The sequence below is a fragment of the Petrotoga mobilis SJ95 genome, from assembly GCF_000018605.1.
In the GTDB taxonomy this organism is placed as follows: domain Bacteria; phylum Thermotogota; class Thermotogae; order Petrotogales; family Petrotogaceae; genus Petrotoga; species Petrotoga mobilis.
This window is the reverse complement of the sequence record NC_010003.1, coordinates 818529-876199: the sequence shown is the minus strand read 5'-3', so window position 1 is coordinate 876199 and position 57671 is coordinate 818529. Positions and strand designations below refer to the sequence as shown.

Sequence of the window (57671 nt, the reverse complement as noted above, 5' to 3'; positions counted from 1 at the left end):
AAATTACTAAAGAACAACGATATTGAAGGTTTTGGAGCTCTTTTAATCCAATCCCATAATTCATTAAAAAATGATTATGAAGTGACAGGTTTTGAACTAGATACAATTGTGGATGAGGCTTTAAAAATCGAAGGCTGTGTAGGAGCCAGAATGACGGGAGCAGGGTTTGGTGGATGTGCCATTGCTTTGGTGGAAAAAAGTCAGATAAAAGCTTTCAAAGGGCAAGTTTCCAAGAATTATTATGAAAAAACAAAAATAGAACCATCTCTTTACGAAACAACTATTGAAGATGGAGTGAAAATTCTCAAAAAATGAGAAAATTTCAGCTAAACGGGAATAATCACTTTTAATTGTCTTTAATTTACCCTAGCTGTCCATAACAAGGTTTTGCAACGAATGTTAACTCTGATATAATTGTTTTGGTATCGTTCACGGTATCGATATTACATTTCAGGATAGAACCTTTTTAAAAATAACTGAAGATTTAGGAGTGAAAATAATGACTAAAAAGTATGAACCAATAAATGCAAAGGTGACACATTTCCTACATGGAGCAGATTACAATCCTGATCAATGGTTAAAATATCCAGAGGTGTTAGAAGAGGATATCAGGCTTATGAAGCTAGCTGGATGCAACGTTATGTCTGTAGGCATATTCGCCTGGAGTACTTTAGAACCTGAAGAAGGTAAGTTTAATTTCGGTTGGTTAGATAAAGTTATAGAAAAGCTATACAAAAATGGAATATATACAATCTTAGCAACTCCAAGTGGTGCTAGGCCTGCCTGGATGTCGCAGAAATATCCAGAAGTTTTGAGGGTAGGACCAAATAGAGTGAGAAACCTTCACGGTAAGCGTCATAATCATTGTTATACATCTCCAGTCTACAGAGAAAAAGTCAACATAATAAACACAAAACTAGCAGAAAGGTATTCGAATCATCCAGGAGTAATAGCTTGGCATGTATCCAACGAATACGGTGGAGAATGTCACTGTGAACTGTGCCAAGAATCTTTTAGAAATTGGTTAAAAGAGAAATACAAAACCTTAGAAAATCTTAATGATGCCTGGTGGACGGCTTTTTGGAGTCATACCTATACTGATTGGTCACAGATAGAATCTCCCGCGCCTCATGGAGAAAACTTACTTCATGGATTAAATTTAGACTGGAAGAGATTTGTAACTCACCAAACCGTTGATTTCTTCAAACATGAGATAGAACCTCTCAAAAAGATAAATCCAAGCCTACCTGTGACAACCAACTTTATGGGAATATATGAGGGATTGGATTACTGGAAATTTGTTGACTATGTGGATGTAATTTCCTGGGACAATTATCCGATATGGCATAGTAATGATGATTATGATTTAGCCTGTGGAGTAAGTATGGTTCATGATTTGAATAGATCATTAAAAAACGGAAAACCTTTCATGCTTATGGAGAGTACTCCTAGTACCACTAATTGGCATGAAGTAAGTAAATTGAAAAAGCCAGGAATGCATCTATTATCTTCTATTCAAGCTGTAGCTCATGGTTCTGATACTGTTCAATATTTTCAGTGGAGAAAAAGTAGAGGGAGCAGTGAAAAATTCCATGGAGCTGTTGTAGATCATTGTGGGTATGAAAATACCAGAGTTTTCAACGATGTAAAAATCGTTGGTGAAACACTAAAAAGATTAGACGAAATAATAGGAACAACAGTAGATCCAGAAGTTGCTATTATTTTTGATTGGGAAAATAGGTGGGCGATGAAAGATGCCCAGGGCCCAAGAAACATAGGCATACATTACGAAGAAACTGTTAAGGAAAATTATAAACCTTTCTGGAAGAATGGTGTACCTGTTGATGTTATAAATATGGACTGTGATTTTTCAAAATACAAGTTATTAATAGCACCAATGCTTTATATGGTTAAACAAGGGGTAGGTGAAAAAATCAAAGAATTTGTAAAAAACGGTGGGACTTTTGTTGCTACATATTGGTCGGGAATAGTCAACGAGACAGATTTGTGTTTCTTAGGTGGATTTCCAGGTCCGTTGAGAGAGGTTCTTGGAATTTGGTCTGAGGAGATAGATGCACTTTACGATGGTGAGAGTAGACTCGTTTCTTTCGATAATCAAAATGAATTAGGGCTGAAAGGTGAGTATGAAGCAAAGGAACTATGTGATTTGATCCATTTAGAAGGAGCTAGATCTTTGGCAACCTACAAAGAGGACTTTTACAAAGGGAGGCCAGCTTTAACGGTCAATGATTTTTCAAAAGGGAAAGCATATTACATAGCCTCAAGAAATGAAGAGCAGTTTAATGATATGTTTTATGGGAAACTGATTGAAGAACTGGGATTGAAAAAGGTTGTTGATACAGAATTACCATACGGTATTACAGCCCAAATGAGAACTGATGGAGAGAACGACTATATTTTTGTGATGAACTTTACTCAAGAAGAAAAGGTTGTCGAACTTGATGAAAAGAAATATATCGACCTTCTGGAAGGTGAAACTTCAGATAGAAAACTAACTGTTCCGGGTTATGGGGTTAAGATTTTGAAAAGAACGAAATCTTGATATGTTTTTTGCTATGAAGGAGGTGATCTTTGAATAGCAGTACAAGTACTATGATTAAATATATCTAAAACATATGGGAGGTGTAGGTATGAAAAGATTTTTAAGCGTTTTAGTCCTTTTAGTTTTTATGGTGGGATTAGGTATAACGGCTAATGCCGCAGATTCAAGTGGCAAAATAACCATATGGTGTTGGGATCCTAATTTTAATGTGGCAATCATGGAAGAAGCAGCTGAAAGATACAGTAAAGCAAATCCAAATGTAGAGTTTGAAATTGTAAGTATGGCAAAAGCCGATGTTGAGCAAAAGTTGAACACAATATTGGCCTCTGGCGTAAAAAAAGGTCTTCCTGAAATTGTATTGATTGAAGATTATAACGCAAAGAAGTATTTGGAATCTTATCCTAAATCTTTTGCTGATTTAACAAGTTATTTTAATTGGGAAGAGTTCGCCGATTACAAACTCGGATTCATGACATTAAAAAACAAAGTCTATGGAATTCCATTCGATTCTGGTGTAACAGGATGGTTTTATAGAAGAGATTATTTTCAAGAAGCTGGAATAAACGTTCAAGATCTAAATGAAATTACAATGACTGAATTTATAGAATTAGGAAAAAAGGTTAAAGAAGAAACCGGGAAATATATGATTGGAGCCGATCCGTATGATGGAGGTTTAATGAGAATATTATTACAATCAGCTGGAACTTGGTATTTTGACGAAAACGGTGAACCAAACATAGCAAATAATCCAGCATTGTATGAAGCGGTTAGGATTTACAAAGAACTTTATGATTCAAAAATTGGAAAAGAAGTTTCTGGTTGGAATGAATGGGTAGCATCATTTAATGAAGGAGAAGTTGCCTCTGTTATTACTGGAGCATGGATAATTGGATCAATAAAAGCAGAAACCACTCAAGAAGGCAAATGGGGAGTCCTCCCAATTCCAAGATTGGATGTTCCTGGTTCTGTCAACGCCTCAAATCTTGGGGGATCTAGTTGGTATATACTTGAAAATTCTGAATACAAAGATTTAGCAATTGATTTCATGAAAGAAATATATGCTAACGATGTAGATTTTTATCAAACTATATTGTACGAACGAGGAGCTATAGGAACCTGGTTACCTGCTCAAACAGGTGAAGCTTATGTAAAACGAGATCCTTTCTTTGGTAACCAAAGAATATATTTGGATTTTTCAGAATGGATGACTATGATTCCTTCGATTGATTATGGTTTATTTACTTACGAAGCAGACGCAGCAATCATGGGAGTAATGCCAGATGTATACAATGGTAACTTAACAATTGAAGAAGCACTGAAAAAAGCTGAAGATCAATTTAAAAATGTAGTTGGATTTTTTTAATAATTAAGAAGGTCCTTTTGGACCTTCTTTTTGGTGCCTTCAGGATGGGTAATAATTAGTCCGTGTAATATAATTTATTTTCTAAAATTACTTTTAAAGAATGATCCAAGAAGATTTATTGAGCATTTGTATTTCTCCGAAAATTATCTTTATGAAAACTACAAATTCATTATTCATATTACAGTTAGGAGGTTTATGATGTGACTAAGATGTTTGAAAAAAGAAGAAACAGATGGGGTTGGTTTTTTATAAGTATAGCTGTATTTTTTTTGGGTTTGTTTATTTTCTATCCCTTGATTTATTCCCTATATTTATCAACTTTTTCTTCAAGAGGTGTAATGAAAAATTTTGTTGGTTTTGGTAATTATCTAAGACTTTTTCAAGATAACTATTTCTTACAATCATTGAAAAACATTATTATAATCTTAATTATTCAAGTTCCTTTAATGTTATTTTTAGCCCTGATTTTTGCCTTTTTGCTTAATGATCCAAAGTTAAAATTTAAAAAAATTTTCAGAACGGCTCTTTTTTTACCAGCTGTTACTTCTCTTGTGGCATACAGTGTCGTTTTCAAAATGATGTTTTCTACTGAAGGCCTTATTAACAATGTTTTATTAAGCCTTAATATAATTAAAGAACCCATCAGATGGTTGTTAGACCCAGTTTGGGCAAAAATCACATTAATAATTGCCATGACTTGGCGTTGGACAGGGTATAATATGATGTTATATTTAGCGGGACTTCAAAATATACCTCAAGAAATATATGAAGCTGCTGAAATAGATGGTGCAAGTAAAATTACCCAGTTTTTTAGAATTACCATTCCTTTGTTGAAACCTATAATTCTTTTTACTACGATTTTATCAACAATAGGAACCTTACAACTCTTTGATGAACCGATGATGTTAGCTTCTGGGGTGACAACGGGTTCAAGCGTTGGTCCTGGTAATTCTTTGCTTACGCCATCAGTTTATATTTATAACGTAAGTTTTAAGTATGTTCCGAATTTTGGATATGCCTCTGCAATTTCGTGGATTATAGTTCTAATAGCTGTAATTTTAACTTTGATGCAATTTAGAGTGGCAGGTGAGGAAAAATGAGTAGAAAAATCAGATACGCTTTAATATACTTGTTTTTAGCGATTGCGGCTTTTATTTCGGTGTTTCCTTTTTACTGGATGGTAGTTGGCAGCACAAATACATCTTTAGATGTCAATAAAGGAAAACTAACATTCGGAAATCAATTTTTCGTAAACATCCAAAATCTTATAACCAATTTTGATTTGGGTCGAGTTTTCTGGAACTCTATCCAAATATCTTTTTTCGTCGTTATTTTGTCTGTTGTTGCGTCTTCTATGGCAGGTTACGGGTTTGAAATGTATAAATCAAAAGGAATGAAATATATTTATGGTGGGACTTTGTTAACATTGATGGTTCCTTTTGCCGCTTTGATGGTTCCTGTTTTCAGGTTGATGACATATTTGAATTTAATAGATTCGCTTTGGGGAGTTATTTTGCCAATGATCCCATCAGTGTTTTTAATCTTTTTTTTCAAACAAAATTTTCAAACATATCCAAGGGAAATTATCATGGCGGCACGTGTTGATGGAGCAAGTGAATTAAGAATTTTTTTCTCCATAGTAATGCCTTCAATGAAAGCTACATATGCAGCCGCAGCAATTTATTCCTTTTTAACAAGTTGGAACGCATATCTACAGCCTTTAGTTATTATTCAAAGCCAAGAAAAGCGTACTATGGCTTTATTTATAGCTAATTTAGCCTCAGGTTACCAGCCTGATTTTGGTTTGGTTATGACAGCAGTAGTGGTTGCAACGGTACCAGCCCTAATTCTATTTTTTATGCTTCAGAGGTATTTTGTCCAAGGTGTTTTAGGTTCTGTAAAACAATAATAATTTTATTTCGAAAAGTTAATTCAAATGTGGGAAAAAGTTCCCCACTTTCTTTCAAGAGTTTATTTTAGCAACTAGTAAATGCCTGTCACAAATTAAAAATCCGGGTTAATGCATTTTTTGAAGTTTATATAATGTGTGAATATGATAAAATTAAAGGTATTAGGAAGCGAAAATTATTGGGGGGAAGCAGAAAGTTGAATTCTGTAAAAAAACGAAATCAAAAAACTTATTAAGGTGGTAATTAAATGCCTATAAATTTTGATAAAGAAACGAAGAGATGGCTTTTAGAAACAGAAAATATGGGTTACGTTTTTGGATTAGATGATGATCAAGGAAAGATTAAAAATTTGTATTGGGGATCAAAGTTGCCAAGGGTTCAAGACTACCCAGAAGTTAAAGATCTAATTTTAATGGACAGATACACGTGGAACGATGAGTTTTCTGTAAGAGGAGAAAAGAACAATTTAGAGCATTGTTTGAAAGTTGAGTATTCCGATGGTGTTAGGGATGTTGTGTTGAATTACAAAAGTTTTGAAGTGAGTGGTAATGATCTAGTAATCAGGTTAAGCGATGATCATTATAATTTGAGCGTAAATCTTTTCTACAAGGTTATAGAAAAGTACGATATCATAGAAAGATGGGTTGAAATCGAAAATAATTCTAATGAAGAAATAAAGATAGAAGATATGAAATCTGCCTCGTTGTATGTTGAAAATGATGAAAAAGCAAAATTAAATTATCTTACAGGTATGTGGGGGAGTGAATTTCATTTAAGAAGGGAAGAAATAAACGAGGGAAGCAAAGTTTTGGAAAGTAGGGTTGGGAAAACAAGCGCCTATCTAAATCCTTTTTTTGCGATCGATTACTCTGCTGATGAAGATCGTGGAAAGGTATATTTTGGTGAATTAGCCTGGAGTGGTAATTGGAAAATAGTAGTACAAAAACGTATATATGAAAGAATAGCGATAATTGGGGGGATAAATGACTGGGATTTTAGTTATATATTAGAACCCTCAGAAAAGATTACTACTCCTAAATTTATGTTTGGCTTTTCAGACGAGGGTTTTACAAAGGCGAGCCAGAATATACATCATTATCAGCTCGATTATATACTGCCAAAAGATAAAGCACACAAATTAAGAAAGGTTTTGTACAATTCTTGGGAAGCCACGACATTCAATGTGAACGAAGAAAATCAAAAAATATTGGCTGAAAAGGCTGCAAAGATTGGTGTAGAACTTTTTGTTATAGACGATGGATGGTTTGGGAAAAGAAACGACGATCATGCTGGGTTAGGTGATTGGTATGTGAACAAAGAAAAATTCCCAGATGGTTTGCAACCTTTGATAAGCTATGTTAAGACCTTGGGAATGGATTTTGGTATATGGGTAGAACCAGAGATGGTTAATCCTAACAGTGAATTGTATAGAAAACACCCTGACTGGGTTATTAGTTTTCCAAATAGACCAAAATCACTTCAACGGAATCAATTGATGCTTAATTTGGCACGAGAAGATGTAAAAAAGTTCATCGTAGATTTCATGGATAATCTTTTAACACAGAACGATATAGATTTCGTCAAATGGGATATGAACAGACATGTTTTTGAGTCAGGATGGATGCAAGTGGAACCACGAAAACAAAGAGAAATATGGGTTAAATACGTGTGGAACTTATACGATATTTGGAAATATTTGAGAGAAAAACATCCACACGTTACTTTTGAAAACTGTTCCAGCGGTGGGGGAAGAGTGGATATAGGCTTAATGCAATATGCGGATCAAGTATGGACAAGCGACAACACAGACCCATTTGACAGGTTAGAGATCCAAGAGGGTTTTTCATATGCATACGCACCGAAAATAATGATGGGGTGGGTAACTGACTGGGGAGGAAAAGATACTTATCCTTTGACATACAGATTTCATTCATCAATGATGGGATCTTTGGGAATCGGTGCGGATTTGAATAAATTCTCTGAAAGAGATTTCGATTTGGCAAGGTATCAAGTTCAGTTTTATAAAGAGATAAGAGAGATAGTACAAGAAGGCTATCAATTCAGGCTTTCTTACGTTACAAATGATAGGTATTTTGCCGTGGAATATTTGAGTAAAAACAAAGATGAAGGTGTTTTGATATATTTAAGGAATCCAAGAAGGTTTGGTTTGTTTGATAGGGTGGATGTCAAACTAAAAGGTTTGGAAAACGATGCTGTATACACTGTTTATGAAGGACTTCAGGGTGAAGAAAAAGAGATGATTAAATTATCTGGAAAGGCATTGAAAGAAAGGGGAATTATAATAGAGGATTCCTCTAAAGATTTCTTCGAAACTGGAAAAGTAACTCATTTTTATAGCAGAATTTTGAGGCTAAGAAAGAGTGATTAATAATTCGTCAAGATATTAAAATAAAATAAAAAGATGGGGCATCTATTAGTTTACCCCATCTTTTTATTTAAAAAATTTCATTTATGGTGGCGGCGAAGAGATTCGAACTCTTGACACTACGGGTATGAACCGTATGCTCTAGCCAACTGAGCTACGCCGCCATATAACAAATGGTAGCGGGGGTAGGATTTGAACCTACGGCCTTCGGGTTATGAGCCCGACGAGCTACCAGACTGCTCCACCCCGCACCAAGTAATGTAGTATAATTAAGTTAAATGGTGCCGAGAGTCGGACTCGAACCGACACGGGTATTCCTACCCAGCGGATTTTAAGTCCGCAGCGTCTACCAATTCCGCCATCTCGGCATTAATTCCAAAGATAAGTCTATCATAAAAAGTAAAGTTTGTCAATACCTCATCGACCATTTTAATTTTTTAAAAAATTATATTATAATTGAATGAGCTTTTAAAAAAATCAAAGGAGTGATTTGGGGATGACAATTAAAGGATTTAGAAAATTGTTTGTATTGATATTTTGCCTATCGATTTCTTTATCGATTTTTTCTTCTTCTGTTTATACACCACCAAAAGATCTTTATCAGGTAGAAACAGAGAATTACAGGTTTGTTTTTGAGAAGGATCTTTATTATTTTTACGAAGAAATAGTCGATACCGCTGAAGAGTTGTATGCAAAGTATACTTATTTTTATGATTCAAATCCTGGTAAAATCACGGTTTATATTTTAGACGATGTTGATTTTACAAACTCTTTTGCTTCCACAGGTACAAATGTGATAAGACTTTACGTTAATCCTCCAGAGGATTTTTTAGCGTTGGGGGGAAATGTAGAAGATTGGGGTAAATTTGTTTTTTCTCATGAGTTGAATCACATTTTTTATGGAAATGATGTTAGAGATCCTTTTATATATTGGATTCCCAGTAAATTGATTAAAAATACGCTTAACATGTATCATCAGCCGAGCTATTTGCATGAGGGTCTTTCTATTTACATGGAAAGTAAAGAGTTTGGGGGAAGATTTGAAGACGATCTCTTTAATATGTATCTAAGATCTGAGATATTGAGTAACAACTTTCCGAGATATTATTTGGGATCAGGTTCTTCAATCGATATATGGAGTCCTGCTGGTTTTAACTATATGTATGGAACAATTTTGGTGAAAGAAATAGTGAATAATTACGGAGAGGGTGCACTTAGAGAGATAATAAGGGTCTTAAATACAAACGCTTTTAGCAATTTGGATGAAGCATTTTATTGGGTAACAGGGGATAGTTGGACTAGATTTTTAGTGGATATTAAGCAAAAATATCTTAATGAATACGATCGATTAAATGAAAAAGGTTACAAATTATCTTGGTTAAAAATCGATGACACTTATCAAGATACAGGGAATCTTAGAACTGATGGGGTTTCTCTTTACGGATATTTGGTTATGCCCGATCAACCAAAGGGTATATACAAGGATAACGAGTTAATTAATAAGGCAGTAAGTTCATTCGATGTAAATTCAAGAGGTGACCTTCTATACTTAGTGACTACCTACAATATGGGATATTACACAAACAAATTGTATTATGATTGTGATTGCCCAAACGGTGAAAAGCTCATAGATGAGAGGGTTAAAGCTTTTGGTTTTGTGGGAAACGATAAGATAGCTTATTCAAAATTAGATAAAGGCTTGTCCGCTTTGTATTTGTACGATTTGAAGACTAACGAAGCAAAAAAGTTAATAGATTTTGGTAAATATGTTTTTAACGATATTGTGGGAAAAGAAGATATAATATACTTTTCCGCTAATTACAATAACCAAACGGATATCTATTCATATGATCTATCATCAGAAAAGATTTATAAAATTACCGATGATGAAGTTAAAGAACTTGGGTTATTTATCGATAATGATTTTATATATTATTCAGCTAATTACGAAGATGGGATATACAATATTTATAGGTTAAACACAAATAGCAGGGCAATTGAACGCTTGACAAATTATTTAAGCGGTGGTTTTGAACCAGTAGTTTTGAAAGATAGATTGTACCATTTAGTTTACGATCATGAGGGATACCATTTGAGTTATTTAGATTTAGAAAATGCAGTTAAAGAAAGTTTTGTTTTGCAAAGCACGTTTGAACAAGTTGAGTTTGAGAGTTATGAAATATATTATCCTGAAGATGTTGAAGTAAAAGAATACACATTTGAAAAGCCTTATATATTGCCGTTTCCAATTTTAGCCGTTGATACAGATGAGAATATTTTATATGGAGCGGGTGCATTTTTCATCAGCGAGGCTATGAACTACATAGGGTTTGTAGATGTGTATTCATATGGAAACGAAGTTTATGGAGATTTATCCTTGACCTTTGATTATTTTACAACTAACAGCATAACTCTGAGCTTGATAGAAGAAGATATTCTAACAAGTTTTTATATTTCCAATAGTTCCCTTTGGTATTTAGGAAATACGATAAATACATACCTGGGAGGTGGAGGTTTATTTAAAAACACAACTTTTGAATCGTATGTCTTAGATTCTGTTTTTCAAATAGGTCCTTACACTGTTAACAATTACAATATTTATGAAATGGGTATAGGGATTACGTATGATTCAATTTCTGGTATAAAAGCAAATTTAGATAAGCCTTTTGTAGTATTTGATACGAAGATAGATCCTTACATTGGTTATGAGAATGAATCTATATACGCTGGAACCAACGTAGAAAAAATATTATGGAGGCCATATATATCCTTTGAATCAGGAAAGTATAGATTCGATGGAATAAAGGCAGGAGGAGATATCGAGTATAATTTTGGACAAGAAGAATTTGATTATCTCGCTTACGTTCAATTCGATCTGAGTATCTTTTATTGGTTGAATGTACCGTTGCAGATAAACAGTGATATGTTCAAACCAAAATAAGTTAATTACTTTTTTCTTTTCCAGAATTTCCTGAGCATTTCCCTGTTCACAATGAACATAACGGCTGTGAATAGCCAGGTAAAACCTAAGGACATAGACATCGTCAAACTAAATTCCTTTAAAAGTTCTCCTCTAGAAAATTGAAAACTCAAGAAAGAGAGCGCTGTTGTAGAAAGTGAAAAGGTTATAGATTTTAATATATTCCAAAAGTTTATCTTGTTATTACTGAACGTGTGGTATAGATGGAGAAATCCATCTATACCTATACCAAAGATTAAGGGAAAAGTTAGAACGGTTACGAAAGTAGCCCTTATACCTATTAAATACGACACACCAAAAGTAGCCAATACAGAAATTATAAGGCTAAACATGGCTTCTGACGGTTGAACAACATTTTTTCTAACAATGGCAGTTATAACCCATATGGAGATGAAAGATAGAAATAATGGTATATAAAATCTCTGTCTGATCATCTCCATTATTTTATATGTGGCTTTTGGTAAGCCTAGAATGTTTTCTCCCTTTTCCCCCAATGCGTCAAAGAAAATTTTTATTCCATTGTTACTCCAAAGGCTGAACTTGGGAGTCACTTCTAAAAGAAGATACTTTTGGCCATCCTTCTCTATTAAAAAATTACCTCTGAGATCCTCAGGGAAAATATCCATTATGTTCAAAGTAAAATGGTAAAGGTCAGAAGAGCGTGCTGCTGCATCTATAAGTTTTAGACTGTCAGAATATAGATTATACTTTTTTAAAACTGATATCATTATTGGATTATTTATAACTTGAGATAAACCTTCTAACTGTGTTTTTATCTTAGAAAATTCTCCAAGATTTTCTTGAATTATGTCTGGCAAACTGTTGACAGATTCCACAACCCCGGTATCTAATAATTCTTTTTTGACTGTTTCAATATCTTCGTCAACTCTCATTAGATATTGCAATGTATCAAAGGAAATATTTCCAAAATGATCCAAAATTTGTTCTCCGACCTTCACAGATTCTGAATTGGAAGATATTAGTCCTGGAGGCGTGTACGAAAAATTTGTGTAATTAATTAGACCCAAAACGCTTAATATCGAAACAGTTGGAATCACTATAATAAAAATCATTTTTGAGTTTTTTGAAATAAAGTGAGGAAATTTTTTAAAAGCATTGTCTATTTTGACCGTAAAAGGTGAGATTTTTATGTTTACTTTTAAGGCGTAAATTAATGTTGGGACAAAAAAAATCATTATAATGAAAAAAACCAATAAACCCATTGAGCTAACGATTGCTAACTCGTTAAAAGCTGGTAATCCCATGAAAAAAAGCGTCAAGAAAACTATGACAGTAGTTATCATTCCAAAAAAGAGAGGTAAAAGAAGTCCTTTATAAGTAGAAGCCAATGCTGTAGTGAAGTCACCAATATCCTCAATTTCTTTTGAAAATCTCGTCATCACATGAATTCCATAGGCTATTCCCAAGCCTAGAGTTATTGCCATGACAAAAGAAGTCACTATATTCAATTCTCCAAAAGTTAACGTGATGAGCCCCATCGTTAAAAGTGTAGATACTATTAAACCTAGAAGTACTATTATAGTAGAAGTGAAATTACCGAATGCGAAAGCAAATAAAATAGTTATAAATATAATCGATAAGGTTGTTGTTAATCTAAAATCTTCCATGACGGTACGATTAGATTCGTATTCTGTGACGTAAGAATTAGTCAAACCTGTTTTTATGTTGAAAGTCTTTTCGATCTCCGTCAAAATTGAATCCACTTTTGGAACAATATAGTTGACATAATCTAAATCAGAGGAAGGTTTGTTGAAAGTAAGTCCCATAATCATAACTTTTCCATCAGGGGATAAAGTGTAGTAGGAACTAATTAAATCATTATTTCCATCAGTTTGGAGAATATTTTCTAAACCATAAATATCTTCCAAAAAACTATCCAATTTTTCAAATAATTCAAAGTTGTAGGTGAAATTTGTACTTAATAAACTGCCGAAACTTTGTAAGTTCTCATACATTGTGTATATCAAATCCGTTTGGCTTAAGGTTATGATGCCATATGAAAAAAGGAAGGATAGATCCGTTTGAACGAAACTCAAAAAGGTAGGTTCATTTAGCATCAAATCGTGAAAGGTTTCTGCAATTTGTGAAGGTTGGACACTATCGTTGATAAAAAATGCAGTAACCATAATATCTGAGCCTTCAAGAAATGATTGTTCTTCAAGAAGTTCCACAACAACTTCTGAGTCTTGAGGTAGTATTTTCAACAAATCTGAGTTTACCTTCAATTTTGTTGAAAAAAATCCAAAGATAACTGTAAAGACCAAAACTACGGCTATTATATAATAAGCATCTCGGGTGATGAAATTTGCAAGTTCTAAAAAGAAGTCTTTTTTTTCTCTCACAATAACCACCATACTAGGAAAAAGTCAAAAACAATACCTATTATGAGCGAATAATAATTTTTCTTTTTCAAATCTATATAAAATCTTAAAATGATTACCCATAAAATAGAGAAATAGAGAAAAGGCTTGCCTAATAAACCTAATGTAATAGGAGAAACGGAAGAAATGTATGCGTATAGTAAATTAGAATCAGAAGAAAAAAGCAACCTCATCCCTGAACTTAAGTAAGAAAAAAGCAGAATAAAAATCAGTAATTTAATTTTGGAAACGTCGAAACGTCCCACTTCAAATAGTTGCAGATTTCTCAAAAATATCGGAGAAAAAAGGTAAAATAATGTTATAAGAAATGGGATAAAAAAAGATTTTTTTGTTACATTGAAAATATTTTTTGGGTTTATAAGGGAATTGAAAAAGTCTAAAAAAATATTTGGCATTTTTTCATCCTTCGAAGACAAGAACTGAAACATTTGGTTCAATATCTATATTCTCCTGTCTAAAAACATCCAATAGAGGGTTCACTGCGGGATTGTTAAGTAAATCCTCATCTACGATAACCCCACCGTATTCGTTCAACGAATTCAAAATATCCCTATTGAAAGAATATGATCTATAATCCTGTTGTGTGAATAAGTTATACCTGGATTTCATTATGTTTATTGTGTTTTCATCAAAGTTTTCAAGGTTCAAAACATATATCTTTGGAGTTAATTCTAAGTATAAATTATCAGTTATAAGTTGGTAGTAAGCTAAAGTTAAACCATATAATGCATATTCGTTTCTTGATTCTTTGTATCTAACCCCTGTGGAGATAATCAAACTTCTGAAATCGTCGTAAGCGTTTTTAGTAACAGGTTTGATAGTTAGCTTGTTGTTTCTAAAATCAAAATTTAGAGTTCCTACAAAAACTCCATCATCCATTATATTACGAGTAATGATGGAAAGATCGTTTATATCATTTAATTGATCGTTTAAAAAAGAAATATCATAATTGACATTTTTTACTGTGAATTTGGGAGATTTTTCTATGTTGTAATTGGTACTTTCTATTCGACCCATTGAGAAATATAAACCAATTGACAAAGAAAAGAATAATAAAAAAATAGATATAACCCATCCATAAAAACGCAACTTAGTTACCTCCAGTTAAAAAGTCCAAGGCAGTCTTCAGTTGCAGATCTTCTTCTATATTTAGTACAGGTTTTTCTGTAGTCGTATAGAAAGCCTCAGTTGCTTCTTCTTCAGATATTTCAGTCATAGAGATCACTTCCCTTTCTGGATTACTTACCTCTATATCAGGTTTTATCCCTTTTAAATGAATATCTGATCCACTTGGAGTGAAGTAATGAGCTATAGGTAACCAAATTTCTCCTCCCGTGGATAAGCTAAATGTGTTCTGTACTGCAGCTTTTCCATAAGTTGTTTCTCCAATGACGGTTGCTGCACCATTATCTTTAAGTGCACCAGTTAAGATCTCAGATGCAGATGCCGAACCTTCGTTAACCAACAAAACAATAGGGATATTTTGTAAAAAACTGTAGTAATTACCAGGAATAGTTGGAATTGTTTCTTTTGTGCCATCAAAATATTTAACACTAACTACTTCCCCGCTCTTTAAAAACATGGAAGTAATATCAACAGCTGATTGTAAAAGTCCACCCGGGTTATTTCTTAAATCGATTATTAATCCTTCTATGTTCTGATTTGATAGATTATTTAAAGCTTCACTCATTTCTTGGGAGCTAGTTTTAGCAAAATTGGTGAGTAATATGTAGCCTAAATTTTTACTTTTGTAATTTATCGTATCAAATTTTACCGTCTTAGTTTCGATTATTTCTCTTATTAACGTAATATTCTTTGGCTCTGTCCAAGAGTCTCGGTATATTTCTAAGGTAACTTCCGTTCCAGGTTCGCCCCTCATTAACGAAGCTGATTTGTTAAGGCCAAGTTCAGATGTGGGGGTACCGTCAACGGATAAAATGTAATCGTTAGGCATTATTCCCGCCCTTTGTGCAGGAGTTCCATTCATCGGTGAGACGATAATAACCGCATCCATTTCATAATCATATCTAATAGTCAACCCTACCCCACCGTATCTACCTTCTATGTCTATGTTACTTTCTTCTGTCTCAACGGAATCAAGGTACCAAGCAAAAGGATCATCAAGCCCTTTCATCATCCCTTCAATTGCAGAATCCAATATTTTGTCATAATCAACGTTATCTTTGTCATAATAATAATTGACAATGTAGTATAGCGTTGAGTAAATAGGTTCTTCGAACTTATCTAAATAGATCTGTGTTACAGAATCTTTTTGATAACTGTTAGAAACAGTGTCTGCAAAAATCCAGGAAGTAATAAATAAACCAAAAATTATTATTACGGATAGTAATTTTTTCTTTTTTTTACTCATTTAAGTCTCTCCTTGATAAAAATTTTTATATGGTCCACAATCATATTTCTCTAAATTTGGATAAAACTTGTATTAATTCGTCTAACATCTTTTCATTTCCAGATTCTTCATACTCTAATATACAACTTTTCGTGTAACCTTTCATTATTTCTTCAGCGGTTTTATTTAAAGCCCCCTTCACAGCAGATAACTGCGTTAAAATATCTGCACATCTCCTCTCTTCTTCCAACATTTTTTGAAGGCCCCTAACCTGACCTTCTATTCTTTTTAATCGTCTGATTAAATTATCTTTGTCGTAGTTTGAAGACATGAACACACCTCTCAAAATTAAAATGTCTATAAATATTTAGGCATAAGAAACAAAAAGATTCGTTTCTTTTACATCTTTATCTTTTAAAACGTAGTCATTAAGCTCCTCTATATCCATTTCCATCATTTTTTTGAACTCTTTTCCAGAGATATTTTCTTTATTGTACAGATAAATAGCTAAAAGGTCAAGTCGTTTCCTATTTTCTGACAGTAAGTTCTTAGCTTTTTCATAACTGCTAAGAATAAAATTCTTGATCTCTGAATCAATTTCTTTAGCCGTCTCTTGGGAAAAATTCTTCATTCGAGTTATTTCTCTTCCCAGAAATATTTCTCCTTCTTCTTCACCCCAAGCGATGGGGCCGATCTTTTCACTCATACCTAATTGGGCAACCATTTCCCTTACTAGCTCTGTGGCTCTCTTTAAATCGTTTCCTGCTCCTGTCGTGATTTCGTTGAACACAATTTCTTCAGCAGCTCTTCCACCCAACATACCTACTATTTTATCCTTTATTTCTGGTTCTGTGATTAAAAATCTATCTTCACTTGGAAGTTGCATAGTGTAACCTAAAGCGGCTTGTCCGCGAGGAACTATAGTGATTTTGTGAACAGGATCAGCGTAAGGTAAAAGGTAACCTAAAACGGCATGTCCCAATTCGTGATAGGTAATAACCTTTTTCTCTTTGGGTGTTATCTTGCGTGATTTACGAGCAGGACCAACAATCACCCTTTCTATTGCCTCTTGGAAATCATCGTTAGTTATGTGATCTCTGTTGTCTCTCGCTGCCAGTAAAGCTGCTTCATTTACCATATTTTCCAAATCAGCACCGACAAAACCAGGTGTACTTTGAGCCAAACTTTTAACGTCTATATCGTCTGCGATTCTTTTTCCCCTTAGGTGGATCTTTATAATTTCTTCTCTTGCTCTCAAATCAGGTACATCTAAGAATATTTTTTTGTCGAACCTTCCTGGCCTTAAGAGGGCTTTATCTAAGATATCAGGCCTATTTGTTGCTGCCATTACAACTATGCCTTCTCGTGGATCAAAACCATCCATTTCAACCAACAAAGCGTTCAAAGTTTGTTCCCTTTCATCATGGCCTCCACCTAACCCTGTTCCTCTTTGCCTTCCAACGGCGTCCAGTTCGTCGATGAAAATTATTGCAGGGCTATTCTCTTTTGCTTCTTTAAAAAGATCTCTGACTCGGGCTGCTCCCACACCTACAAATAATTCTACGAAATCGGAACCCGACATAAAATAAAATGGGACATCGGCCTCCCCAGCAACCGCTCTAGCTACCAAAGTTTTTCCTGTACCCGGAGGTCCTGACAAGAGAACACCTTTAGGCATTTTTGCCCCCAATGCACTGAAGTTTTTAGGGTCTTTTAGAAAATTAACTATATCTTCCAATTCTTCCTTAACTTCGTCGATTCCAGCTACGTCGTTGAAAGTAATTTTGTTTCTTTTAGAATCGTATCTTCTAGCAGGATTTCTCCTATAATTGGCTCCAGGTATTCCTTCTCCTGTTCCAGATCTTCTGAACATCCAAAACCAAAAAAACATTAGTATTATTAATGGCAACATATAGATAAGCATGGTAACCCACCAACTTGCTCCGGTGTTTTGAATATACTCAACCTTAATGCCATCATTTGCCAATGCCCTTACGTAAGCTTGATCCATAAGCAAAGTGGGGGCGTAAACCTGAAAAAGCTGCCCGTTTTTGGCTTTTGCTTGGATTAACCCACTTGTGTCGATCTGCAAACTAATGATTGTATCTTGATTTATTAGATTCACCAGATCGGTGTAACTTATCTCAGTTATATTCGAAGTATTCAACTGAGAAATACTCATAAAGATAAGCATAGCTAAAATAAAATATATAAACAACGGTCCAATTAGGGACCCTCTTCTGTTTGGATTGTTATTCATGAAAGCCTCCTTATAAAAAATAGAATTTTATTTCACTTATATTTTATAATAATATTATAACATTTGCAAATGTTATAAAAAAATTTTCTCGTACTAACTTTTGAAGAAAGGAATTGTCTACAATTAGAAGCTGTTAAAGAATTCATTATATTCTAAAAAAATGGATTTTTTAAGCTATATTTAAGTGAAAAATTATATACTAAAAAGGCTTCGTGAATTTATTATTTTAAAAAATAACCAAAGGAGGAAAAAAGATGAAGAAAGTCGTATTGATAGCATTTACACTGATTTTAGTGACGGGGATGTTTTCAGCGGGGTTAACAGAGGTGTTTGATACAGCCAAAGCAAGTAGTACAATATACAAAACTGCGCAGCTCGATCTCGAAAAGACTAACCTCGACTACAACAAGGCTAAGATAGAGGCAACGAACAGAAAGTTAGAATTAAGTGGGGAATTAAGTTATTACTCAGGTCTTTCAAACTACAATGCTTCTATGAAAGATTACTACGGTGACATAGTAGACAGAGTATTGGATGTTTACGTAGAGGAAATAAATGTAAAAACTGCGGATTTGCAGTTAAAAAACGCCCAGATAACTTACGATAATAACTCTGAATTGTTCAACAACGGATTGATCTCAGAAGATGATCTTAAAAGTTCTGAACTTGATGTAAGTGATGCACAGAACAATTTGGAAAGTGCAAAATTAAATTTAGAAACCGCCAAAGATAACTTAAAAGAATTATACGAAGGAGATTATAGCCAAATAGAAATAAACATTCCTACGTATGAAGGCATATTCGTGAGTGATCAAGAATATTTAAACAACAACTACAACTTAAAACTTGCACAAATAAACGTAGATATTTCACAATACGATCTCAACAACTTACCTGCCAACGCATCATCTTACGATAAAAGAATAGCGGAGATAATCCACCAAAAAAATATCTTAACTTTGCAAGACTCTCAAGATACATTGATTGAGGCACATAAAACAACAAAAAATAGTATCGAAACTCTTTACAAAAATCTGAAGAACTTAGAAGAAAGAATGAGCTTAACTCAAAGTACATACAAAGACACAATGGATAGATTCAATAAAGGATTGGTATCTGAATTGGAGCTAAACACTGCGAACATAAACTATCTAACAACACAAAAGAATTATTATGAAAGTGTGAGAAGTTACATAAAAGCATACATCAACTACGTAATAGACACAGGAAGGAGCCTTGAGGAGGTAGGATTGTGAAAAAACTTATAGTTTTAGTAATAACCCTTCTCGTAGGAATCCTGAGCATATTTGGGATGACGTTCGAAGAGTTATACGAACAAAACTTAGAGAAAAGTTCATCATATATGCAAGCAGAGTTGAACTTAAGAAGCGCGCAATTAGAGTTGAATAAAATAGATAACTTCTTTGTTCCATATTTAGGAATATCTGTTGATACAATGAAAACAGAGATAAGTCCAGTAGGGCCAACCACCCTTAGTGGGTTAGTTTTTGGGGGGGAAGGAAAACTGGAAGGTTACAGGATTTCTTTGGACGTAAACTTTTTAGAAGTATGGGGAGCAAAGGTAGGTGCCTCGTTTCCTTTTACTTTAAATACAGATGAATGGACGATAGACACTCCTCCAGCAACAGAGATAGCAATCTCCTTATCTCGTGATCTAACAATCATTGACAGGGCGGAAAGGTTGAAAACTGAAAGCAGTTACTACGATGCACTCTCTAAATATTACTTCGCTCAAACGAATGAACTCATAACCACGATCGAAGATATATTCACAAGACATTACAATGAAGAGATGATTCAAACGTACCAAGATGAAATAGAAATATTGAACCAACAGTACAATTTATCAACCGATGAAGACGAAAAAGAAAGCTTAGAAAAACAGATATTAACTGCACAGAAGAATTTAGAAACTCTAAGGGCAAGCAACGCACCCTTAGAATACTTTGAATACACAGATGATTTGTATCTTCAAGCAAAAGATACGGTAGAAAGAATAATAAACGAAAATCAAAACTACCCAACGAATGTTGAAGAAAGGTTAGATTTAAAATCATTGCAACTCCAAGAAGAGGCATCGGAAATAGAAAGTAATTTCTGGTTCATTCCTTACCTGCCTTTCAATACGATAAGTGTGTCTATGAATCCATTTTTTGAAGAAGGAGAAAATTTGATTGATAATTTGAGTATAAGTGTAGGATTTCAATTAGCTATATTAGATAAAGGAGAAAGAAAGTTGGCGTCTGATACGATGAAAACAAACGTTGCCGCTTTGACATACGACGAAAGTATAATAGAAACTGAAAATGCGATAAGAAATTTGGAAACAACAAGAAAAACTTTGAATTATGACGTTAAAATAAAACAAATAGATTTAGAAAACGCTATGGAAGATTACGATAGAAATAAAGAATTAAATGATCAAGGATACATAACGAAAGAAGAATTAAAATTATCAGAAATATCGTTGAGAAGGGCACAATTAGCTAGTGAAAAGGTGGAAAACGACATTCTGACAAACGAATTAAGAATAATGCAGCAATACTATGTGGACATATGGGGTGATATAAATTGAAAAAAAGAGGAAAGGTAACGATATGGACAATAGTGATAGTAGCTATAGTCGTAGTAGTTGGGATAATATTTTTCCCAAGGCAAAGCTCACTTACAACTTCTGAATCAAGTGGATTACCTTCAATATACTTAGAATATGAGGTAAAATCAGATGGTGTAGGAGATTCGATCGAAGTGGTGGGAAACATAACCGCTGAGATTGAATCAGTGATTCCAAAAGTTTCTGGGGAGATAGTTGAGGTATACGTAGAAAAAGGAGACGAGGTTGAAGAAGGGCAGATATTAGCTAAAATAGACGATCTTGACTATCAAATAGCATATTTGAATGCCTTAAATGATTACGAATCATCAACCAACGTAGGTGAACGGATGAAAGAAGTAAAGAGATTACAGTTGGAAAAAGCAAAGAAGAATTTGGAAGAAACTGAAATAAAATCTCCCGTTTCAGGGATAGTAAACACAGTAAATATTTCGAAGGGAGATATGGTTGGGACAACATCCGCTATTTTGACGATAGTGGACAGAAGTACAATAAAAGTTGAAACTGCTGTTGATGAAATAGACTTCCCGCTTATAAATGAAGGGATGGATGCAACGATAAGAATAGATCCTTTGAATCTAGAAGAACCGGGCAAAATAACATGGATTAGTCCAACTACTCAAACGGATATGGGCGTAGTTGTTATACCCATTGAGATTGAATTTACACAAAATAATGCTCAAAATCTCTTAACTCCAGGAATAACGGCGGATGTCGAAATAGTTACCTTAAAATTGGAAAACACTGTGGCAGTACCTAAAGATGCCATTCACGAAGGGGCTAATGGAACAAAAATAGTATACAAAAAAACTTCAGAAGGTGGTATGGAACCTGTTCAAGTACAAACGGGGAAAGAATCGGATAGCATGATAGAAATAACCCAAGGTTTAAAACCGGGAGATAAGGTATTGATATTGCCATCTCAAGAGGAAGCACAAAGAATAATGCAAAATTATGGTATTCCAATGGGGATACCCATGGCTCCAGGTACCGTACCACAAGGCCCTGGCGGAGGTACTGGAAGAGGTGGATTTTGATGGCGGTAATGGAACTGAAAGAGGTATGGAAGATATACGATGTAGGAGAAGTGAAAGTTGAGGCACTACGTGGTGTATCTTTTGGTGTTGAAGATGGCGAATATGCAATAATAATTGGACCTTCAGGAAGCGGTAAATCAACTTTGTTACAACTGCTAGGTTGTTTGGATAAACCTTCGAAAGGACAGATATACATCGAAAATGTGGAAGTGTCCAAAATGAAAGATAGAGAATTGGCAAGGGTAAGAAACAAAAAGATAGGATTTGTATTTCAAAGTTTCAATTTACTGCCAAAATTGAGTGCATTAGAAAATGTTGAACTTCCTTTAATATATGCAGGTGTACCTCAGAAAAAAAGAAGGGAGATAGCAAAAGAGCAATTAGAGTTAGTAGGGCTAGGTGACAGAATAAATCATAGGCCAACTCAACTATCGGGTGGGCAACAACAAAGAGTAGCAATAGCAAGGGCTTTAGCTAACGATCCAGCATTTCTTTTGGCGGATGAACCGACTGGGAATCTTGATACTAAAAGTGGAGAAGAAATTCTTCAAATATTTAGGAAGTTAAACGATATGGGTAAAACGTTAGTCGTTGTTACTCATGACTTAAAAATGTTGGATGAAGGTTCCAAAATAATAAGATTGTTGGATGGGAAGATCCAAGCGATTGAGGTGAACACAGTTGGAAATACTTAAAGAGACCTTTAGATCTTTGCGTTCTAACAAGTTGAGAACGTTTCTTTCAATGTTGGGAATAATAATAGGTGTTGGTGCGGTAATGACGATAATTGCCATAGGTGATGGGGCAAGGCAAGAAATAAACAATACCGTTTCTTCTCTTGGATCAAACATCATTATGGTTAACTCAACTGTGTATTCCAGATTTTCATCCCAGCCACTTGAATTTCAGGATGCTATTAACATCAAGAATATGGTTCCACAAGTAAAGAATGCCACGGGTGTTTTGAATTCGAATCTGACCGTGGAAAGTGGTGGTGAAACCACTTCTGGATCGGTATTTGGAGTTATGACTAGTTTTTTTGATATAATGAATTTAGAGGTTGCTTCTGGAAGAAGGTTAGAGGAAACTGATGAAGAAGAGTTAAATTCAGTTGCCGTTATAGGTTATAATATAGCTAATGAATTATTTGGTAGTCAAAATGTTGTTGGTGAACGAATCAATGTTATTCAAAGTGGAGATTCTGGTAGTAGAAAAGTTTCTTTTGAAATAGTTGGCGTTTTGGAAAAAACAGGCAGCAGATTGTTGTTTAACGTTGATGATATGATAATACTCCCACATAATGTAGCAGATTATAGGCTGTTTCATATGAATGGAAGAACGAGTTCTATTTTTGTATCAGCAGTGGATGAAAACTCTGCACAGTTGGCAACTATGGGGACCGATTTTTATCTTTATAGAAAATTTGGAGATTCTGATAAGTACAGTATATTAAGTCAAGATGCTATTTTAGAAGCTGTAAACCAAATAACTGGTATAATGAATGTGATACTTGTGGGAATAGCGGCAATTTCTTTAGTTGTAGGTGGAATAGGAATAATGAATATTATGCTCGTCACCGTTAAAGAAAGAACCAGAGAGATAGGTATAAAGATGGCTATTGGAGCCACAAGACATAGGATTTTGATGGAATTTTTAGTTGAGAGTATAGTTTTAACGGTCGTAGCTGGTATAATAGGTATGATATTAGGTGGGTTCCTTTCTGGTTTGATAGCATACTTTGGTAGAGCTTTTGGATTAACGGCGGTTATTACCTGGAAATCGATCGCTTTATCATTTGGGGTATCTGCAGGAATAGGTCTATTCTTTGGTATATACCCAGCAAATCAGGCATCAAAGTTGAGTCCAATAGAAGCGTTAAGATACGAGTAAAGAAGGTGTTTTATGTGGAAGATGTAAATTTTCCGAAAGCGTTTTTGTGGGGAGTAAACTCCCCTTTCTTTCCTCTTTTGGAAAATTCAAGGGAAGAAACGAAACAACGAATATTTGAAAATGCAGAAAAAGACTTAAGCGAACAATTATCCTTCTTGAAGAGTTTGAAAATTAACTCTTTTAGATTCAATTTAAATTGGGATTTGTTGTATCTTGATCCTTTTTATTCTTGCACCATGTATGATAATTTTATAGAACAACTACGTCAAAGGGAAATTGAACCTATAGTAAATCTCATCGACTTTGATGTTCTTTCGTACAATCAAAAAGAAATTATTGATACTATAGAAAACGAAGAAAATATCTCGAAATTTATAGAAATTATAGAAAAGATTGTCTCCTCTTTTAAATACAAGGTTCAATATTACATTATTTTGAATCATACAACCAAATACCTAAAAAGAAGATTTTTCAAAGGTACAGATGTTGATAAGACCGAATTAAATGAAACGGTTCAAAATCTTTTAAATTTTTACGATAAGAGTGTTCGTATTATAAAAAGTATTAACCCTTACGCTAAAGTATCGGTAAGTGAGGAATTCAATGTCGAGGAAGAAGAACAGTTAGATTTTGTTTTTTCTTTTATCGATATAGTTGTTAAGGGGAAAAGCCCTTTTTTTGAAAACATGGCTTTTAAAAAGTCTGAAATAGATTTTATCGGGATAGATTTCAATGATTTAACTTCAAATTCAGAAGAATATACTTCTTTAATAAAAGAACTTTCAAAAGAGAAGAATAACATTGATCTTGATGAAGTAATAAAAAGATTTTCTTATAAATATTACCTGCCTTTTCTAATAACTGAGAATATATCAACTGTTGAGGACGATAGTTTAAAAAGCCGTTATTTAGTTAATAATTTATACAAGATTAATCAATCTTTGGAAAGTAATGTGAAAATTTTCGGATACATCTACAATTCCTTAAGTGATATTAAAATCAATAATCGTCTTTTAAAAACAGGTCTGTACAGAATAGACGATAAAAATAATTATATCAGTTTAAGAAACTTTGCAAAAGTCTATTCGAATATCATAGAAGATAATAGCATAAACGAAAGATACCTAAAATATATTGATTAGCTTATCGTAAAATTACAGATGCAGTAACTTGATTTCAAGGATACTATCATTCAATTCTATTTCTGCATACTCACCTTCGCAAAAAGCCCCCGGATTCAATATCAAAGTATCCTCTATTTCATGTTTCTCTTGATAATGCGAATGTCCAAAGACCATCAAATCGATCTTTTTATTAAAATATTTCAACAGTTTTTCAGGTATTGCACGACCAGTTTGATGACCGTGGATAAGACCTATTTTTTTGTCAAATAATTCTAAATACAATTTTTCGGGGAGTCGATTTTTTATATAAAAATCGTCCATATTTCCATACACAGCATGAAGTATGGGCTTTTGATTTTCTAAGTAATTCAGTACTTCGATATCCACGATGTCACCGAGTAAGAATATTTGATCATAAAGTCCAAAGTTTAATTTGTCAAGACTTTTCAAGTCTGATTTTATAGGAATATGTAGATCGCTAATTACAAGTATTTTCAAAGGTATCCACCTCCAAGCGTTAAGGGGTAAACCCCTTAAGATCCCCGTGCATCATTTGCTTCGCAAATGAGAATTTGGAAATTATTTCAAAGGCATTATGAACAAAGCGTTTTGCATAGGGCCGCAAAAGCTCCGCAAATGAAAATTAGGATGTTACTTCTAAAGCATTATAAAGAACCATTTTGCATAAAGCAACAAAAAACATCATTTGCATACGTCGTTTGCGAAGCAAATGAGGGTATGGAAATTATTCTAAAACAATTGCAAAAAGACGTTTTGCACGAAGCAGCAAAAATCTTTTTGCACAAAGCTGCAAAAGGGCAAGCTAAAATAATTTCACTATGTTTATTTCATAAGGTGGTCTTATGACCATCTTTTCGGTAATTATCGCTGTAACTAATTCATTTGGAGTTACATCAAAAGCAGGGTTGTATATATTTACATCGTCTGTTACTAAACGAGTTTTGTGGCAAAATCTGACCTCATTATGGTTCCTTTCTTCGATGGGAATACCTTCCCCATTTTTTGTTTCTATGTCTATAGTAGAAAGTGGAGCAGCAACATAAAAAGGAATGCCGTGCCTTTTTGCAAGAACGGCTACAGAATACGTTCCAATTTTATTAGCAACATCCCCATTACGTGCGATTCTATCGGCTCCTACTATCACAGCATTTATTTTTCCTTGTTTCATTACCCAACCTGCCATGTTGTCTGTAATTAGTGTAGTTTTGATACCACTTTTAACCAATTCCCAAACCGTTAATCTAGCCCCTTGAAGGTATGGTCTGGTTTCATCTGCATAGACCTGGATATCTTTACCATTTTCTACTGCCGCTCTAATAACCCCTAAAGCGGTTCCATAATCAACAGTTGCTAATGCTCCTGCATTGCAATGCGTCAAAACGGTGTCACCGTCGTTTAACAAAGCTTCTCCGTTCTTGCCGATCTGTTTATTTATTTCAATATCTTCGTAGGCGATTTTCAGTGCTTCTTCTTCTAATATGGTGACAAGGTCATTTATTTCTTTTGTGGGAAGATTATCTTTTAAAATTTTATCCATCCTGTTCAACGCCCAAAATAAGTTTACGGCAGTGGGGCGAGTTTTAGATAAACTGTTTTTTACTTCTTCTAATTTGTTTGAAAAAAGATTCTTGTCAGAAAGATAGGAAAACTCTTTTGCCCCTAAAACAAAGCCAAATGCTGCGGTTGCTCCTATAGCAGGAGCTCCTCTTACTACCATGTCTTTTATTGAATTGGCAACATCCAAATAATTCTGACATTCTACATACTTTTCTTCAATAGGTAAATACCTCTGATCTATCAAAATTAGACTGTTACCTGTCCATTCCATTGTCATAGTTTTTATGTTTTTCATTTGCTTCCTCCTCGACCTAAGATTTTAATGATTTTAACGATTCTAAAACAAGTGCTAGCGTATCTTAGACCCCGTTTTCGCTTATTCAAAGAAGGGACCTCCGGTCCCTAGCCCAGAAAGGGTGGGGGAGGGCTCCGCCCTGTGACCCTTTTAAAGGCAGGGTCTTTTTTGTGAGTTAATTGTTTGAACAGTTTTCTTGTAAGCTCTGCCTAGTCTTTGCTAGCGCCCCTTAACTAGATAATTTTTTTGTAAAAAAAAGGGGCAATGGAAGTAAAACCAAAGGCTTTATGATTGAAAATTCTTTCCGTGGAACCAACAAATAATACTCCGCCAGGATTCAAAGCATCATAAAATTTCTTGTATAATTTTTCTTTAGCGTCGTTGTCAAAGTATATGACAACATTTCTACATATAATTAAATCAAAATTCTTTTCAAATTCGTCAAATAGAAGGTTTATTTTATTGAAAGTAACGTTATTTTTGATGGAATCTTTTATTTCGTATTTATCTTCTCCTATTTTTGTGAAGTACTTTCTTTTGTATTCATCGTTTAAGTTTATTAAACTTTTTTCATTATATATGCCACGTTTGGCTTGCTTTAAAGCACCTTCATCAAAATCTGAAGCGATAATTGTTGATTTGCCAGAGATACCTAATTCATTTAACACGATAGCAAGGGTGTACGGTTCCTCCCCGGTAGAACAACCTGCACTCCAGAGTTTTATCTTCGGCTTGTAGTTTTTAATGAATTCGGGTATTATTTCTTGTTTTAAATATTCCCACTTCTCTGGGTTCCTAAAAAATTCCGTGACATTGATCGTGAGCTTATCTAAAAATTCGAGCCATTTGTCCTTATTTTTCTGTAATAATTCTAGATACTCCGAATACGAATTGACACCATATTTTTTGAGTAATATATCCGTTCTCCGTCTTACTCTGTGTTGTTTGTATCCAGAAAGATCTAGATTGAAATGGGTTACCAACTTTTTCAAGAATAATTTATAGTCTTCGTCATCAAAAGGGGAAGAATAAAATTCTGACATCTTTTTCCTCCAAATTTAGTTGTTTTCACCTAAAAGTTCTACATAGAAAGAAACTCCTATTCCAAGATTGGAATAAGTCAAAAATAAATTTCTGGTAACAGGTATTCGAAAATAGAAATTTTCATCATTTTTATCGAAATATATCGAATCAACCCAAAGAGATTGGGTGCTTGCATTGTACTCCAATAAAAAATCTTGGTTCAAAATATAAACAGAGTCAAGGGCATTATCATCTAAAGAAAAAAGTAAATCTCCGGCTCTAAAATAATACTTCATAATATCTTCAAATCCTAGAGATATGCCCAAGTTGTTTGGGGTTGCTAAAGTCATGGCAACTTTTGATTGAGAAAGGTCTGTAACCTCAGTCCAAAAGGACATGTTAAAAAGGGATTCTTTAAAGATAATCCCAATTTTCAAATCGTTGAAGGTTAGTACAAAATAATCATCCAAAACCATGCTAAAACTATCAAAACTGTCTGTTAAAAAGTATGGATCGTTTCTATTTCCGGGATTTCTATACGAAAATTCGAAGCCTGCTTGATCAAATTTGAAATAATTAATTACGTTATCTACGTTCGATAATTTAACTTCGTTTTCTAAAGATTCAAAGTCAAAACTAAACCTAGTTTGGTAAATATCTTCAAACTTTAAATCAAAAATTAATTCGTTTTTTAAAGAGTGAGTAAAATCACTTAGAAAAAGCACCTTAGAGGGACTAGAGGCAAAATTCAAGGTGGAGAATATTAATGTAATTAATATAAGTACTAATGGAAATCTTTTCATTTGCAATTATCCTTTCCCAAATAATTACCAAATAATTTAAAATGGGGACTTTCGTCCCCATTTATGGGCTCTTAAATATTTGCAGCAAGTCTTTCCATTACTTCATCGTCGATCTCGTAATTTCCGAATACTTCTTGGACGTCATCCATATCATCCAAGGCGTTTAACAATTTTAATAACTTTTCAGCGTCTTCATCAGAAAGCTTAACGGTTGTTTTAGGCAAAAAGGTTAATTTTTCAGAGACGGTATAACCTGCTTCTTTTAAAGCATTTCTCACCTGAGTCAGATTTTCCGGGGCGGTTATAATTTCTAAAGGATCGGTGTTTTCATCTAAATCTTCTGCGCCAGCTTCAACCGCAAGTAACATTAGCTCGTCAATATCTTCAACTTCTTCTTTGGGGATGGTTATTAGTCCTTTTCGTTCGAAATTCCATGAAACAGAACCTGATTCTGCCAAAGCTCCTCCCCATTTTGAAAGGACATGGCGAACTTCTTGAGCAGTTCGATTCTTGTTATCGGTTACAACTGAAATTAGGAGTGCAACTCCGCCTGGACCGTATGCCTCGTACATTATTTCGGTGAGTTCTTCACCCTCTAATTCGCCGGTTCCTTTTTTTATAGCTGATTCGATCTTGTCTTTAGGCATGTTAGCTGCTTTGGCGTTTTCTACTGCGGTTCTTAAGCGTGGATTAGATTCTGGATCTCCTCCGCCTTCTCTAGCAGCTATTGTAAGCTCTCTGATGAGTTTCGTAAACATTTGGGATCTTTTTGCATCTTGTGCGCCCTTTCTGTGTTTAATATTTGCCCATTTATTATGTCCTGACATAATATTCAACCTCCTCACAAACAATGAATAAATTATTTTTATTGCGGTTCCTTGAGCCAATTAAATTTTTGACAAAAACTATTATACTTTTAAGGATTACATAAGCATTTTTGTTTTTTATCAATTTAATTGCTATTTTTTAACTTTTATGAGAAATTTGTTGTACTTATAAATTCTTTCATCATTATTTTAACATTTTTTATTTGGAAAAACAAGCAAAATATTTTTTATAATATAATTAATTACTAAAATTTTCAAAAAATATAAATCAAAATATGGTATGATATCCTTAAACGTTAAGGGGTGACCCCCTTAAGGTCCCCGTACATCATTTGCTTCGCAAATGAGAATTTGGAAGTTAGTTCTAAGGCATTATAAAGAACCATTTTGCATAAAGCAGCAAAAAACTTTTTGCATAAGGCTGCAAACAAGTGGAGGTGTTTTTTTATAAAGAGTTTCATTATAGGCTTTTTTACCGGAATGGTAATTTTTTTAGCTTTATTCTTCTATGTATACGATTATTACAACGATTCTACATCTATTTTTCTTGTTGATCCAAAGTACAACACTTATCTATTCGATAATGGAGAACAAATACTTTCTACAAAATACAAGTATGTTAAGTTAGACGAGATGCCTCCAGAATTAATATACTTCCTTTTGTGGACGGAAGATAGGGAGTTTTACGAACATAATGGAATCAATGTTAAGTCTTTAACCAGAGCAGCATTAACAAACATAAAGAACTTTTCTATAGTCCAAGGTGGGAGCACCCTGACTCAACAGCTTGCCAAAACTGTTTATCTCACAAATGAAAGAACTATTAAGAGAAAAATAATGGATATTATGCTTGCTTTTTTTCTGGAACGGTCTTATACTAAAGAAGAAATTTTGGAAGCTTATATGAACAGTATTTATTTGGGGAACGACATTTCAGGATTTGGGGCTGCAGCAGAAAGATATTACGGAAAAGAGCTACAAAATTTAAGTTATGAAGAGATGCTAGTTTTAATAGGGATCATAAACGGACCAGAAGTTTACAATCCCTATAAATACCCAGAAAGAGCTAAAAATCAGGGGATGATAGTTTTAAATTCCTTGCCTAATAATTTCGTAATAGAAGAAAAAGAGGTCATTAAGGAAAAAATAGAAAAGATGGTTTTTTACCCTCAGACCTACGATGAAAGGTATTTAAATTTAATTTATAGAATAAAAGCAGAGGAAGAAGATATAGGTTTAAAAGGTGGTGGTTATACTATAAAAACCACCTTTAATAAGAATCTATTTGATACTGTTACTGTAGACTCATCAACGTCTGCAATTGTTATCAACAACAAAACAGGTGAGATATTAAGTTTTTGGGGTGGGGAATACGATGTTTTCTATTCCCAACAACAGGTTGGTTCTGCTATTAAACCATTTTATTATCTTTTGGCTTTGGAAAATGGTTATGATAAAAATACAACACTTCCCGATCAGCCTATGAAATTTGGTGATTGGGCTCCAGAAAACTTTGATAAAACATATAGAGGAACGGTCACTTTAGAAGAAGCGTTAGTCGATTCTATAAACATTCCATCGATCTACCTCGCTTCTCATATAGATATATCTCCTCAAAGGTCTATAGAAACTATTAAAAATTTTCTTTCAAATGTAGTAGGAGTTCAAGGTAAATATCCGAATGATTTAACTTTAGCGTTGGGAACTTTAGAGACAAGTCCATACGAGTTCACAAAAGCTTATTCAATCTTCCCAAATTACGGTATTATTCCCTCGACTTACATAATTTCAGAAGTTTACGATAAGAAAGGGAATTTAATATATAAAAGATATCCAAATGTTGAAAGAAAAATTGAAGGTCTTTCCAATGATTCATATGCCACAATGAATACTTTGATGAGAAAAGTCGTGCTGGAAGGGACAGGGCAAAGAGCAAACGTCTTAGATTTGGATTTACATGGTAAAACGGGAACTTCTGATTTATCAGCTTGGTTTGTTGGATACACAGGTAGCGAGGTGTTAACCAGTATGGTTAAAGGGGAAGATCTTTTATCTTCTTACACTGCTGTCCCCTTGGCAAGAGAGATAGCCACTTCTTTACTTTATTATGGTCAAAGCGAAGAGGTTTATGTTTATCTGAGTTTAAAAAGTATACAAGAAAATGTTTCTTTTTTTGAAAGCCCTATTGATTTCGTTTCCACAGGAGGAAACATTGTGGGATATTTAAATTCGGTCAAGTTAGATTATCCGTTTAAAGAACTTGAAAAAAAGATAAATGAAGCCTTGAGAGAAATTCAATATCTTTATCCTGATGTGGCGAAAGAAATCGAGCAATGGAAAAAAGAGAATCTGACGGATTTCTTTCAAGAACCATTTTCCTTCATTCAAAACGGTTACGATTTGGAAAGTTACTTGAACAGCATCAATATTGATAAAGGTGTACAAGCACAATTACGGGAGATTTATAATCAAATAAAATATATTTATCCTGATCAAGCTAAAGTGATCGAAAAGTTTTTATAGTAAAAAATGTCTAGTTTTATTTTTTTAAAATTAACAATTAATTAATACTACCCGTTTATTTAGATGGTAAAATAGGCAAATGGATTTTAGAAAATTTTGAGAGATCGGAGGTGCAAAAGTGTACGCTATAGTTTATTTTAATGGTAAACAATACAAGGTAGAAAAAGATCAAGTGATTTACACTGAAAAAGTAAAAGATGTGGATCCAGGTAACGAGGTAGTATTAGACAAAGTTATTTATCTAAGTAAAGAAGAAGAAAAGAAAGCTGGGAAACCTTATGTTGAGGGAGCAAAAGTGATTACCGAAGTTGTAGAGCATGGAAAAGATAGGAAGGTAAAAATAATCAAATTTGAAGGAAGAAAAAATTATAGAAGAGAAAAAGGTCATAGACAAGAGTATACTGCTCTAAAAATAAAAGAAATTGAAGGATAACGCGAATGATTACGGCAATTTATAACAATTCTGAAAGACCCAGTGTAGAAATTTTTGGACATGCCGAATTTTCTTCTTTTGGCAATGATATAGTTTGCAGCGCTGTCAGTGTTTTAACTCAATTTGTTGCTGAAATTCTAAAAAATGAAAGTTTAGGTCATATTGAGAAAAGAGAGGGTTATTTAAAGATTTCGCTCAAGCAAGAAACTCACCTCTCCAATTTGTTATTAGATTACTTGCTAAAAAGTTTGGTTGCCATATCTAAAGATTACCCAAGAAATCTTAAAGTGGAGGTTAGATAAGATTATGAAAATAGATTTACAACTTTTTGCCAAAAAAAGTTCTGATGTAAATAAAAAAGATAGCAACCCCAAGTATCTTGGAGTGAAGGCTTCTGACGGGAAAAAAATTAGAGCCGGTACCATAATTGTTAGGCAAAGAGGCACTAAAATTCATCCTGGGGAAAACGTTGGAATAGGGAGAGACTTCACCATATTTGCTAAAATAGACGGTGTCGTTAAGTTTAAAACAAAAAACAACAGGAAGTTTGTAGATGTTTATGCCCTAAAGGACTGATTCGTTTATGCATGGTAGAAGAGTAGCAATTGTCGGGATTTTTGGGGCACTTTCATTTCTTTTAACTTTTATAGAATTTCCAATAATACCTTTGTTGCCGTTTCTAAAATTCGATCCCAGTGACAGTTTGATTATTTTGGTTACAATGGGCTATGGTTTTTTCCCGGGTTTTTTCACCCTTGTAATAAAAAGCTTTTTATTTATTTTTAGAGCTGGTGATGGTGGTTTAATCGGCATATTGATGAATTTTATAGCTGGAACCGCTTTTATAACGACGTTGTATCTATTAAAAAATTTTGTTAAGTTGAACAACTGGATCAATTACGTAATTTCTTCTTTACTGACGGGGGTTGTAGCGTACGGGTTGAATTATTTTGTAGCGATACCAGTTTATACTAATCAACCAACATCACAATTCGTTAGCAACATAGGCATAAGTTTGCAATTGTTTTTTTTACTAGTTCTATTGTTTAATTTCATTAAGTTTTTTGTGGATTCGTCTATTTCACATTTTTTATTGAAAAAAACTAAAATAACTAGTTTTGCTCAAACAAAATCAGAAGAATGAGGAGGTTTTTGAAATGAATTCTAAATTAGTGCAGCCTTCATATACCGCTAAGAAAGAAGACATAAAAAGAGAATGGTTCTTGATCGATGCAAAAGACTACACACTAGGAAGACTAGCATCGAGGATTGCAAAAATACTACAGGGGAAACACAAACCGACCTATACTCCATATATAGATAGTGGAGATTTTGTTGTTGTAGTGAATGCGGAAAAAATAAAACTTTCGAAGGACAAAAAAGAAAACAAAATATACAGAAGATACAGTGGTTATCCTGGAGGGCTCAAGGAAATCTCTTTTGAACAGATGCAAAGTAAGCACCCTGAAAGGATAATTCAGCTAGCTGTAAAAGGTATGATGCCCAAAACTATTTTAGCCAAGCATATGATGAAGAAACTAAAGGTATATGTTGGTCCTGATCATCCACACCAAGCTCAGAATCCAAAAGAGATAAAAATAGAAAATATTTAATCAGGAGGTATTCGAATGGCAGAACTTATCGAATATTACGGTACCGGGAGAAGAAAAACAGCCGTGGCAAGGGTACATTTAAGGCCAGGCAACGGTAAGATAAAAATAAATGGAAAAGAATACAAAAGTTTGGTAGAATATTTAAGAGGTAACGAGGTATGGGAAATAGAAGCTTTAAAACCACTCACCGTCACATCTACAAATGGACAATTTGATTTAGTTATAAGGGTTAATGGTGGAGGATTGAGTGGCCAAGCTGGTGCCATTAGACTTGGAATTGCCAGGGCTTTACTTTCCTACGATGAATCCTTCAGACCTATTTTGAAGAAAGAAGGTCTCTTAACTAGAGATCCAAGAGAAGTAGAAAGAAAGAAATATGGTTTGAGAAAAGCTAGAAAAAGAGCTCAATTTTCAAAAAGATGAGTACTGTTTTATCTGTTTCGTATTTTTAAGGAATAGTGAAGTTTATGAGCAGAAATTATGATAGTCTGAAAAAAGTAATTGACGAAATTAAAAATAAAGTTGATATAGTTGATTTCGTCAATTCTTATTTGTCTCTTTCTAAAAGGGGAAAAAATTACACAGCTTTATGCCCCTTTCATGCAGAAGATACCCCATCTTTTTATATATTTCCTGAAACCCAAACCTTCCATTGCTTTGGATGTGGAGCTCATGGTGATGTGATCACTTTTTTGGAAAAGTATGAACAAATTAGTTTTTTGGATGCCTTAAAAAAAATAGCTACTTATGCGGGAATTGAATTAGATATAACTCAAAAAGAAAAACCTGTGGAGATAATTTTTAATGAAGAAGTTTCCAAACTTTATAACTATAATCTTCTCAACCTCTCTTCTAATCATAAAGTTTGGCAGTATTTGAAAAAGAGAGAGATAACTAGAGAGTTAGTAGAAGAATTTGAATTAGGGTTTGCCACGGGCTCAGAAATTCAAAAAGTGATCGAAGAGAATCTTTTTGATAAAGACATTGCAAAAAATACTGGTTTGTTGATCAATGGAGAAAAAGAGTTTTTTTATAATCGTTTAATTATCCCAATAAGAAACAATGATGGAGAGCTAGTTGGCTTTGCAGGTAGGCAAATAGAAGAAGACACGAATGCACCCAAGTATCTGAATACTCCTGAAAATAAGTTTTTTAAAAAATCTAAAATACTTTACGGGTATCATAAAAACAAAAAATTCATAAAAGAAAATGATTTTGTAATACTGGTTGAAGGCTACTTTGATGTAATTTCCATGTACAAATTAGATTTCAAAAATGTTGTGGGTATTTTAGGTTCTGCCTTTACAAAAGATCACGCCGTTGAATTGTTGAAAGCAACTAACAAAGTAATTACGATGTACGATATGGATGAATCTGGTCAAAAAGCCACTTTATCCACCATAGATGCTTTATTTGCTAAGGATTTCCAAATAGCAGTTTCAAAGTATCCTACTAAAGATCCTGACGAACTAACCAAGAAGCACGATAACAAATACATCGCCGAAATATTAAAAAACTCCTACAAATTTCATGAGTTCATCGTTGATTATTATTCAGAAAAATACGATTTAAGTAATGAATTTGCTTTAGAGAAATACTTAAAAGAGATGTCAAGATGGTACAAAAAATTTGAAGATGTTGGAAGAATAAGTTATTTACAAAGTTTTATTGAAAATATTTCAAAAAAAACGGGAAAAGGTACCGAGTATATTCAAAAAATACTAGAAAGAACTTCTGCACTAATACCTGTAAGTTCTGCTTCAAATGAGTCTAATTCTCAAACGAAAGATACTCTTTACGTAGAAAAGGATATAAGATACGATATTGCGAAATCTTATTTATACCTATGGATTAAATATCCTCACTATAGAGAGATACTCAAAAATTATTTCAGCGAGGAAGATTTTTCTAGTCAGTTGCTCAAAGAATTTTTTACTTTAACCTCACAAAGTTCAGATATTGGGTTTCTACTTGAAAATTCTTCAAAAGAACTAAGTGAATTGATAGTAGAGGTTTGGAAGATTGAATATTTTTTTAATCCTGAGAGGATTCTTTCTTCTTTAAAAGAAAGTATTAGGAGAACAAAAATAAATGAACAAATAGAAGAGTTGAAGAAAAAACTTCATGAAACAAAAGATCTTTCGGAAAAGACGAATATTACGTCTCAAATCATACAACTTTATTCAAAATTAAAAATAGTCAATTGAATAGTATATTACACACTTTAAAATTAGAATTTTATTTGTTTATTAAGCGATCTAATAACGTTCCCTGTCAACTACCCCCGTCTAAAGACGGAGGCTTGAAGCCTCGGAGTTGACCAGCCTAAGTTCGAAGACAGCCTCACGGCAAATTTGAAGAACTACGTTATTCTGGTCATGACACCTTGGAATGCTGGAGCCAGTTCCAAGCCCTGTCGTTCAACATTAAACAGGTATACGGGGTTGAAACCAGTGTGTTGAATGTAAAAAGCCAGAATAACATTGGCGAGGCTCACTTTAACCCGAAAGGGAGAGGAAGGTAACTTCCATGGAAAAGGAATCTGTACAACGAGTTTTTGTATTAGATAAAAACAAACAACCACTTATGCCATGTCATCCTGCTAGGGCAAGAGAGTTATTGAAGAAAGGTAAAGCAGCAGTATTTCGATACCATCCATTCACAATTATTCTAAAAGATCGTGAAGGCGGCGACACGCAACCTATACAGGTTAAGATCGATCCTGGAAGTAAGATCACTGGAGTTACTTTAGTAGGCGATTTTAAGAACGGTAAGAAAGTAATTTGGGGTGCTGAGATTCATCACAGAGGTCAAAGTATCAAAAAAGCATTAGATACTCGTAGAGGTGTAAGACGTTCACGAAGAAACCGAAAGATAAGGTATCGTATAGCAAGGTTTGACAACAGAAAACGTTCAAAAGGTTGGTTACCACCTAGTCTTATAAGCCGTGTAGAAAATATACTCACATGGATTAAACGTATTCGACGCTTTTCACCAATTACAGGTATTTCATTGGAATTAGTACGTTTTGATACTCAAAAACTACAAGATCCAGAAATTAATGGAATAGAGTATCAACGAGGAACGTTGTATGGATACGAAATAAAAGAGTACCTTCTTGAGAAATGGGGTAGGAAATGTGTATATTGTGGTAAAGAGAATGTACCGTTAGAAATAGAACATATCGTACCTAAATCTAAAGGTGGAAGTGACAGGATAAGTAACCTTACATTAGCTTGCCACGAATGCAATCAGAAGAAAGGTAATCAATCAATTGAAGAATTTTTAACAAATAATCCAGAAAGGCTGAAACAGATCAAATCAGAATCAAAGAGACCACTCAAAGATACAGCAGCACTCAATGCTACACGTTGGTATATATTCAATCAATTACGAGGAAACAGCCTCACGGCAGGTAAGGAAGAATTACCTATTGAAGTTGGAACAGGAGGACGAACAAAGTACAATCGTGAGACACAAAACTATCCTAAAAAGCATTGGATAGATGCAGCTTGTGTTGGAGAAAGTGGTCAAAACGTTCAAATTGAACCTGATATGCAAGTTTTAGAGATCAAAGCAATGGGTCATGGAATGCGTAGAATGTGTTTTGTAGATAAATACGGATTCCCAAAAAAATATCGTCCAAAAGAACGAACATATATGGGATACAAAACAGGCGATATAGTGTTGGCAGTTATACCAAAAGGAAAAAATATGGGTATCCATATTGGACGCATTGCAATACGACATAGGCCAAGCTTTTTATTAAATGGTGTTGGTGATGTACATCCAAAATATCTTACATTACTACAAAAAAATGACGGTTATGGATATCAAATATCTTAAAAGGAGGAAAGATTCTGCGTTCCTCTCACCATTAAAGTGGTGAGTCCCCTGCAGATTTTTTTATGGAAAAGCTTGAGAAAAAGGTGGATTTTTCAGAATTAATAGAAGAAATTGAAAAAATTGAGATCGTTGATCAAGATAAAATAAGGGTTAAAAGAGACAAAGAATGTTATATAGAAGAACTTGAGAGAGGTTTAGAAAAACTTATTGAAATAGCTAAAGAGAAGAACAATACCATAACTTATCGAGATATAGATGAATGCATACCTCATAACTTATCTGATGTAATTGACGGCAGCTTTTTAGATAAGATCCATGAAAAGCTCGAATCAGAAGGGATAGAAATTATAGAATCCTCCCAAGAGGACCAAATCCAAGAGGAAGAAGAATTTTTTAACGATGGGTTAGAGGAGCTTTTTCAAGAAAGGGAATCTCAGATATTCGACAACTCTGCCGTAAATGAACCCATAAAGATTTATTTGAGAGAAATAGGGGGAATCAAACTTTTAACTCCCTCCAGGGAAAGGCAGCTTGCTATAAGAGCTAAGAAAGGCGACAAAAAAGCCAAAGACGAATTGGTGAAGGCAAATCTAAGATTGGTGATTAGTATAGCCAAAAGATACACAGGAAGAGGATTAACCTTTTTGGATTTGATTCAAGAGGGGAATATAGGTTTAATTAGAGCCGTAGAAAAATTTGACTGGAAAAGAGGCTTTAAATTCTCAACCTATGCTACTTGGTGGGTTAGGCAAGCTATCACCAGAGCTATAGCCGATCAAGCTAGAACAATTAGAATACCTGTTCATTTGGTTGAATCTATAAACAGGATGAACATAGTTATTAGAAAACACCTCCAAGAAACAGGTGAATACCCCTCTACCGAAAAGTTAGCAGAATTACTGGATAAACCTTTAGAAAAAATGGATGAAATTTTATTGGCAACTAAAGAGATCATTTCCGTTGATGCACCAATAAGTGGTTCTGATGATGAAGAAGCTTATATAGGTGATTTTTTAGAGGACTCTGAAGCTGATCAACCAGAGGAAATTGCTGTGAGAATGATACTTAAAGAAGAAATTGAAAAAGTTTTGGAATCTTTAAGGCCCAAGGAAGCTACGGTGTTAAAAATGAGATATGGCTTGCTTGACGGTAAAATGAAAACACTGGAAGAGGTTGGAAACTTCTTCAACGTAACAAGAGAAAGGATAAGGCAGATTGAAGTAAAAGCTTTAAGGAAGTTAAGGCATCCCTCCAGAAGCTTGCAATTAAAAGAAATAAGCGATATGATAGAAAAGAAGGACATATAACGGGAGTGGAAATAAATGGCGAAAAACAAGGGGAATGATTTCCTCTTTTTGGGAGAAAAAAACACCCCGAAGGGGGTTCAAGGAAACACCCCGAACGAGGTTGAGGAGAACACCCCGAAGGGAGTTCAAGGAAACACACCGAACGGGGTCAAGGAAAAATTCCCCTCCTTAAGTGGCGGAAGCCCGTCATCTTTATTCGAAAATGAGTTGGATGAAGAACAAAGAGAAGCTGTTATAAAATCAGAAGGAAGATCGATAATAGTTGCGGGTCCTGGCTCTGGTAAAACTAGAGTAATAACCTATAAAATTGCTTATTTGTTGAATAATGGAGTTGAACCTGAAAATATTTTATTAGTCACCTTCACCAGGGCTGCGGCAAGGGAAATGATAGAAAGGGTAAAGAATGTTACCAATAGAAATATAGATAAAATGCTAGCTGGTACATTCCATCATGTATGTAATTCTATTCTTAGAAAGTACGCCACGCTTTTAGACTATAAAAATAATTACAGCATCCTCGACAAAGAAGATTCAAAAGATTTGTTAAAAATGGCTAAAAGCGAGTACATCAAAGAAATCAGTGATAATTACAAGCTTCCAAAAGAAGAAGTAATAATGAAAATTATAAGCTATTCATGTAACACATTGACCTCTTTAAGAGAATCAATACTTGAAAGAGCCCCATATTTGTTGAATTTTGAAAGAGATATTGAGCAAATATGGAGTATATATATCCAATTAAAAAAAGATATGAATGCAATGGACTATGATGATCTGTTAGTAAATACTTTAGTTTTATTCAAAACTCATCCAGAAGTACTAAACAAGTGTTCAAGCCAATTTAAATATGTTTTAGTTGACGAATTTCAAGATACCAACAAAATTCAAATAGAATTGGTTGAGGCTTTATCATCGGTTCATGGGAATCTGATAGTTGTTGGAGACGATTCTCAAAGTATATATTCATTCAGAGGAGCTTTATTTAAAAACGTAAAAGATTTTATAGAAGATGAAAGAACAAAGGTTTTCAAGATACAAAGTAATTACAGAAGTACCTCTGATATAGTTGGTTTGATTAATCACCTAATACCTTCTAATTCTGTTCCTAAAGTCCTTAAACCTAAGAGAAAAAGTTATTTAAAACCTTTCGTTGTGGAAACTTTTGACGATTTGGAACAAGCAGATGCCGTAGTCAAAATCATAGAAGATAAATTAAAAGAAGGTTTAGATTATAAAGATATCGCTGTGCTATATAGATCGCATTCGTTATCTATGGTGTTACAACAAAAATTGGATTCAAAAGGTATCCCTTACAGAATACTATCAGGATTGAGATTCATCGAAACGGCACATATAAAAGATATATTGGCTTTTTTAAAGGTATTAAACAATCCTTTAGATAAGATTTCGTGGAGTAGGATTTTAAAATTATTTCCTGGAATTGGTAACAAAACTGCATCTAAGATCTATGAAGAGATTGAAACTGGAATAGGGAAAAGCCCCGAGCGGGGTCAAGGAGAAGAAAACGATAACATCTCAAATATATTGAAGGAAACTGAAATAAATAAGTTCAAAACACCCTTGGAATTATTAACAAAACTTTTCGATAATAAAGAAAGTAGTCCTGATGAGTTGATAGATACCATTTATAAAGATTTCTACCAAGAATATTCTTTCTTAACTTATGCAGATTCTAAATCAAGGAACATGGATATTGAAAGATTCAGTGAAATTGCCAGTCGTTATGATTCAGTAAGTGCTTTTATAGAAGATTTGACGCTTAGTGAAGAGATAGGAGTAATACCTGCGAGTAGGGATAAAGATGAGAATAAGTTAACGCTCACAACGATTCATGGGGCTAAGGGATTGGAATGGAAAGTAGTTATTCTCATATCGGTGAATCCAGGAGATTTTCCCAACGGACTTGCAATTAAAGAACAAAAATTAGATGAAGAAGAAAGGCTCTTCTATGTTGCCATAACAAGAGCAAAGAATGAATTATACATTTTGAAACAGCTAACCGGTACAACCAACCCGTATCTAAAAAATTCATTTTATTTTGTAAAAAAAGAAAACGATTTTATCAAAAAAATTCCGGAGGAAACGGTCAATCGTTTGAAAATCAAATATAAATAACCGTAAATTATTTAAATTGTTATATTTAATTAATTTTTAATTAAGGTCCAATAATGTAAAATATCCACTGGCGTTTTCTTATTTTTTCAAATATACGAAAAATATATATTACACTAATATAAATTAAAATAAAGCAGAAGGAGGTGAACTCTCATTTTTGAGGGCATTTATTTAATGGCTTCCCTTGAAATGAGAGAAATCTAAGTGCCAACGATTAATCAATTAATAAGGTACGGAAGAACATCTGTAAAGAAAAAGACCAAATCTCCTGCATTACGAGGTAACCCTCAAAAACGAGGTGTTTGTGTAAGGGTTTCAACTATGACCCCGAAAAAACCTAATTCAGCTTTAAGGAAGATTGCAAGGGTTAAGCTATCGAATGGAATCGAAGTAACTTGTTATATACCTGGAGAAGGTCATAACCTACAAGAACACTCTAACGTTTTGGTAAGAGGTGGAAGGGTAAAAGACTTACCTGGTGTTAGGTATAAGATAATCAGAGGGACTTTGGATGCTGCCGGTGTTGAAGGTAGAAAACAAGGTAGAAGTAAATACGGTACCAAAAAACCCAAGGCTTAATAAGGAGGCTCTTTACTGAATGAGAAGAAGAACTGCTGAAAAAAGAAACATAGTTCCAGATCCTATTTATGGGGATATTTTACTTTCCAAATTTATAAACAGGTTGATGTATGATGGAAAAAAATCTTTAGCACAACAAATAGTGTATTCTGCTTTGGAGAGGTTGGCTGAAGCTACAAAAGAAAATCCAATAGAGGCTTTTCATAAAGCGATAGATAATGTTAAACCTGTGGTAGAAGTAAGATCAAGAAGGGTGGGGGGTTCAACATATCAAGTACCTTTTGAAGTACCGGAAAACAGAGCCACATCTTTAGCAATAAGATGGATAGTTACCTCTGCACAATCAAAAAAAGGCAGAGATATGGTTAGTAAATTATCTCAAGAACTGATAGACGCCTACAACAATACGGGACCTTCTGTGAAAAAGAAAGAAGACGTTCATAGGATGGCTGAAGCAAACAGAGCTTTTGCACATTTCAGATGGTAGTTTAGCAGCTTAGTAGGAGGGATTGTTTTGAAAGAAAGATTATACCCCATAGAAAAAATAAGAAATATAGGAATAGTTGCTCATATAGATGCAGGAAAAACAACTACTACCGAAAGAATTTTATTTTATACGGGGACAAAACACAAATTAGGAAATGTTGATGAAGGCACAACCGAAACAGATTGGATGGAGCAAGAAAAAGAAAGAGGAATTACCATAACCTCTGCAGCGACTTCTGCTTTTTGGAAGGATCATAGAATAAATATAATTGACACACCAGGACACGTTGATTTTACCGTTGAGGTAGAAAGATCATTACGTGTTTTAGATGGGGCTATTGCTGTTTTCGACGCTCAAGTTGGGGTCGAGCCACAATCTGAAACAGTGTGGCGTCAAGCTGATAGGTATAGAGTGCCGAGAATCGCCTTTATGAATAAAATGGATAAAATTGGAGCGAATTTTTTTAATGCTATACAAACAATGAAAGATAAGTTGGGGGCTAATCCTATAGCTTTGCAAGTTCCAATTGGTTCTGAAGCTGAGTTTGAAGGTGTAGTTGATTTACTAACTATGGAAGCACTTTATTGGACAGATGAAAATGGTCAAATAATTGAGAAAAGGAGTATTCCGTCCAATTTAATAGATTTTTGTGAATCTAAGAGAGAAGACTTAATTGCTGCAGTTGCCGAAGTTGATGAAAATATAATGGAGCTTTACATAGAAGAGGAAGAAATTCCTGTAGATAAATTAAAAGAAGCCATAAGAACATCAACCATACAAAGCAAAATAGTACCTGTTCTTTGTGGAAGTGCGTTTAAAAACAAAGGAGTTCAACCTTTGTTAGATGCAGTTATTGATTATCTACCTTCGCCTTTAGATATGCCTCCTGTTAAGGCTTTTGATGGAACGACGGGAGAGTTCGTAAAAGATATTCTTCCATTCGAAGATGGAGACTTTTTTGCGTTGGCTTTTAAAATAATGGCGGATCCTTTTATTGGTAAGTTAACTTTTGCTAGAGTTTATTCGGGTACTTTAAATAAAGGAAGCTACGTAGTTAATACAACTAAAAATAAAACAGAAAGGGTATCTAGACTTGTTTTTCTCCATGCCGACAAAAGGGAAGAAGTTGATTACATAAGGGCTGGAGACATCGTAGGATTAATTGGCTTAAAAGATACTTCCACTGGTGATACACTCTCAGATAAAGAATGCAATTTAGTTTTAGAAAAACTTGAATTCCCAGAACCTGTTATTTCTGTTTCTATAGAACCTGAAACCAAAGATGATGAAGCTAAATTGGGGAAAGCTCTAAATGCTTTGACAGAGGAAGACCCAAGTTTAAGAAGTTACGTCGACCACGATACCGGAGAAACCATATTATCTGGAATGGGAGAATTGCACTTAGAAATAATAATTGATAGAATTAAAAGAGAATACAAGGTAAACGTTAAAGTAGGTCAGCCGCGTGTGGCATACAAAGAAACTATTAAACTCCCATCCGAAGCTGAAGGCAAATATATCAGGCAAACGGGAGGTCGAGGGCAGTATGGACATGTTAAACTTAGAGTTGAGCCACTGCCTTTGAATAGTGAAAAAGAATTCGAATTTGTCGATAAAATAGTAGGAGGAGTCATACCAAGAGAATATATACCGGCCATAGAAAATGGTGTAAAAGAAAGTATGCAAGATGGAGTCTTACTAGGTTATCCGATGGTTGCTATTAGAGTCGAGGTTTTTGATGGTTCCTACCATGAAGTTGACTCTTCAGAAATGGCATTTAAAATAGCTGCATCTATGGCTTTTAAAGACGCCATAAAAAAAGCTAAGCCTGTTTTATTAGAGCCAGTCATGAAAGTGGACGTTACTACTCCAGAAGAATATATGGGAGATATAATTGCAGATTTAAGTTCAAGAAGAGGAAGAATAGAAAGTTTTGAAAACGTTGGAGGGACAAATACCAGAGTAGTTCACGCTCAGGTTCCATTATCAGAATTATTCGGATATGCCACCATAATGAGATCTCTTTCTCAAGGAAGGGCAACAAGTTCTATTCAATTTTCTCATTACGAGGAAGTTCCGGAGCAAGTAACTCAAAAACTATTAAGTAGAGAATAAGTTTGATAATATAATTTACAAGGAGGAGATAGAACAATGGCTAAAGAGAAGTTTGTTAGGGCAAAGACTCACATGAACGTAGGGACTATCGGTCATATTGACCACGGGAAAACAACTTTAACCGCTGCTATTACCAAGGCTTTATCTTACAAAGGTGGGGCAGATTTCACACCTTTTGACATGATAGATAAAGCCCCTGAAGAAAAAGCAAGAGGAATCACCATCAACGTTTCACACGTTGAATATCAAACAGATAAAAGACATTACGCACATATAGATTGTCCAGGTCATGCGGACTACATAAAAAATATGATAACCGGAGCAGCTCAAATGGATGGAGCTATCTTAGTTGTAGCCGCAACTGATGGTGTTATGCCACAAACTAGAGAACATGTTTTGTTGGCAAGGCAGGTTAACGTTCCAGCTTTAGTTGTATTCATTAACAAAGTTGACATGGTTGACGACGAAGAATTAATTGACTTAGTAGAAATGGAGGTAAGAGATCTCCTAAACAGCTATGAATTTCCTGGAGATGAAGTTCCTGTTATAAGGGGTTCAGCCCTAAAGGCGTTGGAAGAAGATAACCCAGATGGTCCTTGGACACAAAAGATATATGAACTTATGGATGCAGTTGATTCTTACTTCCCAGATCCAGTAAGAGAAATCGACAAACCTTTCTTAATGCCCATAGAAGATATTTTCAGTATTACTGGAAGGGGAACAGTTGTCACTGGAAGAATTGAAAGAGGTGTCGTTCACACTGGAGATCAAGTTGAAATAATTGGTTTGAGCTATGAAACAAAAAAGACCGTTGTAACTGGTGTTGAGATGTTTAGAAAGATATTGGATGAAGGTGAAGCAGGAGATAACGTTGGATGTCTCTTAAGAGGTATAGAAAAAGATGAAGTAAAAAGAGGTCAGGTTCTTGCTGCTCCGGGTTCAATCACTCCACATAAAAAATTTAAGGCTGAGGTATACGTATTGAAAAAGGAAGAGGGAGGAAGACACACACCTTTCACTAAAGGTTACAGACCTCAATTTTATATTAGGACAGCCGACGTTACAGGGACTCTTGTAGAATTCTCCAGTGGTGCAGAGATGGTAATGCCTGGCGACAATATCAATATGACAGTAGAATTGATATATCCTGTAGCTCTCGAAGAAGGTATGAGATTCGCTATAAGAGAGGGCGGAAGGACAGTAGGTGCTGGTGTTGTTACAGAAATAATTGAATAATAAATCTGAAAGTATAATTGTACGGGGAGCTTCAGCTCCCCTTACTAATGAGTTAAAAGGAGGCTTTTAAAAAAATATGGCCAGTAATAAGTACATAAAAATACGGCTGAAAGGATACGACCATAGATTACTCGACGAATCATCAAAAAAAATCATCGATGCTGTAAAAGATACCGAAGCTAAAGTTTCTGGTCCAATTCCACTGCCAAATAAGAGAACCGTGTATTCAGTTATAAGGTCCCCGCACAAATATTCATATTCAATGGAACAATTTGAAAAGATTGTTCATAAAAGAGTGATATATATATACAATGCTTCATCCGATACGGTTACTAAACTGTTGAAAGTCAATATTCCAGCGGGAGTATCTGTAGACATAAAAGCTTGATGTCATTGTAATTTTTAAAAAATAAGACGGATATCATTCGGGCTCTGGAGGTGTAAATAATGAAAGGTATTTTAGGTAAAAAAGTTGGAATGACTCGTGTTTTTAAAGATGATAAGGCCATCCCGGTGACAGTCATCAAAGCTGGACCTTGTGTGGTAGTTCAAAAGAAAACTGTAGAAACAGATGGTTATAACGCTATACAGATAGGTTTTGAAGAGATACCAGAAAGAAAAGCAAACAAGCCTTTGATGGGTCATTTCAAAAAAGCGCAAGTAAAACCTTTAAGGTATTTAAGAGAATTTAGAGTAGAGAATGTAGATGATTACGAAATCGGTCAAAAAATCGATGTAACAATTTTTTCTGAAGGAGAAAAGATTGATTTAATAGGTAACTCAAAAGGAAGAGGATACTCAGGAGTTATGAAAAGATGGAATTTTAGAGGTGGGGAAAACACTCACGGTTCAAAATTTCATAGAGGTTTAGGATCTACAGGAATGGCAACATTCCCTTCAAAGGTATTCAAAGGAAAGAAGATGCCAGGTCAATACGGAAATGAAAGAGTAACCATTCAAAACTCAGAGGTAGTTTACATTGATGTACAAAACAATCTAATAGCGGTCAAAGGTGGAGTTCCAGGAGCGAGGGGCGGATTGGTAACGATAAGAGAAGCCGTAAAGGCTAAACGCCCAAAAACGAAGTAGGGAGGTTGATTAGTAAATGTCGCAGATAGATATATACAATATTCAAAATGAAAAAGTTGGAACGTTAGATATTAAAGACGAAATCTTTAATATTGATCCAAATATGGATGTACTATATAGATACGTTGATATGCAATTGACCAACAAAAGGGCAGGAACAGCTTCGACAAAGACAAGAAGTGAAGTTAGTGGAGGAGGCAGAAAACCATGGCCTCAAAAGCATACAGGTAGGGCAAGAGCCGGATCAATTAGATCTCCTCTTTTCCGACACGGTGGAGTAACTTTTGGACCAAAGCCCAGGGAATTTCACAAAGATCTCAATAAAAAAATGAAAAGACTAGCTTTAAAGTCTGCGTTGAGTGTCAGGTATAGAGAAAACAATTTAATTGTTTTAGATGAGGTTAAATTCGAAAAGCCAAGAACGAAAGATGTAAAAAATATTTTATCCAAATTCGGTATGGAAGATACAAAGGTTTTATTTTTATTTCCTTATCACCAGGAACAATACGAAAACTTTAAACTATCTGCAAGAAATTTGCCAAAGGTGAAAGTAATTATAGCTGATAACCCTGGTCAAAACAAAAAGAATGTGGACGGTTTAAATGTATTTGATTTAATAAACAGCGAGAAAATCGTGCTTACCAAGGAAATGGTGAATAAAATCGAGGAGGTGATCGGCTGATGGAACTTCAAAAAGCTTATGATATAATTACTAGGCCGATCTTAACAGAAAAAACCTATTCTCTCATGCAAGAACGCAAATATACCTTTGAAGTCATGAAAGAAGCTACCAAACCAGAAATAAAGGAAGCCATTGAGACAATATTCAAAGTCAAAGTAGAGAAAGTATACGTAATGAATATGAAACCTAAACCAAAAAGATTGGGAAGAAGTGAAGGATATACAAGAGGATGGAAAAAAGCAATAGTTAAATTAGGAGAAGGATACGTAATCAGAGAATTGCAAGGCAGTCTGTAAGAGAGGTGGATAAATAATGGCGTTAAAACAATACAAACCTGTAACACCATCGCGAAGATATATGACGACATCTGATTTTTCTGAATTATCAAAAGTCGAACCCGAAAAAAGTTTACTCGAACCCTTGAAAAAAACAGGTGGAAGGAACCATTATGGTCGAGTTACAATGAGGCATCGAGGTGGTGGGCACAAAAGAAAGTACAGAATAATAGACTTTAAAAGAGACAAAATAAATATCCCTGCAAAAGTTGCTTCAATAGAATACGATCCTAACAGAAGTGCAAGGATAGCTCTATTGGTATACGCCGATGGAGAAAAAAGGTATATATTATCTCCCAAGGGATTACATGTAGGAGAAACTGTAATGAGTGGTGCAAAAGCTGAAATCAAAGTAGGTAACAGCTTACCTTTGGAGAATATTCCTCTAGGAACTCTTGTGCACAATATAGAATTTGAACCTGGTAGAGGTGGAAAAATAGCAAAATCTGCAGGGACTTATGCACAGTTAATGGCTAAAGAAGGTAAATATGCACTTTTAAAAATGCCTTCTGGTGAGTTGAGAAGAGTTCGTTTAAGTTGTATGGCTACCATCGGTGTAGTTGGTAACGAAGAACACTCCAATGAAGTTTACGGTAAAGCTGGAAAAACCAGATGGTTAGGAAGAAGACCCAAGGTAAGAGGTATGGTACAAAATCCAGTAGATCACCCAATGGGTGGTGGAGAAGGCAGAAGTAAAGGTCATATTCCTAAATCTCCTTGGGGAACACCTGCTAAAGGGTATAAAACAAGAAGAGGAAAAAAACAATCCGATAAATTTATAGTAAGAAGAAGGGTAAAGTAAGCATTTTTATCCTTATGCGTGGGGAGCGAAGTTTAAGGGACCGTAAACCCCTTCCTTATGGGTAGGGAGCTGGGCGAAGGGGCGCTATTAACAAGCTTTTAGAGTTTCTAAAGGTACCTAGAATGAAGAGCAAGGAGGTGCAGTAGGTGGGAAGGTCTTTAAAAAAAGGTCCTTATGTTCATCCAAGTCTTATCAAAAAGATTAGAGAGATGAACGAAAAGGGTGAAAAAAAGGTTATTAAAACTTGGTCAAGGGCCTCGATGATCCTGCCAGAAATGGTTGGACATACAATAGCAGTTCATAACGGAATGAAACACATACCGGTTTATATAACTGAACAAATGATTGGTCACAGATTGGGAGAATTTTCTCCAACCAGAAGGTTTGGAGGACATCCAGACAAAAAAGCTGTTAAAGGAAAGATAGAAAAGCAAGGTTGAGGAGGGTAGTTCATGGCTACTAATACTAATGTTTCCAGAGTTCAAGAAGATGGTAGAAAAGTAAAAAGATCTGTATATCACAGAATGAGAAAAGAGAAAGAAGCCTCTGAACCAATTGTTGAAGCTAGAGCAGTCACAAAATATGTAAGAATATCACCTAGAAAAGCTAGATCTATGGCAAACTCAATAAGGAATAAAGATATAAGTGAAGCACTTCAAATACTCACTTTTAGTCCAAAAAAATCCGCACGTATACTATATAAAACTTTGATGTCCGCAATTGCGAATGCTGAAAATAATTTTGGATTAAACGCTGAAAATCTCTATGTTTCTGAGATAATGGTGAATGAAGGTCCTAGACTCAAAAGATTATGGCCAAGGTCTCATGGAAGAGCAGATATTCTTCAAAAAAGAATGAGCCATATTTATATAACCGTAAGAGACAAAAGTGCTGATAAATAAAGTGAGGTGAAATAAGTGGGATCAAAAGTGCACCCAAACGGTTTCAGGTTAGGAAACAATAAAACTTGGAAATCTGTATGGTTTAACGAAAAGAATTATTCTGATTATTTGCATGAAGATGAAAAAATAAGAGATTATATAAAATCCAATTACGAAGCTGCTGGAATTTCAGAGATATTAATTGAAAGACCCAGTGATTCGTCAATAAGAATAGATATTTATGGTGCCAGATTAGGAATTTTGATTGGACGAAAAGGCGCAGAAATGAAAAAAATTAGAGATGATTTGAAAAACATTGTAGGGGATAAAAATATTAAGGTCTACGCTGAAGAAGTAAAAAATCCTTACGTTGTTGCTCAACTCATAGCTGAAGATGTATCCGGTCAACTGCAAAGAAGGGTTTCGCACAAAGTTGCAATGAAAAGAGCTATAACCAACGCCATGAGAAGAGGAGCTAAAGGTGTGAAAATAATGGTTTCTGGTAGACTCGGTGGTGCCGAAATAGCGAGAACAGAATGGTATATGGAGGGAAGATTGCCTCTTCAAACCTTGAGATCAAACATAGATTACGCTGTTGTTCATTCTCAAACTAAATATGGTACCATAGGGATAAAAGTTTGGGTCTATCATGGTGATACGCTGATTTAATAATCTTTCCAAATGGATAGAGAGCGTAGTGAAGATCTCCTTCTTCCATCCTTATAGGTGGGGAACGTAGTGAAGATCTCCTTCTTCCATCCTGATGGGTGGGGAGCGGGGCGAAGGGGCGCTAAGCAAGTTAAAGATCGTAGAAATGGTAAAAAGGAGGAAATCCTAAATGTTGATGCCTAAAAGAGTAAAATACAGAAAACAACAACGCGGAACAGTCAGGGGAATGACAAAAGGTGCTAGTTTGGTGCATTTCGGCGACTGGGGATTAAAAGCGATGGAAAGCTCATGGATAACCGCTCAACAGATAGAAGCATGTAGGTTATCTATGGTAAGGACATTAAAAAGAACGGGAAATATATGGATTAACATTTTTCCCGATAAGCCAATAACTTCTAAAGGAATTGGAACAAGGCAAGGAAAAGGTAAAGGTGATGTGGAAGGTTGGGTAGCGGTTGTAAAGAAAGGAAGAGTGATGTTTGAAATAGGTGGAGTCGATGAAGCAACTGCCAAAAGGGCCTTAGAGTATGCCGCCTCCAAGCTACCGATAAGGACTAAGATAGTTCAAAGATATGAAATAGGAGGGGAGCTCTGATGAGAATAACTGAGATGAGAGAATTAACAGACGAAGAGCTCAATCAAGAATTAAACAATTTGAAGGAAAAATTATTTCAATTGAGGTTTCAACTCGAACTTGGACAACTAAAAAATTCTTCAAGTATCAAGCAAGTTAAGAAAGATATAGCTCGAATAAAGACCATCCTCAAAGAAAGGGAACTCGGAATAAGGAGGTAAATTTCATGTCTAAAAAGATAATAACTGGAAAAGTTGTAAGCAATGCGATGGACAAAACGATAACAGTTGAAACAGATAGACTTACAAAACATCCCAAATACCACAAATTTGTCAGAAAAACCAGAAGATACCATGCACATGATGAAAATAACGAATGTGAGATTGGAGATATTGTTGAAATAGAAGAATCCAGGAAGCTTTCCAAAACAAAGGCTTTTGTTTTAAAAAGAATTGTGAGAAAAAATATTTTATCGGAAGAAGTTGAAACACCAGACTCAGTTGAAGAAGAATTAAAAGAAGCCTTTGGAGGTGAGGTTGATGGTACAACTAGAGAGTAAAATCAGAGTTGCTGATAACTCTGGAGCAAAAGTATTAAGAGTTATCAAAGTACTCGGTGGGTTTCATAAATCAAAAGGAACCGTCGGAGACACCGTTGTTTGCTCCGTTAGGGAAGCCATACCTCACACAGATTTGAAAAAAGGTCAAGTAGTTCAAGCCGTTATTGTCAGAACGAAAAAAGAGATAAGAAGGAAAGATGGAACCTATATTAGATTTGATGACAATGCTGCGGTACTGATTGATAAAAATAAGTTACCTTTAGGAACGAGGGTTTTTGGTCCAGTAGCCAGAGAAGTACGGGAAAAAGGCTACGCGAAGATAGCATCGTTAGCAAAAGAAGTTTGGTGAGGTGAAAATATGTATAAAATAAAGAGAGACGACACAGTAGTAGTGATCTCTGGAAAAGATAAAGGAAAGAGAAGCAAAGTTTTGAGGGTTATTCCAAAGGACAAAAAAGTCATTGTGGATAACGTAAACGTCGTCAAGAAGCATCAAAGGCCCACTCAAAAGATGAGGGAAGGCGGAATTATTGAGCAACCCAGTCCTATTGATATTTCAAACGTTATGTTAGTCTGTCCAAACTGCAATCAAAAAACCAGAGTGGGATTTAAATTTCTTGAAGATGGAAGCAAAGTAAGATATTGCAAAAAATGTGGTGAAATAGTAGAAAAATCTTAATCCATTCAAATTTTGAAAACTTGTAAAAATCAAGTAGGTATGGTAAGAAGTAAAAAGGAGGACTATCAATGGAGAAAGTTCAGTATATACCTCTGAAAGACAGGTACAAAGAAGTAGTAATACCTTCAATGATGAAAGAATTTAACTACAAAAACGAATTACAAGTGCCGAAACTTGTAAAGATAGTTGTTAATATGGGAGTTGGAGAAGGTTCCAGGAACAGAGCAGTTGTTGAAAAACATGCCCAAGAGTTAACGAAGATAGTCGGACAAAAAGCCTTAATAGCCAGGGCAAAGAAAAGTGTTGCCAATTTTAAGGTTAGAGAGGGTATGCCGATAGGTGTGAAAGTTACCTTGAGAGGATGGAAAATGTATAATTTCTTGTATAAATTAAACCATGTTGTGTTACCAAAATTGAGGGATTTTAGAGGGTTACCTGCCGATTCTTTCGATGGAAGAGGTAATTATACCTTCGGAATACCCGAGCAACTAATTTTTCCGGAAATCAGGCCTGATGATATAAGTAGAATTCAAGGTATGGATATAACAATCGTCACCACAGCTAAAACTGATGAAGAAGCCAGGAAATTATTAGAATATTTTGGTTTCCCGTTACAAAAAAAATAAATGGAGGGTGTGAGTAATGGCGAAAAAGGCTCTTATAGAAAAATCTAAAAGAACTCCGAAGTATAAAACAAGAGAGTACTCACGATGTAAAGTATGTGGTAGACCAAGAGCTGTTTATAGAGAATTCGGTTTATGCAGAATATGTTTCAGAGAACAAGCTCTGGAAGGTAAACTTCCTGGAGTTAAGAAGGCTAGCTGGTAAGGAGGGAAAAACGAATGTGGAGCGATCCGGTAGCTGATATGCTAACCAGAATAAGGAACGCCAATTCGGTGTTCAAAGAAAGTGTTGAAATACCCGCTTCAAACTTAAAAAAAGACATTTTAGAAATAATGAAAAAAGAAGGATTTATCAATGATTATAAATTCATAGACGATGGTAAACAAGGAATACTCAAAGTCTATTTGAAGTACAAAGGTACAAGAAGAGATAAAAAACCTATAATGGAAGGGATCATAAGGGTTTCAAAAAGCGGAAGAAGAGTGTATGTTAATACCCGTAACATACCAAAAGTCAAGGGTGGATTAGGTATAGCTATACTCTCAACATCCCAAGGAGTAATGACCGATAAAGAAGCAAGAGAGAAAAAAGTTGGTGGAGAAGTAATCTGTTATGTATGGTGAGGAGGTGCCTAGATGCCACAATCGAGAATAGCTGATAAACCAACAATTATTCCTGATGGTGTAGAATTATCTGTGGATGGACAAACAATAAAAATCAAAGGTAAAAATGGTGAATTAAGTCTCAATTTACCCGAATATTTGGAAGTTGACAGAGATAACAACGAATTAATGATTAAAACAAAAGAAGGCGTAGTTAAAAGAAGTTCAGACGAGAAGCGATTAAAAGCGCTAAGAGGCACGTTCACCTCTCATGTGAGAAACATGATTAAAGGTGTAACTGAAGGATACAAAAAAGAATTGGAAATTGCCGGTATTGGGTACAGAGCTCAGCTTCAAGGTAAAAACTTAATCTTGAATATTGGCTATTCAAACCCCGTAGAATTTCCAGTCCCTGAAGGAATAACTATAGAAGTTCCACAACCCACAATAGTAGTCGTTAAAGGTATAGATAAATACAAAGTCGGAGAAGTCGCTGCAAGGATAAGAAGCTTAAGAAAAGTTAACGTTTACAGTGGTAAAGGTATAAAATATGTTGGAGAAAGTGTTTTAAGAAAAGAAGGAAAGAAAGTTTAAAACATTTCCGCAAAGGAGGTCCCTTTTAAATTGATAAAACAATTAGACAAAAAAGCCCTTAGACAAAAAAGGCACTTAAGAGTGAGAAAAAACGTTAGAGGAACATCAGAAAAACCAAGATTGACGGTTTTTAAAAGTCAAAAGCACATATATGCTCAAATTATAGACGACACTAAAGGTGTTACTTTGGCGTCAGCTTCAACAACCCAAAAACAACTGAAAGAAAAATTAGAAAAAACATGGGATGAAAACGCTGCAAAAGAAGTAGGGAAACTCATAGCCGAAAAAGCAAAAGAAAAAGGTATAACAGAAATTGTTTTTGATAGAAGCGGTTACAAATACCATGGAAAAGTAAAAGCTCTTGCTGAAGCAGCAAGAGAAACGGGCTTAAAGTTTTAGGAGGTGTTGGTAATTTATGCCGAACGATCAGAAAGTAAAAGCTACTGATGCTGCAAATGAATTAGAAGAAAGAGTAATCGAAATTCGAAGGGTCAGCAAAGTAACTAAAGGTGGAAAAACCATTTCGTTTCGTGCAGTTTCGGTAGTAGGTAATCGAAATGGAAAAGTAGGATTAGGAATCGGGAATGCCCGAGAAGTTCCACAAGCCATAAGAAAATCAATTGAAAATGCAAAGAACAATATGATAGAAGTCCCCGTTAAAAACGGAACTATTCCTTACGAAATAATCGGTGAACAAGATGCTTCCACTGTATTACTGTTCCCAGCAGGCCCAGGTACCGGTGTTATAGCCAGTTCAGCTGTAAGAGCTGTTGTTGAATTAGCCGGAATAGATAATATTCTAAGTAAATCCATTAGTTCAACGAACGTATTAAATTTAGCTAAAGCCACTTACAATGGATTAAAAAAGTTGAGATCTCCTCAAGAAATTGCAAAGTTGAGAGATTTAACTGTTAAACAAGTATTCTTTGGCGCTCACAAGGGGGTATGAGTAATGTCAAGTCTAAAGATAAAGTTAGTAAAAGGAAGAGCAGGGAAAGACAAAAGACAATTAGCTACTCTCGATGCTTTAGATTTAACTAGAAAAGATAAAGTAGTAATAAAACCTGACAATCCCCAAATTAGAGGAATGATAAGGACTGTACATCACTTAGTTGAGTGGGAAGAAATCGATTCTTAATTAAACAAATTGTAAATAAGGAGGCTATATACATGCCACTTAAAATAGAAGATCTAAAACCTACACCAGGATCAAGGAAACCCAAAAAAAGGTTAGGAAGAGGAATAGGCTCAGGATTAGGAAAAACAGCTGGCAAAGGGCATAAAGGTGAAAAGGCTAGAGGAAGAGGTAAAATTGGTAGAACATTTGAAGGTGGACAAACAAACATTATTAGAAGAACTCCAAAATTTGGATTCTCTAATGCACCATTCAAAAAAGTATATTCTGTTGTAAACGTAGAAACATTAGAAAAGTATTTCTCAGAAAATGAAGAAGTAACTCCAGACATACTTTTAGAAAAGAAATTGATAAAAAAATTGAACGATGGAGTAAAAATATTAGGAAAAGGAGAAATATCAAAACCTCTTGTTGTCAAAGCTAACATTTTCTCTCAAACCGCTAGAGAGAAAATTGAAGCTGTTGGCGGGAAAATAGAGGTGATTGAATAACATGTTCAAAGCCTTTAGAAACGTTTTTAGGATTCCTGAATTAAGGGATAGAGTTATATTCACCTTTTTAGCGTTGATAGGGTTTAGAATAGGTATATACATCCCCATTCCGGGAATAAATGTAGAAGCCTGGCAAGCTGCTTTAAGTGGAGCATCCCAAGGAGCGGTTGGAGGATTCATAGGTTTTTTTGATGTCTTTGCTGGAGGGGCGTTAAGCAATTTATCAATATTTGTTCTCTCAGTGACACCCTATATTACGGCTTCGATCATTTTTCAACTTCTCTCTTCTATAATACCTAGTTTGAAAGAGATGTTGAGAGAAGGTGAAAGTGGGAGAAAAAAATTCGCTCACTACACGAGGATGTTAACTTTAGTATTAGCTTTTGGACAAGGATTACTAATGTCCATAGCTGCCAACAATTACAGATCCCCCAATCTATCACCAGTTCTCTTTGTAACTTTAGCAACCGTTTCTATAGCTGCAGGAACGATGTTTTTACTATGGATAGGTGAATTAATCACCGAAAAAGGAATAGGAAACGGGGTATCTGTTTTAATATTTGCTGGTATAGTATCCAGATACCCTACATATGCAGCCGAAGCTCTCATAGGTTTAACCCCATTAGAATGGATACTCTTAGCCGCTGTTGCTATATTTATAGTAATAGCTGTAGTAGCGGTTCAAACATCTGAAAGAAGGATTAATATTCAATATGCAAAAAGAGTAGTCGGCACAAAAATTTATGGAGGTTCCTCAACATATTTACCTATTAAGGTAAATGGTGGAGGGGTAATTCCCATAATCTTTGCCTCCGCTATTATGACCCTACCCAGTATGATTGCTGGGGTAACAAACACTACCGTAGACGATAGACTATTTGCTATAGGTTCTCCACTTTATCTTGTGTTGTATGGTTTGCTGGTTTTCTTTTTTACATACTTCTACAGTTCTGTTGTTATGGATCCAAACGACGTAGCAAATAACATACAAAATTATGGTGGGTTCATACCAGGTTTAAGACCAGGAAAACCGACTGTTAATTACATCACTTCAGTCATGACCAGGGTAACTTTCATAGGAGCGATCTTTTTAGTAGTAATTGCCTTGGTTCCCTACTTTATCAGAGGCGCTTCAGGGATGCAGCAAATCTGGATAGGTGGTACCAGTACACTAATAGCCGTTGGAGTTGCTTTAGATATTGTCCAACAGATGGAGCAACACATGATAGTAAGACAATATGAAGGCTTCATGAAAAAAGGAAGGTTACGAGGAAGGAGATGAATTTTCTTTGAGACTTTTATTTTTCGGACCGCCTGGTGCAGGTAAAGGAACCCAAGCCAAAAAAGTTGCCCAGGAGTTTCAAATTGTACACATATCCACCGGAGATATTTTAAGGGATGCTGTTAGCAAAGGTACAGAATTAGGTAAAATGGCTAAAGCAATTATGGATCGTGGAGAATTAGTTTCGGATGAAATAATGAACAGTTTGGTAAAAGAAAGATTGGAAGAATTAGATTCTTTTATTCTTGACGGTTACCCCAGAACTTTAGACCAAGCAAAATTTTTAGACCAAGCAACAAAAGAGTTACAAAAAGAAATAGATGCGGCAGTACTAATTGACGTTTCCGAAGAAGAAATAGTAAAAAGGATAAGTAATAGAAGAGTCTGTCCAAACTGTGGAAAAGTATATAATTTAATTACCCTTCAACCAAAAGAAGACGAAAAATGTGATGTATGTGGTACAAAATTAATTCAAAGAGACGATGACAAAGAAGAAGTAGTCAGAGAAAGGTATAAAGTATATAAGAAAAATACCGAGCCCGTAATAGAATATTATAGAAAAAATAACAAAATAATTACAATAGACGGTGCCCAAAATGTTGAAGACGTTACAAAAGAATTGTTTAATATACTAAGGAGTTTTAACAAACAATGATAATAATTAAGACTGATCAAGAAATAGAAATGATGAGACGGGCTGGAAAAAAGCTTGCCCGTCTTCTTGACGCTTTACTTCCAGAAATAGTAAAAGAAGGCGTTAACGGGGAAAGTATTGAAAAATATGTATTAGAATACATGGAAAAAGAAGATGCTATACCCACCTTCAAAGGTTATAATGGTTACAAATATGCGATCAACTTTTCTGTAAATGAAGAAGTTGTCCACGGATTTCCATTGAGAAATAAAGTTTTAAAAAATGGTGATATTGTATCTGTAGATTGTGGTTTAACTTACAAAGGATACATAGCAGAT

62 protein-coding genes and 3 tRNA genes (2 of these 65 cut by a window edge) are annotated in these 57671 nt (G+C 34.8%); 52 read left to right on the top strand and 13 right to left on the bottom strand.

Annotated elements, in window-relative coordinates; translation table 11 throughout:
* The 6 genes from PMOB_RS04290 to PMOB_RS04265 form a co-directional block, all read left to right on the top strand.
* Window positions 1-315, top strand: the final stretch of a protein-coding gene (locus PMOB_RS04290; RefSeq protein WP_012208657.1) for a galactokinase. It extends 846 nt beyond the left edge of the window; 315 of the gene's 1161 nt are visible here — the last part of the coding sequence; its start codon lies beyond the left edge, outside the window; the stop codon is at window positions 313-315.
* Window positions 316-499: 184 nt separating this feature from the next.
* Complete coding sequence (locus tag PMOB_RS04285; protein WP_012208656.1) at window positions 500-2563, top strand: beta-galactosidase; 2064 nt, start codon at window positions 500-502, stop codon at window positions 2561-2563.
* Window positions 2564-2651: 88 nt separating this feature from the next.
* Window positions 2652-3926, top strand: a complete 1275-nt coding sequence (locus PMOB_RS04280) for an ABC transporter substrate-binding protein (RefSeq protein WP_012208655.1) — start codon at window positions 2652-2654, stop codon at window positions 3924-3926.
* Window positions 3927-4135: 209 nt separating this feature from the next.
* Entirely contained in the window at window positions 4136-5026 is an 891-nt protein-coding gene (locus PMOB_RS04275; RefSeq protein WP_041534290.1) for a carbohydrate ABC transporter permease, read from the top strand.
* Window positions 5023-5835 (top strand): carbohydrate ABC transporter permease, encoded by an 813-nt coding sequence (locus PMOB_RS04270; protein ID WP_012208653.1) that lies wholly within the window; start codon window positions 5023-5025, stop codon window positions 5833-5835. Before PMOB_RS04275 ends, PMOB_RS04270 begins: the two co-directional genes overlap by 4 nt.
* A gap of 248 nt (window positions 5836-6083) precedes the next feature.
* The gene (locus PMOB_RS04265; protein ID WP_012208652.1) at window positions 6084-8225 is read left to right on the top strand and encodes an alpha-galactosidase; all 2142 of its coding nucleotides are present in this window, start codon (window positions 6084-6086) and stop codon (window positions 8223-8225) included.
* Between the two features lie 84 nt (window positions 8226-8309).
* On the opposite strand, the gene PMOB_RS04260 is transcribed toward PMOB_RS04265, so the two are convergent.
* From PMOB_RS04260 to PMOB_RS04250, 3 genes are all read right to left on the bottom strand, one after another.
* Window positions 8310-8386, bottom strand: a tRNA-Met gene (locus PMOB_RS04260).
* Between the two features lie 10 nt (window positions 8387-8396).
* Window positions 8397-8473, bottom strand: a tRNA-Met gene (locus PMOB_RS04255).
* Between the two features lie 28 nt (window positions 8474-8501).
* Window positions 8502-8590: transfer RNA gene (locus PMOB_RS04250), tRNA-Leu, on the bottom strand.
* A gap of 128 nt (window positions 8591-8718) precedes the next feature.
* Between PMOB_RS04250 and PMOB_RS04245 the strand changes: the two genes are divergently transcribed.
* A complete protein-coding gene (locus PMOB_RS04245) occupies window positions 8719-11163 on the top strand; it encodes a hypothetical protein (RefSeq protein ID WP_012208651.1) in 2445 nt (814 codons plus the stop codon).
* 5 nt (window positions 11164-11168) lie between these two features.
* On the opposite strand, the gene PMOB_RS04240 is transcribed toward PMOB_RS04245, so the two are convergent.
* The 5 genes from PMOB_RS04240 to ftsH all read right to left on the bottom strand — a co-directional run bounded on the left by PMOB_RS04240 (window position 11169) and on the right by ftsH (window position 18214).
* A complete protein-coding gene (locus PMOB_RS04240) occupies window positions 11169-13565 on the bottom strand; it encodes an efflux RND transporter permease subunit (RefSeq protein ID WP_012208650.1) in 2397 nt (798 codons plus the stop codon).
* 438 nt (window positions 13566-14003) lie between these two features.
* Window positions 14004-14693 (bottom strand): hypothetical protein, encoded by a 690-nt coding sequence (locus PMOB_RS04230; RefSeq protein ID WP_012208648.1) that lies wholly within the window; start codon window positions 14691-14693, stop codon window positions 14004-14006.
* A 1-nt stretch (window position 14694) separates the two neighbouring features.
* Entirely contained in the window at window positions 14695-15975 is a 1281-nt protein-coding gene (locus PMOB_RS04225; RefSeq protein ID WP_012208647.1) for a S41 family peptidase, read from the bottom strand.
* A 40-nt stretch (window positions 15976-16015) separates the two neighbouring features.
* A complete protein-coding gene (locus PMOB_RS04220; protein WP_012208646.1) occupies window positions 16016-16285 on the bottom strand; it encodes a metal-sensitive transcriptional regulator in 270 nt (89 codons plus the stop codon).
* A gap of 36 nt (window positions 16286-16321) precedes the next feature.
* Entirely contained in the window at window positions 16322-18214 is a 1893-nt protein-coding gene (gene ftsH, locus PMOB_RS04215) for an ATP-dependent zinc metalloprotease FtsH (protein ID WP_012208645.1), read from the bottom strand.
* 254 nt (window positions 18215-18468) lie between these two features.
* Here ftsH and PMOB_RS04210 point away from each other — a divergent pair, with 254 nt between their 5' ends.
* Genes PMOB_RS04210 through PMOB_RS04185 form a run of 6 tightly spaced genes read left to right on the top strand, consistent with a single transcriptional unit; the run spans window position 18469 to window position 24918 of the window.
* Window positions 18469-19470: a TolC family protein gene (locus tag PMOB_RS04210; RefSeq protein ID WP_012208644.1), complete on the top strand. Its 1002-nt coding sequence runs from the start codon at window positions 18469-18471 to the stop codon at window positions 19468-19470.
* The gene (locus PMOB_RS04205) at window positions 19467-20810 is read left to right on the top strand and encodes a TolC family protein (protein ID WP_012208643.1); all 1344 of its coding nucleotides are present in this window, start codon (window positions 19467-19469) and stop codon (window positions 20808-20810) included. The genes PMOB_RS04210 and PMOB_RS04205 overlap by 4 nt, the downstream gene beginning before the upstream one ends.
* Window positions 20807-21886, top strand: coding sequence for an efflux RND transporter periplasmic adaptor subunit (locus PMOB_RS04200; RefSeq protein WP_012208642.1), 1080 nt, complete (start codon window positions 20807-20809; stop codon window positions 21884-21886). Before PMOB_RS04205 ends, PMOB_RS04200 begins: the two co-directional genes overlap by 4 nt.
* Complete coding sequence (locus PMOB_RS04195) at window positions 21883-22581, top strand: ABC transporter ATP-binding protein (protein WP_103065594.1); 699 nt, start codon at window positions 21883-21885, stop codon at window positions 22579-22581. The genes PMOB_RS04200 and PMOB_RS04195 overlap by 4 nt, the downstream gene beginning before the upstream one ends.
* Window positions 22568-23776: an ABC transporter permease gene (locus PMOB_RS04190; RefSeq protein WP_012208640.1), complete on the top strand. Its 1209-nt coding sequence runs from the start codon at window positions 22568-22570 to the stop codon at window positions 23774-23776. The genes PMOB_RS04195 and PMOB_RS04190 overlap by 14 nt, the downstream gene beginning before the upstream one ends.
* A 14-nt stretch (window positions 23777-23790) precedes the next feature.
* Window positions 23791-24918 (top strand): family 1 glycosylhydrolase, encoded by a 1128-nt coding sequence (locus tag PMOB_RS04185; RefSeq protein WP_012208639.1) that lies wholly within the window; start codon window positions 23791-23793, stop codon window positions 24916-24918.
* Between the two features lie 12 nt (window positions 24919-24930).
* Here PMOB_RS04185 and PMOB_RS04180 read toward each other — a convergent pair whose 3' ends face one another.
* From PMOB_RS04180 to PMOB_RS04160, 5 genes are all read right to left on the bottom strand, one after another.
* Window positions 24931-25398 carry a metallophosphoesterase family protein gene (locus tag PMOB_RS04180; protein WP_012208638.1) on the bottom strand — a complete coding sequence of 156 codons (468 nt, stop codon included), beginning with the start codon at window positions 25396-25398 and terminating at the stop codon, window positions 24931-24933.
* A 325-nt stretch (window positions 25399-25723) separates the two neighbouring features.
* A complete protein-coding gene (gene mtnA, locus PMOB_RS04175; RefSeq protein ID WP_012208637.1) occupies window positions 25724-26773 on the bottom strand; it encodes an S-methyl-5-thioribose-1-phosphate isomerase in 1050 nt (349 codons plus the stop codon).
* A 233-nt stretch (window positions 26774-27006) separates the two neighbouring features.
* On the bottom strand, window positions 27007-27816 hold the full coding sequence (locus PMOB_RS04170) for a CheR family methyltransferase (RefSeq protein ID WP_012208636.1): 810 nt from the start codon (window positions 27814-27816) through the stop codon (window positions 27007-27009).
* 15 nt (window positions 27817-27831) lie between these two features.
* On the bottom strand, window positions 27832-28599 hold the full coding sequence (locus tag PMOB_RS04165; RefSeq protein WP_012208635.1) for a hypothetical protein: 768 nt from the start codon (window positions 28597-28599) through the stop codon (window positions 27832-27834).
* A 71-nt stretch (window positions 28600-28670) separates the two neighbouring features.
* Window positions 28671-29426: a YebC/PmpR family DNA-binding transcriptional regulator gene (locus PMOB_RS04160; protein WP_012208634.1), complete on the bottom strand. Its 756-nt coding sequence runs from the start codon at window positions 29424-29426 to the stop codon at window positions 28671-28673.
* A gap of 480 nt (window positions 29427-29906) precedes the next feature.
* Here PMOB_RS04160 and PMOB_RS04155 point away from each other — a divergent pair, with 480 nt between their 5' ends.
* The 39 genes from PMOB_RS04155 to map form a co-directional block, all read left to right on the top strand.
* Window positions 29907-31949, top strand: a complete 2043-nt coding sequence (locus tag PMOB_RS04155) for a transglycosylase domain-containing protein (RefSeq protein ID WP_012208633.1) — start codon at window positions 29907-29909, stop codon at window positions 31947-31949.
* 118 nt (window positions 31950-32067) lie between these two features.
* Window positions 32068-32382, top strand: coding sequence for a 50S ribosomal protein L21 (gene rplU / locus PMOB_RS04150; protein WP_012208632.1), 315 nt, complete (start codon window positions 32068-32070; stop codon window positions 32380-32382).
* Between the two features lie 5 nt (window positions 32383-32387).
* On the top strand, window positions 32388-32684 hold the full coding sequence (locus PMOB_RS04145; protein WP_012208631.1) for a ribosomal-processing cysteine protease Prp: 297 nt from the start codon (window positions 32388-32390) through the stop codon (window positions 32682-32684).
* A gap of 4 nt (window positions 32685-32688) precedes the next feature.
* Window positions 32689-32958 (top strand): 50S ribosomal protein L27, encoded by a 270-nt coding sequence (gene rpmA, locus PMOB_RS04140; RefSeq protein WP_012208630.1) that lies wholly within the window; start codon window positions 32689-32691, stop codon window positions 32956-32958.
* Window positions 32959-32965: 7 nt separating this feature from the next.
* Window positions 32966-33526, top strand: coding sequence for an ECF transporter S component (locus PMOB_RS04135; protein WP_012208629.1), 561 nt, complete (start codon window positions 32966-32968; stop codon window positions 33524-33526).
* Between the two features lie 13 nt (window positions 33527-33539).
* Window positions 33540-33995 carry a 50S ribosomal protein L13 gene (gene rplM, locus PMOB_RS04130; RefSeq protein WP_012208628.1) on the top strand — a complete coding sequence of 152 codons (456 nt, stop codon included), beginning with the start codon at window positions 33540-33542 and terminating at the stop codon, window positions 33993-33995.
* Window positions 33996-34010: 15 nt separating this feature from the next.
* Window positions 34011-34418 (top strand): 30S ribosomal protein S9, encoded by a 408-nt coding sequence (gene rpsI / locus PMOB_RS04125; protein WP_012208627.1) that lies wholly within the window; start codon window positions 34011-34013, stop codon window positions 34416-34418.
* Window positions 34419-34462: 44 nt separating this feature from the next.
* Window positions 34463-36202 carry a DNA primase gene (dnaG, locus tag PMOB_RS10220; protein WP_012208626.1) on the top strand — a complete coding sequence of 580 codons (1740 nt, stop codon included), beginning with the start codon at window positions 34463-34465 and terminating at the stop codon, window positions 36200-36202.
* Window positions 36203-36524: 322 nt separating this feature from the next.
* The gene (iscB, locus tag PMOB_RS04115) at window positions 36525-37841 is read left to right on the top strand and encodes an RNA-guided endonuclease IscB (protein WP_012208625.1); all 1317 of its coding nucleotides are present in this window, start codon (window positions 36525-36527) and stop codon (window positions 37839-37841) included.
* Between the two features lie 62 nt (window positions 37842-37903).
* Window positions 37904-39148, top strand: coding sequence for a sigma-70 family RNA polymerase sigma factor (locus PMOB_RS04110; RefSeq protein ID WP_012208624.1), 1245 nt, complete (start codon window positions 37904-37906; stop codon window positions 39146-39148).
* A 15-nt stretch (window positions 39149-39163) separates the two neighbouring features.
* On the top strand, window positions 39164-41284 hold the full coding sequence (locus PMOB_RS04105) for an ATP-dependent helicase (protein ID WP_012208623.1): 2121 nt from the start codon (window positions 39164-39166) through the stop codon (window positions 41282-41284).
* A 204-nt stretch (window positions 41285-41488) separates the two neighbouring features.
* The gene (rpsL, locus tag PMOB_RS04100; protein ID WP_012208622.1) at window positions 41489-41863 is read left to right on the top strand and encodes a 30S ribosomal protein S12; all 375 of its coding nucleotides are present in this window, start codon (window positions 41489-41491) and stop codon (window positions 41861-41863) included.
* A gap of 19 nt (window positions 41864-41882) precedes the next feature.
* The gene (rpsG, locus tag PMOB_RS04095) at window positions 41883-42350 is read left to right on the top strand and encodes a 30S ribosomal protein S7 (RefSeq protein ID WP_012208621.1); all 468 of its coding nucleotides are present in this window, start codon (window positions 41883-41885) and stop codon (window positions 42348-42350) included.
* A 27-nt stretch (window positions 42351-42377) separates the two neighbouring features.
* Window positions 42378-44465 carry an elongation factor G gene (gene fusA / locus PMOB_RS04090; protein ID WP_012208620.1) on the top strand — a complete coding sequence of 696 codons (2088 nt, stop codon included), beginning with the start codon at window positions 42378-42380 and terminating at the stop codon, window positions 44463-44465.
* 36 nt (window positions 44466-44501) lie between these two features.
* Window positions 44502-45701, top strand: a complete 1200-nt coding sequence (tuf, locus tag PMOB_RS04085; protein WP_012208619.1) for an elongation factor Tu — start codon at window positions 44502-44504, stop codon at window positions 45699-45701.
* A 76-nt stretch (window positions 45702-45777) separates the two neighbouring features.
* Window positions 45778-46089: a 30S ribosomal protein S10 gene (gene rpsJ, locus PMOB_RS04080; protein ID WP_012208618.1), complete on the top strand. Its 312-nt coding sequence runs from the start codon at window positions 45778-45780 to the stop codon at window positions 46087-46089.
* 59 nt (window positions 46090-46148) lie between these two features.
* Window positions 46149-46790, top strand: coding sequence for a 50S ribosomal protein L3 (gene rplC / locus PMOB_RS04075; RefSeq protein ID WP_012208617.1), 642 nt, complete (start codon window positions 46149-46151; stop codon window positions 46788-46790).
* A 16-nt stretch (window positions 46791-46806) separates the two neighbouring features.
* Window positions 46807-47472 (top strand): 50S ribosomal protein L4, encoded by a 666-nt coding sequence (rplD, locus tag PMOB_RS04070; RefSeq protein ID WP_012208616.1) that lies wholly within the window; start codon window positions 46807-46809, stop codon window positions 47470-47472.
* The gene (gene rplW, locus PMOB_RS04065; protein ID WP_012208615.1) at window positions 47472-47768 is read left to right on the top strand and encodes a 50S ribosomal protein L23; all 297 of its coding nucleotides are present in this window, start codon (window positions 47472-47474) and stop codon (window positions 47766-47768) included. Before rplD ends, rplW begins: the two co-directional genes overlap by 1 nt.
* A 16-nt stretch (window positions 47769-47784) precedes the next feature.
* Complete coding sequence (gene rplB, locus PMOB_RS04060) at window positions 47785-48609, top strand: 50S ribosomal protein L2 (protein ID WP_012208614.1); 825 nt, start codon at window positions 47785-47787, stop codon at window positions 48607-48609.
* A gap of 146 nt (window positions 48610-48755) precedes the next feature.
* The gene (rpsS, locus tag PMOB_RS04055) at window positions 48756-49049 is read left to right on the top strand and encodes a 30S ribosomal protein S19 (RefSeq protein ID WP_012208613.1); all 294 of its coding nucleotides are present in this window, start codon (window positions 48756-48758) and stop codon (window positions 49047-49049) included.
* A 12-nt stretch (window positions 49050-49061) separates the two neighbouring features.
* Window positions 49062-49511, top strand: a complete 450-nt coding sequence (rplV, locus tag PMOB_RS04050; RefSeq protein ID WP_012208612.1) for a 50S ribosomal protein L22 — start codon at window positions 49062-49064, stop codon at window positions 49509-49511.
* 15 nt (window positions 49512-49526) lie between these two features.
* Window positions 49527-50159, top strand: a complete 633-nt coding sequence (rpsC, locus tag PMOB_RS04045) for a 30S ribosomal protein S3 (protein WP_012208611.1) — start codon at window positions 49527-49529, stop codon at window positions 50157-50159.
* A 169-nt stretch (window positions 50160-50328) separates the two neighbouring features.
* On the top strand, window positions 50329-50754 hold the full coding sequence (rplP, locus tag PMOB_RS04040; protein ID WP_012208610.1) for a 50S ribosomal protein L16: 426 nt from the start codon (window positions 50329-50331) through the stop codon (window positions 50752-50754).
* On the top strand, window positions 50754-50954 hold the full coding sequence (gene rpmC, locus PMOB_RS04035; protein WP_012208609.1) for a 50S ribosomal protein L29: 201 nt from the start codon (window positions 50754-50756) through the stop codon (window positions 50952-50954). Before rplP ends, rpmC begins: the two co-directional genes overlap by 1 nt.
* Window positions 50955-50959: 5 nt before the next feature.
* A complete protein-coding gene (gene rpsQ / locus PMOB_RS04030) occupies window positions 50960-51292 on the top strand; it encodes a 30S ribosomal protein S17 (RefSeq protein ID WP_012208608.1) in 333 nt (110 codons plus the stop codon).
* Window positions 51273-51641, top strand: a complete 369-nt coding sequence (gene rplN / locus PMOB_RS04025; RefSeq protein ID WP_012208607.1) for a 50S ribosomal protein L14 — start codon at window positions 51273-51275, stop codon at window positions 51639-51641. Before rpsQ ends, rplN begins: the two co-directional genes overlap by 20 nt.
* Before the next feature lie 9 nt (window positions 51642-51650).
* On the top strand, window positions 51651-51971 hold the full coding sequence (gene rplX / locus PMOB_RS04020) for a 50S ribosomal protein L24 (protein WP_012208606.1): 321 nt from the start codon (window positions 51651-51653) through the stop codon (window positions 51969-51971).
* Window positions 51972-52039: 68 nt separating this feature from the next.
* Window positions 52040-52597: a 50S ribosomal protein L5 gene (gene rplE / locus PMOB_RS04015; protein ID WP_012208605.1), complete on the top strand. Its 558-nt coding sequence runs from the start codon at window positions 52040-52042 to the stop codon at window positions 52595-52597.
* A 16-nt stretch (window positions 52598-52613) separates the two neighbouring features.
* Entirely contained in the window at window positions 52614-52799 is a 186-nt protein-coding gene (locus tag PMOB_RS04010; protein ID WP_012208604.1) for a type Z 30S ribosomal protein S14, read from the top strand.
* 14 nt (window positions 52800-52813) lie between these two features.
* On the top strand, window positions 52814-53218 hold the full coding sequence (gene rpsH, locus PMOB_RS04005; protein ID WP_012208603.1) for a 30S ribosomal protein S8: 405 nt from the start codon (window positions 52814-52816) through the stop codon (window positions 53216-53218).
* A 12-nt stretch (window positions 53219-53230) separates the two neighbouring features.
* The gene (gene rplF / locus PMOB_RS04000; protein ID WP_012208602.1) at window positions 53231-53791 is read left to right on the top strand and encodes a 50S ribosomal protein L6; all 561 of its coding nucleotides are present in this window, start codon (window positions 53231-53233) and stop codon (window positions 53789-53791) included.
* Between the two features lie 30 nt (window positions 53792-53821).
* Window positions 53822-54190, top strand: coding sequence for a 50S ribosomal protein L18 (rplR, locus tag PMOB_RS03995; protein WP_012208601.1), 369 nt, complete (start codon window positions 53822-53824; stop codon window positions 54188-54190).
* 16 nt (window positions 54191-54206) lie between these two features.
* Entirely contained in the window at window positions 54207-54740 is a 534-nt protein-coding gene (rpsE, locus tag PMOB_RS03990) for a 30S ribosomal protein S5 (RefSeq protein ID WP_012208600.1), read from the top strand.
* Between the two features lie 3 nt (window positions 54741-54743).
* A complete protein-coding gene (gene rpmD / locus PMOB_RS03985) occupies window positions 54744-54929 on the top strand; it encodes a 50S ribosomal protein L30 (protein WP_012208599.1) in 186 nt (61 codons plus the stop codon).
* A gap of 32 nt (window positions 54930-54961) precedes the next feature.
* On the top strand, window positions 54962-55417 hold the full coding sequence (gene rplO, locus PMOB_RS03980; RefSeq protein WP_012208598.1) for a 50S ribosomal protein L15: 456 nt from the start codon (window positions 54962-54964) through the stop codon (window positions 55415-55417).
* A gap of 1 nt (window position 55418) precedes the next feature.
* Window positions 55419-56699 carry a preprotein translocase subunit SecY gene (gene secY / locus PMOB_RS03975; RefSeq protein ID WP_012208597.1) on the top strand — a complete coding sequence of 427 codons (1281 nt, stop codon included), beginning with the start codon at window positions 55419-55421 and terminating at the stop codon, window positions 56697-56699.
* Window positions 56700-56706: 7 nt separating this feature from the next.
* Window positions 56707-57354, top strand: coding sequence for an adenylate kinase (locus tag PMOB_RS03970; RefSeq protein ID WP_012208596.1), 648 nt, complete (start codon window positions 56707-56709; stop codon window positions 57352-57354).
* On the top strand, window positions 57351-57671 hold the 5' portion of the coding sequence (gene map / locus PMOB_RS03965; RefSeq protein WP_012208595.1) for a type I methionyl aminopeptidase. Its footprint extends 432 nt past the window's final position; 321 of the gene's 753 nt are visible here — the first part of the coding sequence; its start codon is at window positions 57351-57353; its stop codon lies beyond the right edge, outside the window. Before PMOB_RS03970 ends, map begins: the two co-directional genes overlap by 4 nt.

Excerpts from the sequence above, each read along its gene's own strand:
- PMOB_RS04285 (WP_012208656.1), top strand. The coding sequence starts at position 500 with ATGACTAAAAAGTATGAACCAATAAATGCAAAGGTGACACATTTCCTA.
- PMOB_RS04280 (WP_012208655.1), top strand. The coding sequence starts at position 2,652 with ATGAAAAGATTTTTAAGCGTTTTAGTCCTTTTAGTTTTTATGGTGGGA.
- PMOB_RS04275 (WP_041534290.1), top strand. The coding sequence starts at position 4,136 with ATGTTTGAAAAAAGAAGAAACAGATGGGGTTGGTTTTTTATAAGTATA.
- PMOB_RS04270 (WP_012208653.1), top strand. The coding sequence starts at position 5,023 with ATGAGTAGAAAAATCAGATACGCTTTAATATACTTGTTTTTAGCGATT.
- PMOB_RS04265 (WP_012208652.1), top strand. The coding sequence starts at position 6,084 with ATGCCTATAAATTTTGATAAAGAAACGAAGAGATGGCTTTTAGAAACA.
- PMOB_RS04245 (WP_012208651.1), top strand. The coding sequence starts at position 8,719 with ATGACAATTAAAGGATTTAGAAAATTGTTTGTATTGATATTTTGCCTA.
- PMOB_RS04225 (WP_012208647.1), bottom strand. The coding sequence starts at position 15,975 with ATGAGTAAAAAAAAGAAAAAATTACTATCCGTAATAATAATTTTTGGT.
- PMOB_RS04220 (WP_012208646.1), bottom strand. The coding sequence starts at position 16,285 with ATGTCTTCAAACTACGACAAAGATAATTTAATCAGACGATTAAAAAGA.
- ftsH (WP_012208645.1), bottom strand. The coding sequence starts at position 18,214 with ATGAATAACAATCCAAACAGAAGAGGGTCCCTAATTGGACCGTTGTTT.
- PMOB_RS04210 (WP_012208644.1), top strand. The coding sequence starts at position 18,469 with ATGAAGAAAGTCGTATTGATAGCATTTACACTGATTTTAGTGACGGGG.
- mtnA (WP_012208637.1), bottom strand. The coding sequence starts at position 26,773 with ATGAAAAACATAAAAACTATGACAATGGAATGGACAGGTAACAGTCTA.
- PMOB_RS04170 (WP_012208636.1), bottom strand. The coding sequence starts at position 27,816 with ATGTCAGAATTTTATTCTTCCCCTTTTGATGACGAAGACTATAAATTA.
- PMOB_RS04165 (WP_012208635.1), bottom strand. The coding sequence starts at position 28,599 with ATGAAAAGATTTCCATTAGTACTTATATTAATTACATTAATATTCTCC.
- PMOB_RS04160 (WP_012208634.1), bottom strand. The coding sequence starts at position 29,426 with ATGTCAGGACATAATAAATGGGCAAATATTAAACACAGAAAGGGCGCA.
- PMOB_RS04155 (WP_012208633.1), top strand. The coding sequence starts at position 29,907 with ATGGTAATTTTTTTAGCTTTATTCTTCTATGTATACGATTATTACAAC.
- PMOB_RS04145 (WP_012208631.1), top strand. The coding sequence starts at position 32,388 with ATGATTACGGCAATTTATAACAATTCTGAAAGACCCAGTGTAGAAATT.
- rpmA (WP_012208630.1), top strand. The coding sequence starts at position 32,689 with ATGAAAATAGATTTACAACTTTTTGCCAAAAAAAGTTCTGATGTAAAT.
- PMOB_RS04135 (WP_012208629.1), top strand. The coding sequence starts at position 32,966 with ATGCATGGTAGAAGAGTAGCAATTGTCGGGATTTTTGGGGCACTTTCA.
- rplM (WP_012208628.1), top strand. The coding sequence starts at position 33,540 with ATGAATTCTAAATTAGTGCAGCCTTCATATACCGCTAAGAAAGAAGAC.
- rpsI (WP_012208627.1), top strand. The coding sequence starts at position 34,011 with ATGGCAGAACTTATCGAATATTACGGTACCGGGAGAAGAAAAACAGCC.
- dnaG (WP_012208626.1), top strand. The coding sequence starts at position 34,463 with ATGAGCAGAAATTATGATAGTCTGAAAAAAGTAATTGACGAAATTAAA.
- iscB (WP_012208625.1), top strand. The coding sequence starts at position 36,525 with ATGGAAAAGGAATCTGTACAACGAGTTTTTGTATTAGATAAAAACAAA.
- PMOB_RS04110 (WP_012208624.1), top strand. The coding sequence starts at position 37,904 with ATGGAAAAGCTTGAGAAAAAGGTGGATTTTTCAGAATTAATAGAAGAA.
- PMOB_RS04105 (WP_012208623.1), top strand. The coding sequence starts at position 39,164 with ATGGCGAAAAACAAGGGGAATGATTTCCTCTTTTTGGGAGAAAAAAAC.
- rpsG (WP_012208621.1), top strand. The coding sequence starts at position 41,883 with ATGAGAAGAAGAACTGCTGAAAAAAGAAACATAGTTCCAGATCCTATT.
- tuf (WP_012208619.1), top strand. The coding sequence starts at position 44,502 with ATGGCTAAAGAGAAGTTTGTTAGGGCAAAGACTCACATGAACGTAGGG.
- rpsJ (WP_012208618.1), top strand. The coding sequence starts at position 45,778 with ATGGCCAGTAATAAGTACATAAAAATACGGCTGAAAGGATACGACCAT.
- rplC (WP_012208617.1), top strand. The coding sequence starts at position 46,149 with ATGAAAGGTATTTTAGGTAAAAAAGTTGGAATGACTCGTGTTTTTAAA.
- rplD (WP_012208616.1), top strand. The coding sequence starts at position 46,807 with ATGTCGCAGATAGATATATACAATATTCAAAATGAAAAAGTTGGAACG.
- rplW (WP_012208615.1), top strand. The coding sequence starts at position 47,472 with ATGGAACTTCAAAAAGCTTATGATATAATTACTAGGCCGATCTTAACA.
- rplB (WP_012208614.1), top strand. The coding sequence starts at position 47,785 with ATGGCGTTAAAACAATACAAACCTGTAACACCATCGCGAAGATATATG.
- rplV (WP_012208612.1), top strand. The coding sequence starts at position 49,062 with ATGGCTACTAATACTAATGTTTCCAGAGTTCAAGAAGATGGTAGAAAA.
- rplP (WP_012208610.1), top strand. The coding sequence starts at position 50,329 with ATGTTGATGCCTAAAAGAGTAAAATACAGAAAACAACAACGCGGAACA.
- rpmC (WP_012208609.1), top strand. The coding sequence starts at position 50,754 with ATGAGAATAACTGAGATGAGAGAATTAACAGACGAAGAGCTCAATCAA.
- rpsQ (WP_012208608.1), top strand. The coding sequence starts at position 50,960 with ATGTCTAAAAAGATAATAACTGGAAAAGTTGTAAGCAATGCGATGGAC.
- rplN (WP_012208607.1), top strand. The coding sequence starts at position 51,273 with ATGGTACAACTAGAGAGTAAAATCAGAGTTGCTGATAACTCTGGAGCA.
- rplX (WP_012208606.1), top strand. The coding sequence starts at position 51,651 with ATGTATAAAATAAAGAGAGACGACACAGTAGTAGTGATCTCTGGAAAA.
- rplE (WP_012208605.1), top strand. The coding sequence starts at position 52,040 with ATGGAGAAAGTTCAGTATATACCTCTGAAAGACAGGTACAAAGAAGTA.
- PMOB_RS04010 (WP_012208604.1), top strand. The coding sequence starts at position 52,614 with ATGGCGAAAAAGGCTCTTATAGAAAAATCTAAAAGAACTCCGAAGTAT.
- rpsH (WP_012208603.1), top strand. The coding sequence starts at position 52,814 with ATGTGGAGCGATCCGGTAGCTGATATGCTAACCAGAATAAGGAACGCC.
- rplF (WP_012208602.1), top strand. The coding sequence starts at position 53,231 with ATGCCACAATCGAGAATAGCTGATAAACCAACAATTATTCCTGATGGT.
- rpsE (WP_012208600.1), top strand. The coding sequence starts at position 54,207 with ATGCCGAACGATCAGAAAGTAAAAGCTACTGATGCTGCAAATGAATTA.
- rpmD (WP_012208599.1), top strand. The coding sequence starts at position 54,744 with ATGTCAAGTCTAAAGATAAAGTTAGTAAAAGGAAGAGCAGGGAAAGAC.
- rplO (WP_012208598.1), top strand. The coding sequence starts at position 54,962 with ATGCCACTTAAAATAGAAGATCTAAAACCTACACCAGGATCAAGGAAA.
- secY (WP_012208597.1), top strand. The coding sequence starts at position 55,419 with ATGTTCAAAGCCTTTAGAAACGTTTTTAGGATTCCTGAATTAAGGGAT.